Origin of the sequence: Enterobacter sp. 01-M-03-SI-ECC (assembly GCF_047530215.1) — a bacterium.
Classification (GTDB): domain Bacteria; phylum Pseudomonadota; class Gammaproteobacteria; order Enterobacterales; family Enterobacteriaceae; genus Enterobacter; species Enterobacter chengduensis.
In genome coordinates this window covers 1-57,671 of sequence record NZ_JBLKDA010000005.1, presented here as the reverse complement: position 1 = coordinate 57,671, position 57,671 = coordinate 1, and the positions used below count along the sequence as shown (strand labels likewise).

The 57,671-nt window shown below is 50.8% G+C and carries 54 protein-coding genes, 1 rRNA gene, 1 other RNA gene and 1 other annotated feature (1 of these 57 running past the window's edge); of the genes, 28 read left to right on the top strand and 28 right to left on the bottom strand.

Annotated elements, in window-relative coordinates:
* On the bottom strand, nt 1-8,843 hold the 5' portion of the coding sequence (locus ACMWKK_RS06735) for a BapA/Bap/LapF family large adhesin (protein WP_112780592.1). Its footprint begins 1,270 nt before the window's first position; 8,843 of the gene's 10,113 nt are visible here — the first part of the coding sequence; its start codon is at nt 8,841-8,843; its stop codon lies off the left edge, out of view.
* Between the two features lie 758 nt (nt 8,844-9,601).
* Here ACMWKK_RS06735 and ACMWKK_RS06730 point away from each other — a divergent pair.
* From ACMWKK_RS06730 to ACMWKK_RS06720, 3 genes are read left to right on the top strand one after another with little or no spacing between them, the layout of a single operon-like run.
* The gene (locus ACMWKK_RS06730) at nt 9,602-10,129 is read left to right on the top strand and encodes a tetratricopeptide repeat protein (protein ID WP_033146334.1); all 528 of its coding nucleotides are present in this window, start codon (nt 9,602-9,604) and stop codon (nt 10,127-10,129) included.
* Between the two features lie 7 nt (nt 10,130-10,136).
* The gene (locus ACMWKK_RS06725; RefSeq protein WP_112780591.1) at nt 10,137-10,667 is read left to right on the top strand and encodes a sigma-70 family RNA polymerase sigma factor; all 531 of its coding nucleotides are present in this window, start codon (nt 10,137-10,139) and stop codon (nt 10,665-10,667) included.
* The gene (locus ACMWKK_RS06720) at nt 10,664-11,455 is read left to right on the top strand and encodes an anti-sigma factor family protein (protein WP_112780590.1); all 792 of its coding nucleotides are present in this window, start codon (nt 10,664-10,666) and stop codon (nt 11,453-11,455) included. Before ACMWKK_RS06725 ends, ACMWKK_RS06720 begins: the two co-directional genes overlap by 4 nt.
* Here the strand turns inward: ACMWKK_RS06720 and ACMWKK_RS06715 are convergent.
* Nucleotides 11,447-12,007, bottom strand: a complete 561-nt coding sequence (locus tag ACMWKK_RS06715) for a YceI family protein (protein WP_112780589.1) — start codon at nt 12,005-12,007, stop codon at nt 11,447-11,449. The genes ACMWKK_RS06720 and ACMWKK_RS06715 overlap by 9 nt on opposite strands.
* Nucleotides 12,008-12,112: 105 nt before the next feature.
* Entirely contained in the window at nt 12,113-12,469 is a 357-nt protein-coding gene (locus ACMWKK_RS06710; RefSeq protein WP_045331127.1) for a hypothetical protein, read from the bottom strand.
* Nucleotides 12,470-13,181: 712 nt separating this feature from the next.
* Between ACMWKK_RS06710 and ACMWKK_RS06705 the strand changes: the two genes are divergently transcribed.
* From ACMWKK_RS06705 to ACMWKK_RS06670, 8 genes are all read left to right on the top strand, one after another.
* Nucleotides 13,182-14,027 (top strand): DUF6387 family protein, encoded by an 846-nt coding sequence (locus ACMWKK_RS06705; protein ID WP_042193606.1) that lies wholly within the window; start codon nt 13,182-13,184, stop codon nt 14,025-14,027.
* A gap of 277 nt (nt 14,028-14,304) precedes the next feature.
* Complete coding sequence (locus ACMWKK_RS06700) at nt 14,305-14,511, top strand: helix-turn-helix transcriptional regulator (protein WP_042193603.1); 207 nt, start codon at nt 14,305-14,307, stop codon at nt 14,509-14,511.
* A gap of 20 nt (nt 14,512-14,531) precedes the next feature.
* Nucleotides 14,532-14,831, top strand: a complete 300-nt coding sequence (locus tag ACMWKK_RS06695) for a hypothetical protein (protein WP_042193601.1) — start codon at nt 14,532-14,534, stop codon at nt 14,829-14,831.
* A gap of 295 nt (nt 14,832-15,126) precedes the next feature.
* Nucleotides 15,127-16,329 carry a tyrosine-type recombinase/integrase gene (locus ACMWKK_RS06690; RefSeq protein WP_042193598.1) on the top strand — a complete coding sequence of 401 codons (1,203 nt, stop codon included), beginning with the start codon at nt 15,127-15,129 and terminating at the stop codon, nt 16,327-16,329.
* On the top strand, nt 16,322-17,632 hold the full coding sequence (locus tag ACMWKK_RS06685; protein WP_042193595.1) for a tyrosine-type recombinase/integrase: 1,311 nt from the start codon (nt 16,322-16,324) through the stop codon (nt 17,630-17,632). Before ACMWKK_RS06690 ends, ACMWKK_RS06685 begins: the two co-directional genes overlap by 8 nt.
* Nucleotides 17,629-19,503: a DNA-binding protein gene (locus ACMWKK_RS06680; RefSeq protein WP_042193592.1), complete on the top strand. Its 1,875-nt coding sequence runs from the start codon at nt 17,629-17,631 to the stop codon at nt 19,501-19,503. Before ACMWKK_RS06685 ends, ACMWKK_RS06680 begins: the two co-directional genes overlap by 4 nt.
* A gap of 14 nt (nt 19,504-19,517) precedes the next feature.
* Nucleotides 19,518-19,904, top strand: coding sequence for a hypothetical protein (locus tag ACMWKK_RS06675; RefSeq protein ID WP_042193589.1), 387 nt, complete (start codon nt 19,518-19,520; stop codon nt 19,902-19,904).
* Between the two features lie 96 nt (nt 19,905-20,000).
* Nucleotides 20,001-20,426, top strand: a complete 426-nt coding sequence (locus ACMWKK_RS06670; RefSeq protein WP_042193586.1) for a hypothetical protein — start codon at nt 20,001-20,003, stop codon at nt 20,424-20,426.
* 52 nt (nt 20,427-20,478) lie between these two features.
* Here the strand turns inward: ACMWKK_RS06670 and ACMWKK_RS06665 are convergent, their stop codons facing one another.
* The 12 genes from ACMWKK_RS06665 to smpB all read right to left on the bottom strand — a co-directional run bounded on the left by ACMWKK_RS06665 (nt 20,479) and on the right by smpB (nt 30,690).
* Complete coding sequence (locus tag ACMWKK_RS06665; protein ID WP_042193583.1) at nt 20,479-20,793, bottom strand: hypothetical protein; 315 nt, start codon at nt 20,791-20,793, stop codon at nt 20,479-20,481.
* 19 nt (nt 20,794-20,812) lie between these two features.
* Nucleotides 20,813-21,199 carry a hypothetical protein gene (locus ACMWKK_RS06660; RefSeq protein ID WP_023339480.1) on the bottom strand — a complete coding sequence of 129 codons (387 nt, stop codon included), beginning with the start codon at nt 21,197-21,199 and terminating at the stop codon, nt 20,813-20,815.
* Between the two features lie 531 nt (nt 21,200-21,730).
* On the bottom strand, nt 21,731-22,870 hold the full coding sequence (locus ACMWKK_RS06655) for a relaxase/mobilization nuclease domain-containing protein (RefSeq protein WP_123923474.1): 1,140 nt from the start codon (nt 22,868-22,870) through the stop codon (nt 21,731-21,733).
* A gap of 8 nt (nt 22,871-22,878) precedes the next feature.
* The gene (locus ACMWKK_RS06650; RefSeq protein WP_000516220.1) at nt 22,879-23,262 is read right to left on the bottom strand and encodes a hypothetical protein; all 384 of its coding nucleotides are present in this window, start codon (nt 23,260-23,262) and stop codon (nt 22,879-22,881) included.
* A 431-nt stretch (nt 23,263-23,693) separates the two neighbouring features.
* Nucleotides 23,694-24,110, bottom strand: coding sequence for a hypothetical protein (locus ACMWKK_RS06645; RefSeq protein ID WP_126546651.1), 417 nt, complete (start codon nt 24,108-24,110; stop codon nt 23,694-23,696).
* Between the two features lie 150 nt (nt 24,111-24,260).
* Nucleotides 24,261-24,758 (bottom strand): Mov34/MPN/PAD-1 family protein, encoded by a 498-nt coding sequence (locus ACMWKK_RS06640; protein WP_042193573.1) that lies wholly within the window; start codon nt 24,756-24,758, stop codon nt 24,261-24,263.
* A complete protein-coding gene (locus ACMWKK_RS06635; RefSeq protein ID WP_406542768.1) occupies nt 24,751-26,625 on the bottom strand; it encodes a ThiF family adenylyltransferase in 1,875 nt (624 codons plus the stop codon). Before ACMWKK_RS06635 ends, ACMWKK_RS06640 begins: the two co-directional genes overlap by 8 nt.
* On the bottom strand, nt 26,618-27,772 hold the full coding sequence (locus ACMWKK_RS06630) for a hypothetical protein (RefSeq protein ID WP_057057019.1): 1,155 nt from the start codon (nt 27,770-27,772) through the stop codon (nt 26,618-26,620). Before ACMWKK_RS06630 ends, ACMWKK_RS06635 begins: the two co-directional genes overlap by 8 nt.
* A gap of 16 nt (nt 27,773-27,788) precedes the next feature.
* Complete coding sequence (locus ACMWKK_RS06625) at nt 27,789-28,259, bottom strand: hypothetical protein (RefSeq protein ID WP_042193563.1); 471 nt, start codon at nt 28,257-28,259, stop codon at nt 27,789-27,791.
* 100 nt (nt 28,260-28,359) lie between these two features.
* Nucleotides 28,360-29,589, bottom strand: coding sequence for an integrase domain-containing protein (locus tag ACMWKK_RS06620; RefSeq protein ID WP_042193617.1), 1,230 nt, complete (start codon nt 29,587-29,589; stop codon nt 28,360-28,362).
* A gap of 165 nt (nt 29,590-29,754) precedes the next feature.
* Nucleotides 29,755-30,118: a transfer-messenger RNA gene (gene ssrA / locus ACMWKK_RS06615) on the bottom strand.
* An 89-nt stretch (nt 30,119-30,207) separates the two neighbouring features.
* The gene (smpB, locus tag ACMWKK_RS06610) at nt 30,208-30,690 is read right to left on the bottom strand and encodes an SsrA-binding protein SmpB (protein WP_008502505.1); all 483 of its coding nucleotides are present in this window, start codon (nt 30,688-30,690) and stop codon (nt 30,208-30,210) included.
* A 156-nt stretch (nt 30,691-30,846) separates the two neighbouring features.
* Here smpB and ACMWKK_RS06605 point away from each other — a divergent pair, with 156 nt between their 5' ends.
* Together ACMWKK_RS06605 and ACMWKK_RS06600 are read left to right on the top strand one after the other, a co-directional pair.
* Nucleotides 30,847-31,284, top strand: a complete 438-nt coding sequence (locus ACMWKK_RS06605; protein ID WP_195757742.1) for a type II toxin-antitoxin system RatA family toxin — start codon at nt 30,847-30,849, stop codon at nt 31,282-31,284.
* A complete protein-coding gene (locus tag ACMWKK_RS06600) occupies nt 31,274-31,561 on the top strand; it encodes an RnfH family protein (RefSeq protein WP_023333124.1) in 288 nt (95 codons plus the stop codon). The genes ACMWKK_RS06605 and ACMWKK_RS06600 overlap by 11 nt, the downstream gene beginning before the upstream one ends.
* Before the next feature lie 99 nt (nt 31,562-31,660).
* On the opposite strand, the gene bamE is transcribed toward ACMWKK_RS06600, so the two are convergent.
* From bamE to nadK, 3 genes are all read right to left on the bottom strand, one after another.
* Nucleotides 31,661-31,999: an outer membrane protein assembly factor BamE gene (gene bamE, locus ACMWKK_RS06595; RefSeq protein ID WP_008502502.1), complete on the bottom strand. Its 339-nt coding sequence runs from the start codon at nt 31,997-31,999 to the stop codon at nt 31,661-31,663.
* 138 nt (nt 32,000-32,137) lie between these two features.
* Nucleotides 32,138-33,799 (bottom strand): DNA repair protein RecN, encoded by a 1,662-nt coding sequence (gene recN, locus ACMWKK_RS06590; RefSeq protein WP_406542767.1) that lies wholly within the window; start codon nt 33,797-33,799, stop codon nt 32,138-32,140.
* A gap of 85 nt (nt 33,800-33,884) precedes the next feature.
* Nucleotides 33,885-34,763 carry an NAD(+) kinase gene (gene nadK, locus ACMWKK_RS06585; protein WP_008502500.1) on the bottom strand — a complete coding sequence of 293 codons (879 nt, stop codon included), beginning with the start codon at nt 34,761-34,763 and terminating at the stop codon, nt 33,885-33,887.
* 122 nt (nt 34,764-34,885) lie between these two features.
* Here nadK and grpE point away from each other — a divergent pair, with 122 nt between their 5' ends.
* Complete coding sequence (grpE, locus tag ACMWKK_RS06580) at nt 34,886-35,479, top strand: nucleotide exchange factor GrpE (RefSeq protein ID WP_023333122.1); 594 nt, start codon at nt 34,886-34,888, stop codon at nt 35,477-35,479.
* Nucleotides 35,480-35,531: 52 nt separating this feature from the next.
* On the opposite strand, the gene ACMWKK_RS06575 is transcribed toward grpE, so the two are convergent.
* Complete coding sequence (locus tag ACMWKK_RS06575; RefSeq protein ID WP_032640969.1) at nt 35,532-36,818, bottom strand: HlyC/CorC family transporter; 1,287 nt, start codon at nt 36,816-36,818, stop codon at nt 35,532-35,534.
* A gap of 18 nt (nt 36,819-36,836) precedes the next feature.
* Nucleotides 36,837-37,628 (bottom strand): inner membrane protein YpjD, encoded by a 792-nt coding sequence (locus ACMWKK_RS06570; protein ID WP_014884879.1) that lies wholly within the window; start codon nt 37,626-37,628, stop codon nt 36,837-36,839.
* Nucleotides 37,629-37,794: 166 nt separating this feature from the next.
* On the opposite strand from ACMWKK_RS06570, the gene ffh reads away from it, so the two are divergent.
* From ffh to ACMWKK_RS06535, 7 genes are all read left to right on the top strand, one after another.
* Complete coding sequence (gene ffh / locus ACMWKK_RS06565; protein WP_014884878.1) at nt 37,795-39,156, top strand: signal recognition particle protein; 1,362 nt, start codon at nt 37,795-37,797, stop codon at nt 39,154-39,156.
* 249 nt (nt 39,157-39,405) lie between these two features.
* On the top strand, nt 39,406-39,654 hold the full coding sequence (gene rpsP, locus ACMWKK_RS06560; RefSeq protein ID WP_003863133.1) for a 30S ribosomal protein S16: 249 nt from the start codon (nt 39,406-39,408) through the stop codon (nt 39,652-39,654).
* A 15-nt stretch (nt 39,655-39,669) separates the two neighbouring features.
* The gene (rimM, locus tag ACMWKK_RS06555) at nt 39,670-40,209 is read left to right on the top strand and encodes a ribosome maturation factor RimM (RefSeq protein WP_045331376.1); all 540 of its coding nucleotides are present in this window, start codon (nt 39,670-39,672) and stop codon (nt 40,207-40,209) included.
* A gap of 31 nt (nt 40,210-40,240) precedes the next feature.
* Nucleotides 40,241-41,008 carry a tRNA (guanosine(37)-N1)-methyltransferase TrmD gene (gene trmD / locus ACMWKK_RS06550; protein ID WP_045331379.1) on the top strand — a complete coding sequence of 256 codons (768 nt, stop codon included), beginning with the start codon at nt 40,241-40,243 and terminating at the stop codon, nt 41,006-41,008.
* A 43-nt stretch (nt 41,009-41,051) separates the two neighbouring features.
* Nucleotides 41,052-41,399 carry a 50S ribosomal protein L19 gene (gene rplS, locus ACMWKK_RS06545; RefSeq protein ID WP_002914145.1) on the top strand — a complete coding sequence of 116 codons (348 nt, stop codon included), beginning with the start codon at nt 41,052-41,054 and terminating at the stop codon, nt 41,397-41,399.
* Nucleotides 41,400-41,531: 132 nt separating this feature from the next.
* Nucleotides 41,532-41,939: a DUF2946 domain-containing protein gene (locus tag ACMWKK_RS06540; protein WP_112780587.1), complete on the top strand. Its 408-nt coding sequence runs from the start codon at nt 41,532-41,534 to the stop codon at nt 41,937-41,939.
* Nucleotides 41,940-41,976: 37 nt separating this feature from the next.
* Entirely contained in the window at nt 41,977-43,347 is a 1,371-nt protein-coding gene (locus ACMWKK_RS06535) for a PepSY-associated TM helix domain-containing protein (protein ID WP_112780586.1), read from the top strand.
* Nucleotides 43,348-43,349: 2 nt separating this feature from the next.
* On the opposite strand, the gene ACMWKK_RS06530 is transcribed toward ACMWKK_RS06535, so the two are convergent.
* The 4 genes from ACMWKK_RS06530 to ACMWKK_RS06515 form a co-directional block, all read right to left on the bottom strand.
* Complete coding sequence (locus tag ACMWKK_RS06530) at nt 43,350-43,835, bottom strand: OmpA family protein (protein WP_045331388.1); 486 nt, start codon at nt 43,833-43,835, stop codon at nt 43,350-43,352.
* A gap of 12 nt (nt 43,836-43,847) precedes the next feature.
* A complete protein-coding gene (gene dgcN / locus ACMWKK_RS06525; protein WP_406542766.1) occupies nt 43,848-45,068 on the bottom strand; it encodes a diguanylate cyclase DgcN in 1,221 nt (406 codons plus the stop codon).
* Nucleotides 45,061-45,597, bottom strand: a complete 537-nt coding sequence (locus ACMWKK_RS06520; protein WP_181663653.1) for a YfiR family protein — start codon at nt 45,595-45,597, stop codon at nt 45,061-45,063. The genes dgcN and ACMWKK_RS06520 overlap by 8 nt, the downstream gene beginning before the upstream one ends.
* Before the next feature lie 153 nt (nt 45,598-45,750).
* Nucleotides 45,751-46,125 (bottom strand): DUF2799 domain-containing protein, encoded by a 375-nt coding sequence (locus tag ACMWKK_RS06515; protein WP_045331396.1) that lies wholly within the window; start codon nt 46,123-46,125, stop codon nt 45,751-45,753.
* Between the two features lie 214 nt (nt 46,126-46,339).
* Between ACMWKK_RS06515 and aroF the strand changes: the two genes are divergently transcribed.
* From aroF to ACMWKK_RS06500, 3 genes are read left to right on the top strand one after another with little or no spacing between them, the layout of a single operon-like run.
* Nucleotides 46,340-47,410, top strand: coding sequence for a 3-deoxy-7-phosphoheptulonate synthase AroF (gene aroF / locus ACMWKK_RS06510; RefSeq protein ID WP_112780584.1), 1,071 nt, complete (start codon nt 46,340-46,342; stop codon nt 47,408-47,410).
* Nucleotides 47,411-47,420: 10 nt separating this feature from the next.
* On the top strand, nt 47,421-48,542 hold the full coding sequence (tyrA, locus tag ACMWKK_RS06505) for a bifunctional chorismate mutase/prephenate dehydrogenase (RefSeq protein WP_045331402.1): 1,122 nt from the start codon (nt 47,421-47,423) through the stop codon (nt 48,540-48,542).
* Between the two features lie 60 nt (nt 48,543-48,602).
* A complete protein-coding gene (locus ACMWKK_RS06500) occupies nt 48,603-49,475 on the top strand; it encodes an SMP-30/gluconolactonase/LRE family protein (RefSeq protein WP_112780583.1) in 873 nt (290 codons plus the stop codon).
* Here the strand turns inward: ACMWKK_RS06500 and pheA are convergent.
* The 4 genes from pheA to bamD form a co-directional block, all read right to left on the bottom strand.
* A complete protein-coding gene (gene pheA, locus ACMWKK_RS06495; protein WP_045331408.1) occupies nt 49,472-50,632 on the bottom strand; it encodes a bifunctional chorismate mutase/prephenate dehydratase in 1,161 nt (386 codons plus the stop codon). The two genes, ACMWKK_RS06500 and pheA, sit on opposite strands and share 4 nt — an antisense overlap.
* Before the next feature lie 30 nt (nt 50,633-50,662).
* Nucleotides 50,663-50,788, bottom strand: a sequence feature (Phe leader region).
* Nucleotides 50,740-50,787, bottom strand: coding sequence for a pheA operon leader peptide PheL (gene pheL / locus ACMWKK_RS06490; RefSeq protein ID WP_001386991.1), 48 nt, complete (start codon nt 50,785-50,787; stop codon nt 50,740-50,742). (Overlaps the previous feature by 48 nt.)
* Nucleotides 50,789-50,898: 110 nt before the next feature.
* Nucleotides 50,899-51,240 carry a ribosome-associated translation inhibitor RaiA gene (gene raiA, locus ACMWKK_RS06485; RefSeq protein ID WP_003863162.1) on the bottom strand — a complete coding sequence of 114 codons (342 nt, stop codon included), beginning with the start codon at nt 51,238-51,240 and terminating at the stop codon, nt 50,899-50,901.
* A gap of 268 nt (nt 51,241-51,508) precedes the next feature.
* Entirely contained in the window at nt 51,509-52,246 is a 738-nt protein-coding gene (bamD, locus tag ACMWKK_RS06480; RefSeq protein WP_023308867.1) for an outer membrane protein assembly factor BamD, read from the bottom strand.
* A 131-nt stretch (nt 52,247-52,377) separates the two neighbouring features.
* Here bamD and rluD point away from each other — a divergent pair, with 131 nt between their 5' ends.
* From rluD to ACMWKK_RS06460, 4 genes are all read left to right on the top strand, one after another.
* Nucleotides 52,378-53,358, top strand: a complete 981-nt coding sequence (rluD, locus tag ACMWKK_RS06475) for a 23S rRNA pseudouridine(1911/1915/1917) synthase RluD (protein ID WP_023308866.1) — start codon at nt 52,378-52,380, stop codon at nt 53,356-53,358.
* The gene (gene yfiH, locus ACMWKK_RS06470) at nt 53,355-54,086 is read left to right on the top strand and encodes a purine nucleoside phosphorylase YfiH (protein WP_112780582.1); all 732 of its coding nucleotides are present in this window, start codon (nt 53,355-53,357) and stop codon (nt 54,084-54,086) included. The genes rluD and yfiH overlap by 4 nt, the downstream gene beginning before the upstream one ends.
* Before the next feature lie 129 nt (nt 54,087-54,215).
* Entirely contained in the window at nt 54,216-56,789 is a 2,574-nt protein-coding gene (clpB, locus tag ACMWKK_RS06465) for an ATP-dependent chaperone ClpB (RefSeq protein WP_112780581.1), read from the top strand.
* Between the two features lie 430 nt (nt 56,790-57,219).
* Nucleotides 57,220-57,671: ribosomal RNA gene (locus ACMWKK_RS06460) — 16S ribosomal RNA — on the top strand; the annotation flags it as partial.

Here is a 57,671-nt window from a genome sequence, read left to right as displayed (position 1 = left end):
CTCAGGGTATAGGTGTACTGGCCGGACGAATTAATGGTCAGCGTGCCGTATTCTCCCTGAATGGTGGTGGTTCCACTGCCGTTGACCGCCACGCCGTTCACTTCGGTAACCAGCGTGCCCGCAGGAACCGGGTCATTCGCCAGCACGTCGCCCGTGGTCGTTTCGCTGATACTCGATACGCTGTAGACATGATCCTGCAGAACGCTCAGCGTATAGCCCGTCAGAACGGCGATCCCCGACGCGGTATTGAGTAAGAACAGATACTCCCCGGCAGGCAGGTTCAGCGTCAGCTGCGATGACGAGCCGCCCAGCAGCGGGGCGCGCAGCCAGCCCGACTCAACGCGAACCTGCTCGAAGGTCTGGGTCGCGTTGTTAAACTTATAGACGTACAGATCGAATACCGACGCCAGCGCCACGCCGCCCACGGAGGCCTGGATGGTCATGGTGCGGGTCGTGCCTTCCTCCACGTTGTAGATAATCGGGTTGGTCATATCGTCCAGCAGGTTAAGCCCCAGCGTGCTGCCGAGATTAATGCCCACCAGGGTAAAGCCAGCCTGAGACGACGCGCCGTTATTGATTTCGTGCACGCTGGTGTCGAACGTCAGGGCGTTGGTGTCGTCAACGGCGACAATGCCGTTGCTAACCGTACCGACGCCCAGGGACAGCACCAGCTGTGCCGACGCGCTGACGCCGTTATGGGTGATGGTGTAGGTGAAGCTCTCCGTCCGGCCAATGACCGACGCGCTGGTGTCGGTCAGGTTGTAGCTGTAGCTGCCGTCGCGGTTGATGGTCAGCGTACCGTATTGACCCTGGATCACCGTGCCGTCGGCGTTGACGCTGGTAGTGACGCCCTGCGCGTTCGTGACCGCGGAGATCGTGGTTCCGGCCGGCGCGTTGTCGCTGCCTGCGGTCGGGTCGGTATCGAGGATCACGTTGCCGTTGAGGCTGGTTTCACCGGTAACCGTACCCGGGCCGGTCTCTTTCACCGCCACGTCGAGGCTGGTGTAGGAGCCGGTTGCCAGCAGGTTGGTGTTATAGCTGAGCACGCGATAGTTGCCGTCCGCCAGCCCGGTCAGGTTCAGCGATACGCCGGTGGCGCCCAGGGTCAGCAGATCGGCAAACTGCGGCTGGCCGGTATCCACCACGGTGGTCCAGACGCCGTTGACGTAGTGCTGCACCACCAGCTCAAGAGTATTGAGCAGCGAGAGCACCGCGCCCGTGGCGTTGGCGTTCACCACGATATCCGCGCTGCCGCCGTTGCCCACCGTGAAGTTCACCTGGGCGGTATCATTGCCGAGCAGCGTCAGAACGTTGCCCACGGCGCCGACCAGCAGGAAGCCGTAATCGCTGTACTGGCTGTTGGTCACGGTCGCCGTGGTGCTGAGGTTCAGCTCTTCAACGTTATTGCTGGCGGAGAGCGGCAGCACCGGCGCAACGGCGGAGCCCGGCAGCGAGGTGTTGCCCGCGACGTCGGTGGCGGTGATCTGCAGCGTCTGGCCTTCGGTCTGTTTGTTCAGGAAGGTGTAGCTGTAGGTGCCGTTGCTGCCCGCAATGGCGGTCACCGTCGAGCCGTCCGCAAGGCGGATGCTGACGGTGCTGCCTGCCTCGGCATTCCCGGTCAGGACGCTACCGTCGGCGTTGAAGGTCCCGGTCGGCGCCGTTGGGGCGATCGTATCGACGATAATCGTCGTCACGGCTGACGCCACGCTGGTGTTGCCCGCCGCATCGGTGGCCGTGACGGTGAAGTTATGCGTACCTTCCGTCAGCGGGAGGGTGGTTTGCGGCAGAGTCCAGTTGCCGCTGCCGTCGGCGGTCACCGTGCCCACCAGCGTAATGCCGTCGTAGATCCGTACCGTGGCATTCGCTTCTGCTGTCCCGTTCAGCGTTGGGCGCGTGTCGTTAGTCGGATTCGTACCGGTCACCGGACCGGTGACGCTGCCGACATCGTCGATTACCGACGTAATGACCGGCGCGCCCGGCGCAACGGTATCAACGTTAATCACATACCCGGCGGTAGGGGCGCTGGCGTTACCTACCGCATCGGTAGCGGTAAAGGTTAACGTGTGCGGACCGTTGCTCAGCGCCGGAGATGGCGTATAGCTCCACGCCCCGCCGGTCGCCGTCACGCTGCCGATCTGTACGCCGTTATCAAAGATTTTCACCGTCGATCCGGCTTCCGCCGTGCCGGTGATTGTCGGCTGGGCGTCGTTGGTGAACCCGCCGTTGGCAACCGGCGTTGGCGCATTGCCCACGTCATCCACAATGCTGGTCAGCACCGGCAGCGCAGGCGGCGTGATATCGACGGTGAGACTAAAGCTGGTGGACGACGCGCTGGTGTTGCCTGCCGCGTCCGTCGCCTGCGCGGTAAAGCTGTGCGCGCCCGCCGTCAGCGTGGTACTGAGCAGGATGCTCCAGCTGCCGCTGGCGTCCGCAGTCCCCGTGCCGACAAGCGTTGTCCCCTCGTAGATCTTCACGATAGCAAACGGTTCGCTGGTACCGACAAGGCGCGGTACGGCATCGTCGGTTGTTTGCCCGGACGTGAGCGGGCCGGTGATGCTTCCCACGTCGTCTATTGCCTGGCTGATAACCGGCGCGTTCGGTGCCGTGGTATCGACAATCAGGGTAAAGCCTGGCGAAGCCGGGCCGACGTTACCTGCGGCATCGGTGGCCGTGGCGGTCCAGGTATGGCTGCCGCTGGACAGCGGCGTTGACGGCGTGAAGCTCCATGCGCCGGTACCGTCCGCCTGCGCGGTGCCGACCGGCAACCCGTTCTCATACACGGTGATCGTGGCGTTGGCCTCCGCGGTGCCGTTCAGCGTCGGCGTGGTGTCGTCGGTGCTCTGCCCGGAAGAGAGCGGGGTTTGAATGCTGCCCACGTTGTCTGCCGCGGTTGCAATGGCCGGCGCAGACGGCACGATCGTATCCACCGTCAGGTTAAACGGCGCGGTTGTGCTGCTGACGTTGCCTGCCGGGTCGGTGGCGTTGAAGACGATCGCGTGCTGACCGTCGCTCAGATTGCTTCCCGGGGTGAAGGTCCAGCTGCCAAGGGCATTCACCACTGCAGTGCCGATTTCGTTGCCGTCTACAATGACATGCACCGTGGCACCCACTTCGCCCGTGCCGTTGAAGGTCGGGCGCGCGTCGTTGGTGGCAGCGCCTGAGGTGAGCGTTCCGGTGACCGGGGCGATATCGTCGATGACGCTAGTGACGACCGGCGCGACCGGGCCTGTGGTATCCACGGTAAAGGAGAAGACCGACGAGTTAGCCGAGGCGTTGCCCGCGGCATCCGTTGCGTACGCGCGGAGGGCGTAGCTGCCGTCGCCCAGCGGCGTGGTTGGGGTGAAGGACCAGTTCCCGCTTCCGTCTACGGTTGTCGTCCCGATCTCCGTACCGTTATTCAGGATGTGAATGGTGCTGCCAGCCTGTCCGGTGCCGCCGATCGTTGGGGTATTGTCGTTGGTGACCTGACCGCTGGTGAGGTTGCCCGTGACGCCGCCGGGGACGTTGTCATTGACCGTATCCAGCGTTGGCACCGTCGGTGCCGTCAGGTCAACCACCACGCTCCACGGGGCCGAGACCGCGCTGACGTTGCCCAGCGGGTCGGTCGCCCGAACGGTAAAGCTGTGCGAACCTTCGCCTAGCGCGGTGTCCGGGGTAAACGTCCATGCGCCGGAGGCGTCCGCCGTCACCACGGCAATCTGGGTGCCGCCGTCGAAAATCGTCACCACGCTGTTGGCTTCCGCCGTGCCTGAAAGGGTTGGCGTGGCGTCGTTCGTTGGGCTGCCGCTGACAATGGTCGTGGCGGTATTCCCCACGTTGTCCGTCACGTTAGTGATGACCGGCGTGGTGGAAAGGGTATCCACCACAACGGTGAAGCCCGCCGAAGGCGCGCTCTGATTCCCCGCCGGATCGGTCTCGCGGATGGTGAGAACATTAGCGCCGTCCGTCAGTACCGGCGTGGTAAAGCTCCAGGTGCCGGTATTGCCGACCACCACGCTGCCCAGCAGCGTTCCGTTGTTGTAGACGGAGATGGTGTCGCCCACCGCGCCGGTGCCGGTGAGCGTCGGCTGGTTATCGTTGGTGGACTGACCGCTGGTCAACGGACCGGTGCCAGGGCCCACGTCGTCAATCACCGCGCCGATGGTCGGCGTGCCCGGTGCGGTCAGGTCAACGGTGACGCCAGCGGCGGGAGAGCGCCCGCTGGTCAGGCCATTGAGCGTCGCGGTGACCTCAAAGGTATGCAGACCCTCGCCAAGCGCGGCTGGCGTATAGCTCCAGTTGCCGCTGCCGTCGGCGGTCACCGTCGACACGGGCGTTACGCCACCGTCCAGGTAGATGCTAATCAGGCTCCCCGCCTGAGCCGTGCCGGTGAGCGTTGGGGTGGTATCGTTGGTGGTCTGGCCTTTCACGTCGCCGGTGATCGGGGCAGTATCGTCGACGATGGCTGTAATAACCGGAACGTCAGGAAGATTCGGCAGCGTACCGATAACGGTGTAGGTGGCTCCGAGGCCGGTATGCCCGGCAGCGTCGGTGGCGCTTACGGTCAGCGCCGCGCCATCCTGCGGAGTCGGGCTTATCGCGATGGAGAAGCTGCCGTCGCTGGCGGCAACGCCAGTACCAATGACCGTGGCACCGTTTTTCACGGTGACGGTGCTTCCCGCTTCTGCGGTGCCGGTCAGCGGCGTGCCTTCTGGCGCCAGGTTAAGGTTGAAGGGAATGCCGGGGGCGACGGTATCAACCGTGACGTTAAGCGGCGCAGAGCTGCCTGAGATGTTACCGGCCGGGTCGCGGGCCGATACGGTGAAGGTATAGGTTCCATCCGTCAGCGTGCTGTCGGCGGTCCAGCTCCATGTGCCGTTCGCGAGGACCGTTACCGGTACTCCAGAAGGCGTGCCGTTCACGGAGACGATAACCGTGGATCCCGCTTCACCGGTCCCGGTGAGCGTAGGAACACCATCGCGCGTGTAGAGGACAGCGTTGGTGAGCTGGCTGTCTGAGACGGCATCAATCTGCGGGATCGCAGGCGCAACGGTATCCAGGGTGACGGTAAAGACTGGGCTCGGTGCGCTGAGGTTACCCGCCGCGTCGACGCCCGCCACGGTGATGTTCAGCGGGCCGTCCGTTTGTGCGGGCAGGTCGAGGTTCCATACGCCGCCTGCCACCACGACGCGGCCCAGTTCGATGCCGTTGTTGTAGACGATCACCGTCTCGCCGTTAACGCCGGTACCGCCGACGGTCGGCGTTGAGTCGGTGGTAAAGCCCCCGTCCAGCGCGCCGCCAACGGTGCTAATCACCGGCGTATCCGGCGCGATGGTATCCACGGTGATGGTAATCGCTGGCGAAGCAGCAGAGACGTTGCCCGCCTCGTCGGTGGCGGTGGCGGTATAGGCGTGGCTGCCCTCCGTAATATTGCTGCCCGGGCGCCAGCTCCAGTTACCGTTGCTGTCGACCGTGACGGTGCCCACGATGGTCGACGTGCCGTTGACGGTGTCAGTGATGTTGATAACGTCGTTCGGCGTGCCGGTGCCGCTCAGCACCGGGCGCGGATCGTTGGTGGTGCCGCCATCGGGAACGGGACCGGTGATCTGGGTGACGCTGTCGGTGACGATCGGTGCCGCAGGCGTAGCCGGCGGGTCGGTATCAATGGTGATGGTGACCGGCTGCGACGGAGCGCTTTCGTTGCCCGCGCCGTCCATATTGGTGACGGTCAGGGTGATGTTATAGGTGCCGCCGGCCAGTGGGGATGGCGGCGTCCAGGACCAGTTGCCGCTGCCGTCTACGACGGCGTCACCTATTTTGACGCCGCCGTTGTAGATCGTCACGGTATCGCCCACCGTGCCGGTCCCGCTCAGAGTCGGCGTGGTGTCGCGGGTGATTTCGCCCGGGTTCAGCGGCGTTACTGTTCCGTCAGGATTGACGGTAATGGCCGGGATACCCGGCGTGGTAGGCGCGACGGTATCCACCGTCAGGACAAACGGGCTGGAGACGGTGGTATTGCCTGCGGCATCCGTGGCGTGAACCGTCAGCGAGTGCGGGCCGTCGGTGAGCGGGGTGACCGGCGTAAAGCTCCAGCCTCCGCTGCCATCGAGGGTGGCGGTGCCGAGCAGCGTGGTGCCGTCATAGACGGTGATGACCGCATCCGCCGGCGCGGAGCCCTGCAGCAGCGGTTTGGTATCATCCGTGGTAGCGCCGCTGTTGAGGGTTCCCTGCACGCTGCCGACGTCATCAACCGCGGCCGTGATGGTCACCGCCCCAGGCGGTGTGGTATCGACGATAAGGTTGAAGCCGGTTGACGGCTGGCTGGTGTTGCCCGCCGCATCGGTGGCGACGACGGTAAAGGTGTGAGGCCCCTCCCCAAGCGGCACGGTAGGGGTATAGGCCCACGCGCCGCTGCTGTCGACCAGGACCGTGGCAAGATCGGCGCCATCCAGGCGGACGGTGACCGTCGAGCCCGGTTCCGCGGTGCCGTTGAGCGTCGGCGTGGTGTCGTTGGTGCTGTCGTTGGAATTGATCGCACCGGTGCCTTCGGGCACATCATCTATCGCATGGGTAATCACCGGAGCCGCAGGCGCAACGCTGTCAATCGTCAGAGTCCAGGTGTTGGAGACGCCGCTGGTGTTACCCGCCGCGTCGGTCGCGACGGCGGTCAGGGCGTGAGACCCCTCTCCGATGGGCGAGGAAGGCGTAAAGACCCATTCACCGAGGCCATTGGCCACGGTCGTACCGATAGCCACACCGTCCACGCGCAGGGTGATCGTGGCATTGGCTTCGGCGGTGCCGCTGAGCGTTGGGGTGGCGTCATTGGTCGTGGCATTTTGGCCGAGAGGGCCAACAACTCCCCCGGGCACATCGTCCACGACCAAGGAAATCACCGGGGCATCAGGTGCCGTCCCGTCGACGTTAATAATCCACGCGGCTGAGATTCCGCTCTGGTTACCGGCGGCATCCGTCGCCTTTGCCGTGAGCACGTACGTGCCATCGGCCAGCGAGGAGGACGGCGTAAAGCTCCACAGGCCGGAGGAGGGAACCACCACCGTGCCGAGGATAACGCTGCCGTTAGAAATCGTGATGGTCGAGCCCGCCTCGCCCGTTCCGTTCACGGTCGGAGCCCTGTCGTTGGTAAGCCCGTTCGGGCCCACGGGGCCGGTGGTGGCCTCCACGTCATCAATGACTGACACGATGACTGGCGTCTGCGGTGGGATAATATCCGGTGCCGCCGCGGAGGTGGTAAGACTCGTGTTGCCTGCCGCGTCGGTGGCGTCTGCGGTCAGGATTTCGCCGTTGAGCTTCGGCGGGGTCAGCGTCAGGCTGAAGTTGCCCTGGCTATCGGCAACCGCTGTGCCAAGGGTCACGTCGCCTTCACGGACGGTCACCGTGCTGCCTGCCTCCGCGATGCCGCTGATGGTGCCGCCATCATTTGATACCACAAGGTTTCCAGGGGCTGGCGGCGGGGTGGTATCTACGGTGAACGTGATAGGCGCGGATGCCGCGCTTTGGTTTCCGGCGGCATCGGTTTCCGTGACGGTGATGGAGTGCGTTCCGTCCGGGAGCGGGGCGTTTGGCGTCACGCTCCAGGTGCCGTTGGGCTGCACCGTCGTGGTGCCGACGACCACGCCGTTATCGTAAATGGTGATGGTTCCACCGGGCTCGCCCGTTCCCGTCAGGATCGGTTTTGACGCATCGGTGGGCACGCCTGAGGTAATGGTCCCTTTGATGAGGCCCGTGTCATCGGTCAGCACAATCGCCGTTGGCGCTGCCGGAGGGGTAACGTCGACGGTGAAGGTGAATACCGGTGAGGCTGGCCCGGTGTTGCCCGCGGCGTCGGTTGCCCGGACGGTAATCTGGTGGGTGCTTTCGCTCAGGTCGACTGACGGAGTGAATGTCCATGTACCGTTGCTGGCGACGACCGCCGTGCCGATGGCGACTCCGCCGTCATAAATCGTCACGGTGGAGCCCGGTTCGGCAGTACCGGTGAGCTGTGGTTGCCGATCGTTAGTGCTGCCACCGTTGGCGACCGTCCCCGTTTGAGGGGCGATATCGTCGATCACGCTGCCAATCGTTGGCGCATCGGGTGCGGTGAGATCCGGTGCGGTGATTGTTGTACCCAGGCTGGTATTCCCGGCGCTGTCCGTTGCGGTGGCGGTGACCTGCTCGCCGTTGATCAGCGGTGTGCCGAGGGTGACGCTAAAGTTGCCGTCGCTGCCCGTTTTTCCTGTGCCAATTACATTGCCATTTGCGTCTTTTAGCGTGACGGTACTGCCGGGTTCGGCGCTACCGGTGACGGTTTTGCCATCCGCAGAGAACTTGAGGCCGGAAGGCGCGTTCGGCGGTGTGGTATCTGGATCGGCAGGGTTGCCAGGATCGACGGGAGTGGTGGGGTCGGTGCCGCTGTTATTTCCGCCATCTCCGCCACCGCCACCACCGCCGCTACCGCTTGCTATCGCCGCGATGCCGCCCGCAGCGACAATGCCGCCCAGCGCCCATGGCCAGATGGCGGCGCCACCGGCGTCGCTTCCTGACGCCGCAAGCAGCACGTCCGTAGAGGCGATAGATTCGTACGTGGCGGCCCCGGCCGGATCTTCAATCCACCACAGCGCGCCGGTGCCATCTTGCAGAACCAGCTGGCTTACCCCCTGCGCGTCCGCAACGTAGAAGTTTTTAAGGGTGATCACCTCTCCGGAGTTTAACGTCACCAGCAGATCGCTACCGTTTCGCGCGAAGTGGGAGATGCTCGCTCGCTCGACATGAAGCTCCACGATCGAGGAATGGCTCAGCGTAACCTGTGTGCCTTCCGTGGTTGTTTCCACGCCAGTAAGTTTTGAAATAACAGAGATTTGGCTCATTTAGTTATTACTCCAGCAGGTGTGTCATGAACGGCGAGTAAGATGAGCCATCTCTATAGAAGGTAAAGGGCGCCCCCGGCGCAGTCGCTGTTATACGCAGCGCTGACCGTCGTTTTTAGCGCGCACGATGCCCGCCAGTATTCAGAGTGGCAACATCAGAGCGAATCTAATGACTTATAAAAAAACCGATTTTATGGGTGTTTAGTGTCTTATATAACCCTGTAATTAATAGAGGAATTGTTTTTGAGAATATAAAAATGATATAGACAGAAAACACGCGTTGTGCAACTTAAGCTTTCGTAAATATAGAGGTGAACCATGGTGAGGGTATTGATATATTGGGTTTGTTAATAATTTATTTTGCGTAATGCATTGTTTTTAAATGATATGTATTTTGTATGGCAATGCTTTTTTTAAATGGGTTTTACACAGCGTGATAATTGGTAGGAAGGGTTTTAAATATAATAAAAAGCGTGGTTGTTTAATTGTGCTTAATATGCATTTAAGTTAGGGTAACGTTTTTGATATAAGATATATTATGTGACTTAAAGAATGAAATATATTTTTGTGCGGAGTTAAAACTCTGCTATTACGCGGAAATAATATCGTTTAATCAAAGGTGAAATACCCTATTTCATTTCTGTTGGTGCAACGACGTCAGCATGTTTGAGATAGCAAAAAAACTCACGGGAGGAGTGAATAAAAATCGTCAGTCGGGCGTTTACTGACGTCACTCCCTTCATCCCCTGGAGCTTTATATGAACACGATCTCGTTTCGTTTGATTCCGGTGCTGATTTTTTCCCTGCTGTCCCCCCTGGCGCTGGCAATGGGCAATAATAGTACCGAGAGCAAAACGCCCGACTGTCCTTCCGGACAGGTGTATGACAGCGCCACCCAGAAATGCGTGCCGGACAAGAGCAGCAGCCTCAGCGACCAGGACAAAACCAACTATGCGTACCATCTCGCGAAGAAAGGAGAGTACCAGGCGGCGCTGAACCTGCTTGACTCACTGAAAAATGGCAATACGGCGGAAGCGTGGAACTATCGCGGGTTCGCCACGCGCAAGCTTGGCCGTACGGATGAAGGCATTGGTTACTACCAGCGCGCCCTGGCTATCGCACCGGATTATGCCAAAGCCCGGGAGTATCTCGGTGAAGCGTGGATGGTAAAAGGACGTCCTGACCTCGCGAAAGAACAGCTGAAGGTGATAGCCGGTATTTGTGGCCAGTCCTGCGAGGAGTATCGCGACCTGCAGGCCGCCATCAACGGGCACCCGGAATCCTGATTATCTCGTGGAGGGAAAACCCATCGCAGCCAGTGAGGTTCGTCAACAGCTAGCCGCACACCTGTCGCGTCTCTGGCGCTATGGTCTGGTGCTGTCGCGAAACAGGGATATCGCCGAAGAGCTGGTTCAGTCCACCTGCGTGCGTGCGCTTGAAAGAAGCAGCCAGTATACGCCGGGCACACGCATCGACAGGTGGCTGTTCGCGATCCTGCACTCCATCTGGATCTCTGAACTTCGGGCGCGATACGTGCGCCAGGGGCAGGGATTTGTTACCAGCGACGAACTTCTCGCGCCGGATACCCGGGAACAGGATGAGACGCGCCTGCATTATCTCAAGGTGATGCAGCGCGTTAACGCCTTGCCCGAAGCCCAGCGCAACGCGGTATTTTTGGTTTATGTCGAAGGCTTTACCTACCAGGAGGCGGCGGACACGCTGGCAGTGCCGATCGGTACCGTGATGAGCCGGCTGGCCACGGCTCGGGCCCGGCTCGCCAGGTCCGCTGACGCACTGCCTCCGGTAAAGGAGAAACGTTCTTGAACGCGCACCGTTTTGCACCGCCCTATAATGACGACGCTATCGTGGCATGGATAGACGGCGAGATGTGCCGCGCCGACGCGCAGCGATTTGAAGCGCAGTTGAAGCGTGACGAACGCCTTTCCGGGCGAACTGCCGACCTGATGAAAAGCAGCCAGGATTACGCCGGGGCGTTTGCCTCCCTGCTGGATGATGCGCCTTTAGAGTCGATGCAGACGCGCCTGGCGGCACTTCCCGATCCACACTCCTCCATGCCGGTTGGCGTCAGCAGGCGGGCGCTGATTGCCGCGTCGGTCAGCTTTCTGCTGGTTGGCTCCGGGCTGGGCTACCTGCTGCGGCCCGCTTTCGCGCCGGCGGATGAGAACGCCCATATTCGCGATCTTGAAGCACAATATATGTCCCTGTACAGCGTCGAGACGCTGCTGGATATGGACAGCGCAGCGCCGGTGCTGCAGCGCGGGCTGGCACGGGCGGCTCAGGATATCGGCATGAAGCTCAACATGTCGCAGCTTATTCTGCAGGGGGCAGAGCTTAAAATGGTGCGCATGCTGCGCTATGAAACCACCTCTATCGCGCAGATTGCCTGGCTCGACGCCGACTACGGCCCGATGGCGCTCTGTATCTCTCCCGCAGATGAGAAGACGACGGGCTCGCTCCGCCAGGAGCAGCGGCATAGCATGAACCTGGCGTGGTGGCAGGATGGGGGCTACCAGTTTGTCCTGATTGGCCGCAATCCGTGGACTCACCTGCGGGCAAACGCGGAACAGCTCCAGCGGCAGATCTCAGGATGACGGCACCTTGCTCGTCTGGATCGCAATGGCGATGGCAATACGATCGTCCACGACCAACGCAAACTTATCCATCCCGTAGGACGCGCGCGAGATAGCCGTAGTGGCATCAAGCGTAGGGGCCTGCGCATGCGGGTCTTTCACCACGGCCTCCAGGATCACCGGTCGGGCGATGTTTCGTACGGTCAGCGTGCCGAACACCCTGAACCGTCCTGCGCCCAGGGCGACCACCCGAGAGCTGATAAACTCGATAGTCGGGTAGCGCTCGGATTCAAAAAACATGTCGCTTTTCAGCTGCCAGGTGAGCAGCTTGTTTGAGGCCACCAGCGTCGCCACGGGAATGGTGACGTGGATATGGTCGTCGACGTCGTTTCCCGGGTTGAGCGTGATGGCTCCCGTCACGCCGCTGAACGTCGCCCAGGAGAGGATGCCGCCGAAGGCATGCCAGGAGAGCCGAATGGCGGTGTTATCGGTGTCGATAAGGTAGCTTTTTGGGGCAGCGTGCAGGGACGGGCATAACAGCAGGGCGGTCAGAAAGGCGAAAAGGCGATACATAGTGGTTTCTCCGATAAGCGCGCACTGCGTAAACGCCTGAAGTGCTAATTATATTCGAAGAAATAAAAAAGGCCGCAAGCGCGGCCCTTTCGTGAGTACAAATTATTACTCAGTGACTTTCTTTTCCAGCTCGCTGGCACCTTGTTTGGTTTTGTTCCAGCCTTTCTCAGCGCCTTCTTTAGTGGCATCCCACCCTTTCTCGGTGCCTTCTTTGGTTTTATGCCAGGCTTTCTGGGAGTCTTCGCTGACCTTGCTGCCCATGCTCTCGCTTTTACCTTCCGCAGCGTGTTTCTGTTTCAGCTTCAGCTCTTCACCTTTGTTCTGCTCTTCATGCAGTTTTTGCTTCGCCTCGTTGGCGTTTGCTTTCGCCGCAGCGACGGTATCGTCAGTTGCATGTGTGGTCGCAGCAAATACTGGGGAAGCCAGCAGAACGGCAGATAATGCGATAATTGTTTTTTTCATAATATCCTCATTTAACGTTATCGGTTATGAGCGTGATTCAGCATGGCACAGGCGAAGCGGGATGGCTTTAGGAAAAAACTGTAATGAGATCAATGTGGCCTGATGAAGGGGATTTCGCCTGTGGATTATCCAAAGGATAAAGGGCCTGTTTCTGCGAGAGGGGCGAGGGTCAGGAGAATGAATATTATGACGGTTATGGGTCTGTACAGGGTGGGGTTCCTTCCGGGTTGGGGCGGGTAATCCGTAGCGCTGGGGGATGTTTTATTATTTCACTGGAAGGAGCCAGGGTGTCATTGATGTTGGTCAAAGAGGAAGGAAGAACGGCGGGAATAGTGCACAAAAAAGCCCGCAGGGCTTGCGCCGTGCGGGCTTTCAGGACTTCATCGGATGACTCTGGTAATCACCGATGGAGAATTTTGGTGGGCTGGCGTCTCTATGATTAGTTATTCAACTTATTGATTTTTATATTAATTTTCTATTTCTATTTTATCGGTGGTTCTAAAAAGGAACCATAAATCTTAATGGTATGAGTTCTCACGATTAGCTGACTGGCAAATTGTATCAAAAGATAATAAATCCTCAGTTCAGCTACCAACTGGGAGTTGAACTGCGTAAGCAGGATCTGCTTTCCACCGATTAGTGTATACGGTAGTTTTTCAGCATAACTGAATTGTACCCGTAGGGCAGTACCAGCATAGGTGGAGAATGGATTTTGAACAACTGGTCTCTAGAGCATACAAAAGAAATCAAAGCTTGGCTTAACATAGATAACTATCGCAAGTTTGAAGATCTCTCATTAATACACTTCTATCACGAGTTATGGGCCCGGAATCTGTTCTTTAAGGAGTATCGGGAAGAGTTTGAGAGCAGAACTCTTATGAGTTACTTCTCAAAGATTTTCACCGGCAACCCTTTTTTGATTCCAGAAGGGCAACTTGGATACATGACTCCTGCCAACAAACTTTTTCAGCCTCCCCATTTTTTTCTAACAACTCTTGATCGCCTTGCTGAAACGAGCATTATTGCTATGCAACGCGGAGGTTTTGTTTGGCATGAAGGTGACAATTATTCTATAAACGCAGAGCTTCGAGAGGAATCACTTTCAGACATTATGCCCGATCAGTTTACACGAACAGTCATGTTCGAGATTGATTTGGCAAGTGGCACAGACGAAGAGATTGCAGAGTCGCTTAAAGCTGCATTACCGCAATGGCGTAAAGTTAAGGGTATTGATGAAAACCCATTAGAATCTGTTCGTTTTGGATACGGAACTATCAAGAAACTCATCAGCTATCGTGTAATACCTATGCTGGATATCCTGGTGTGGGCAGCCGTTAAAAAAATCCGTGTCTCTGACGACAGGTTATCCAGACTACTGTATACAGACGATGACGAAGAAAGCGAAATGAGGCAGTCCAGCCAAATCAAAGATACCGACAGGCCTTTGGCTCTTAAATCCTGCACAACTGACTTTATCCGACAATTCCATTACTTCATGAACAAAAATAGCCATTTGAAGCAAATGAAAGTCTCTGATGTAATGAAACTATCGGATTAGTATTTTATCTATAACTGTCTGTTTTTAACATGAAAAACCAAAAGCATCATTGTAAATGATGCTTTTTTTTGCGATTTTTACTTTGAACCGGCCATTTTGCCACTTGCCATAAAACAGGGGAATTTCAGCTACTCTCAAGTTCCCCTGTTTTGTACGGCACCAACTTCGAGAAAACTATCCTGCATAGCAGCGAAGAACCTCCGCTTCAGGAGCTTCACTCCTTTCTTTTCCCAAGTGTTCGTATAGTGACTTCACCGCAACGACAAGGGAAAACAAAATGAAGAATCAAGCAACCCGCCTCATACGCTTACCAGAAGTTCTCGAACGAACTGGCTACGGAAAAGCCTGGATCTATCGTCTGATCAGTGAAAGTCGGTTTCCGGCACCAGTGAAGATCGGTGTTCGTGCCGTTGCTTTTGTCGAGAGTGAAGTTGACGAGTGGATTCAATCAGTTATCGAAACAAGTCGAAATAATGTTGCTTAGTTAATTTGGGGAGACATGTTATGAATATCGAAGAATTTGTGAGTGAAGATAACCATATGTGCAATTTAGGCGATGATCTTTTTTACAAGATCTTCGAGTTGGGGGCAATCTATGATTTACCTGATAATGAATTTAACAGAAAGATTGTTTACTGGTTAAGCCAGTATTTAGTAGGGAATCTAAGGAAACCGTTAGATGAGATCTCTGAGCTTAATGCTTCCAAACAGATATATGTTTACGAGACCTGGCTCTCGTTAATTAAATGCCCTGATGAAATGAAACTTTTGGCGAAGCGGATAATTCTATATCTATTGGATTAATAAATTTTTATGAAAATGTAAAGTTTGGCTGAATATTTTTGCTTAAAACTTTACAGAATAACTTACATTATTTTTATGACCGTTTATTCGCAAGGCAGTGAGATAATTTTCGAGGTATTAGGTGTACATAATAATAACTAGATCTACCTGATGATAATTTGACAAGAATAATCGTCTATCTCACTGTTTTAATTTAAATAAATATCTTAATCGATTCAAATAAATTTGTAAATCTACGAAATGCTTATTAATAATATATTGGAATTATACTTTTTGTAAAGTTTAGGAGGGAAATATGTGCAGTATTTGTGTGGATTCTTTTATGTTCGAAAATGGTGAGAGATATTGTCATGTCGTAAATAAAGCTACTGGTGAGCCATTGTATTATCCTAACTTGTATATAACAACACAAGTCAGGAATCGGTCAGAGTCTATATCAACAATGAAGGTTATTGCCGGTAGCATTTCATTGTTATATCGATTCTTTATGAGAAAAAATATCAATATTGATGAAAGAATCCAGAAGAAGCTGTTTCTTGCTCCTCATGAAATTGAGGATTTGATTGAATTTACTTCATTAAATTTCCGAGATGGAGGGGATGGTAATTTTAGGATTTCAAATGTCAAAAAACCAACTAAGTATTTTCGCATTACAACAGTAGCTAACTATCTTGAATGGTTGTGCAAAATACTTCTTTCACATGCAGGTCAGAAAAACACTCTCAAGGAGGTAATGGCGTTCATTAACCACATAAAAAGAAAGAAACCAAGAAATAATGATAAATATAATATGGAAATCGAAAAGAGCTTAGACAAAGCACAACTGGATTCTTTGTTTAGCATACTTTCGCCAGGGAGTAACTTGAACCCGTTTACGGAAAAAGTGCAAAAAAGAAACAATCTAATATTTCTTCTATTACATTGCTTTGGCCTGAGGGCAGGTGAACTTTTGAATCTGCGAATTGGCGATATAGATTTTTCAGAATCGACAATAGCAATAAGGAGGAGAGCAAATGATAAAACAGATCCGCGAGTTTATCAGCCATTAGTGAAGACTTGTGAGAGGAAGTTAATTGCTGATGCGAACCTTATATATGAAATTTCAGATTATATCTTGAATGATCGTAGGAAAGTCCAAAATGCTAATAAGCATGACTTTCTATTTATTACCTATAAGGAAGGGAAGACTCAAGGGCAACCGCTGTCATTTTCTTCTTACCATAAGATAGTGAGTGTTGTTCGTCAATCATCCTCGCTTCTAAGTGGATTAACAGGCCATAAATTACGACACACATGGAATTATGAGTTTTCGAAAGCAATAGACAAGAATCAGGACATATCCGATGAAAAAGAGCAACAAATCCGTTCTTATCTCATGGGATGGCGACCGGGATCAGAAACTTCAATAATTTATAATCGCAGGCATATTTTTGAGCTATCGAAAAAAACTGCACTTGAACAACAAGAGCAACTATTCAAAGGAGGATTTGATGAATAATTTAATTAAATATAACCCTGATAAAATGTCTATTCATGAACATAAAATCGTCAGTTCGATTGAAAACAACGGAATCAATCTTACAAACTTAATATATTCTATGAACGAAAATTTGATTTGTGGATTTGTATATACAGTACAATATTATTTTAATAGTAACAGCTATTTGTATGTGAAAAATATTGTTAGAAATATGGAGAGTCTTATCCGTAAACTATCTCCTACTCATATTGATGATAAAGTTCTAATTGAATATCAAAATAAGAAATTATCAAAAGCCCCAGCATCATTTCGTGTTTTACGACCATTTTTGATTAAATGGTTTGAGTTAGGATATCCTGGAATAGATGAAAGTGCGGTAGAACTGTTAAAGCATTTGGACCTAAAAATAAAGAAATCTGGTCAGTCTGTGCTTCAAGATGATCCAACAGAGGGACCATTAACTAAAGAAGAACATACTTCTTTGATTAAGGCTATGAATCATTCATATAGAAAAGGTGAACTGTCACTGCCACATTATGCAATATCACTATTGATCAGCCTTACAGGTAGAAGACCTCAGCAGTTAGTTATGTTGAAATATAAAAACCTTCTTCAAAAGAACTTAGATAATGGAAAAGTAGAATATGTAATTTCAGTGCCACGAGTTAAACAACGGGGTAAAGAACTACGATATCGAGAACTTGCAATAATATCAGAGGTTGCATCAATTGTTCAATTGCAAGCCAATCAATCAGTGAAACTTGTTGAGCAAGCTCTTGGAAAAACTCTTGATGATTATTCTAAACGAGAAGTTCCTATTTTTTTAAATGAGGAAAAACTCTCAGATTTATCCATAAAAGGTTCAATTCTTCTGGGATATAATAAATTATATGCGAAGCCTACAATTGCTAATGTAGCTTTGAAAAGTATTGTTAATAATGGGGGAATAATATCCAACCGTACCGGTTCGATACTAAATGTTACTCCTCGTAGGCTTCGTTATACAATAGCAACTTTGCTGGCTAAGGATGGGCATAATGTTAATACTATAGCTGAATTATTGGATCATTCCTCTACTTCAAGTGCGGGGATTTATATTAAAAATCATGCTGACAGTGTTGAAAGAATTGATTCCGCAGTTTCAGAACAGTTGTCATTTATCGCTGATATTTTTATGAATGGAATCACTTCGAAAGAGAATTATCATATTAAGTTTTGCTCTTCAAAAAAATGCATAAGTCGGAATTTAAATAAAAATTTCCCTTGTGATAAATGTGCTTTCTTTATGCCGGTTGATATTGATGAGGTAAATGTCAAATGAATAATATTATTTTATTTAAATCTAAAAAACAACTTACGGCAGAAAGCAACTATAATGAATTTATAAAGTTTTGTCGCTATCAACTGATCGGACTAACCCAAACTCAGGATTGGAACCAGTATGCCTGGAAAGGATATGTCACATTTAGAAAAATAGGGGTTGGAAATAAAGTCTTTGATTCCAATGATGCAATGCACGAAGATTATATCAATTTTGCGAAAGCATATATTAGATATCAACACTCATTGAAACCATTGAAAAATTATGGGGCTATTATGATGGCCTTGCGATGTCTCGAACAGGCTCTTTTGCAGGTTCAGAACACGGGTCTCATTTATAATGTTACAGCCGTTGTTTTCGATGAGGCAATGCAGATCGGAAGTAAATATTTTGAAGGTAACGTTTTGGCTAAATGTGGAATACAGCTTGAAAAAATATCAAAGTTTCTATGTGAACATAATCTTGTTAAGTCAGGATATATCTCATGGAAAAACCACGTGAAACAGAAAGTCAAAAATAATTACCTTCCTGAGATCGAGGATTATCACCGACGCGATAAGTTACCAGATGAAGAGGCATTACTCGCTATTGCTGATATTTTTTCTAAAAATGATGAGTTACTGAGCCCAAGGGATAAGTTCACCAGTTCAGTATTTGCACTTCTACTTTGTTGTCCGAGCAGAATCTCTGAGATTTTAGCCTTACCTGCTGATTGTGAGATTACACAAATAGATGGCAAGGGTATCGAAAGATATGGGTTGAGATTTTATTCGGTTAAGGGGTATGGCCCTAATATCAAATGGATTCCACGGGTTATGATACCAGTTGCAAAGAAAGCGATTAGAAGATTACTTTCCTTATCACAAAATGCAAGAGCACTTGCTCACTGGTGCGAAAAGCACCCTGATAAATTTTACCGACATGAGCTTTGCCCAACAGTTGATGAAAAAACTAAATTGACCGTTGTACAAGTTTGCCATGCACTGGGGTATCATTTATTTGATCATAAATCATGTGTTTTAAAAATTAAAAGAACGAGTTTGGATGGTGGAAAAAGTTTCTTAAACTCCAATGATTATAATTATTCATTGTGCGAACTATGGGAAATGATTAGTTCTGGTTTTAGCAGAGACTTTCCATGGTACGATAAAGAGAAATCTATAAGATTTAGTAATGCTTTATGCTTGCTCAATGCTGATCAATTTTCTTTATCACGAATGGCTTCAATTTTCATATTTTACAAACCGACTAAAAGTTTCTTCTTTAGCGATATACAAAGTAAAAGAAGCTTTGAGGTGGGGTATAAAAATATATTTGCACGATATGGGTATTATGATGATGAGGGTAAACCACTACTTATTCGCTCACACCAACCACGGCATCTATTAAATACAATAGCTCACTATGGTGAAATGTCTGAACTTGATATAGCTAAATGGTCTGGTCGTATTAATGCTAATCAGAACAGAGTTTATAACCATGTGTCGGAAGAAGATATGTTAGATAAAATCAAAGCTATTAAATTGATCAAGAGTAATTATTGTAAGAGAGAGTCAATTCCCTCAATTGAATCGCCAGTTGACTTCGATAACCTTTATCAAGGGGCAATTCACTTAACAGAATTTGGTTACTGTGTGCATAACTATTTGGTTCAACCTTGTAATAAAATTAATCAGTTTTTGGAATGTGACAATGAGGCACTGGACATGGAATCAATTGATAGAATGAAGCTTGAATCTATCCAAGAAAAAGTAACAAAACTGAAGAGTATAACGCAGACCGCTTGTGAAAATGGTGATTATGGTGCAGACAAATGGCTGCAACACCATGAGAAAAATTTGGAAAGAATTAATAAATTATTGAATAATTGAAACAGGAGATACATATGGCAAAACATTTAAACAGGAGTGAAATAAAAACAATTACAAATATTATATTGGCTTGGGACGGCAAAATCACATGGGATGATTTATGTGAATCAGTATATAAAAATCTTAACAGAACAATCACAAGGCAATCTTTAAGTGCTCATAATGAAGTTGTTGAAGCATATAAAACAAAGAAAAGTTTGTCCAATTTGAAAAAATCAGGCTTAAAGAAACCAGCCAATTTAACAATTGCGGCACAACAAATATTAAATCTTAAAGCCGAAAATGAAATGTTGAAAAAACAGAACAATAGATACAAAGAGCAATTTAGCTATTGGCAGTACAATGCTTACAGACACGGTCTTACTATGGAACAGTTGAATAGGCCATTTAATAAAAAATAGCAATTGATAGGTTACATCTATTGACAAGTTAAATAAATGCGATAAATATAAATATATTGTCAGGAAGACTATTTCAATTATGCAAGGATGCATTTTATGGACAAAAAAAATATCAATTCAGAATTTACTCTGGAAGAACAGCTTATCGTTATCGTAGACAAATATATCTCTAAGCGATATCAGCCACATGATAAAAGTTTCTCATGCCAGCTTTACTTAATTTTTGTGGGATACCATTTGAAGTATTTCTACCCTGAAAGGATTTATTCTAAATCCAATCGTAATATTGATAACATAATGGCTATGTTTAGCTCGGTATACAAAAGTCTGACAAGCAATCTTCTACAACGATTAAATAACAAAGAAGGAGTGATTAGGGAGCTAAACTCGCTTGTTAATTACATAGATAACAATCAAGAAAAAGCAGAGGAAATCTATGCTACTGTCAGAGCACAATATGAAATGAAAGTAATTGAGACAGAGTTAACCCATGAAGTTCGAGTAAGAACCGTCAGGTTATAGGTAATAAAAAGCCCCTAAGCAGGGGCTAAAAAAGACTTATTGATACAGGCTACTACTGAACTTCTTTCCAGACACCATCAGCTTTCACAAGCTTAACAGGCTTTGTTTGTTTCATGTTGCTGATAGAAGCATCGACAATGCAGTTGTAAACATTGTTTGCTTCTTCTGTGCAACTTAGTTTCTTAACATAATCTATTCTTAAAAGATCTTTTTCGGGAATACTTGAGTTCAGAGCTTTCATACTTGCATTTGATCTATCTACAACACTTTTGAAAGCATTGTATATGTCTTTTTCAGAAGGTTCGGAATTACAGGCTGTTAATAGAAAAGTAGAAAGGATAACTGCGAGAATTGAGTATGTATTCATTTTCTTGTCCAGGAAACGATTAATTAAGAATGCCAGATTTTGTATTGTTATTATCAGTAGAGAATGTCCACTTGCTTACGGTTTCTCCATTGAAGTCGATTTCGAGAGTTTTAGACTGAGTCTGGGAGCCGCCAGTTAGCAAACCGACAACAGGGATAAAAGTTGAGGCATTGAACTGATTGTTATACATGAAATATCTCCATTGCTCGTTGCCATCGTCAAGAGTCGTTCTGGTGTCAGGCTCACCAAGTTGAACAAGTAGCTCTGCCTTAGTTGTTTTGTTTTTAATTATTTTCGATTGAAGGCTTTGAGCCGTTTCATTTTTGATTTTTTGGTTCCCTGATGTTGAACAGCCAGAAATTAAAAATATTGCAATGAAAAAGGAGGTTACAATAAATTTATTCATTTTATCTTCCTTATTATATTTGATTAGGGTTAGCTTTTATGTGTGAAAACGGCTCTGTGTGCAAATTTCTTACGTAAATAGAATCTCAAAGAAATTGCTGATGCAAAATAGATAACGACAGCAAATATAAAACTTTGACTGACAGCGAATATGAAGAAAGCTATCGCCAACAGCACAATTCCTATTAGTAAAGCTAACCAAGATGAAACGGCTCCATATTTGATGGTTGAATGACAGCCAGTGCAGACGCTAACTCCAAACTGGCTCTCTTTGAAGCAGAACGGGCACTTTATTGTTTCGTTTTTCATATCAACCTCAAGGTTGCAGATTAAATGGTGCGTTTACAGAGATTCTCGATGACCGACTCTCTTTAGTAAAATTGCTTGTACCGATCGATGATTAGCTCTTGATAGGTCCAAGCTATCACAACCAGATTATCGATCTGTAATAACGATCAATATTTTCTTGACTAAACGAAAATTTGTTACTACAGATAGAGTGCGGTTACGAAAAGTATTTGTAATTGACTGTCTATAAACGAATTTTTCTTGCAGGTTTTAGATGCTGAGTTGCATAGACTTTTGAGAATCTTGCAGGGTTGTTGTGAAGAATGCTCTTACCGTAGCTTCGGAGAAGCTCTATGAGCCGTTGTAAAAAGGGAAACCAGCTACTGAGCCTGAGATGCTTTTGCTGTTTGACTGTATTCTTTAGAAGAATCTTTTCTACGATTGCGGTCCGTTTGTCTTCTCTGAGCCGTAATTCCAGTTCTGCAATTTTTCCACCGATACTTTCCCTTCTCTCAGTTGTCCTTAAGATCGTTGCAGGAGCAGGAGCAGGAGCAGGGGGTTCTTCTGGTGGTATGCCGGTTCGCAGAGCTTCTAGATGGTCTGGGTTGTAGTTGAGCCTGTTACTAAGATTTGCCCAACTGTAGCTCTTGCCCAATTGCGAAGCTTTGAAAGCTATATCGCGGTAGGAAAAAGAGAACCCGTTCATTTTCCCGGTAGAAGCGACATTCGCCGTCCAGCCGACTTCTGCTTCTTCCAGCCTCTTGATAAAAGTTAAAAGGTCAGGTGTATCTGCCAAACTTTTATCAAGTATCTGTTGGAGAGCTTCCTTAGGGGCGGGAAGACCAGTCCGTTCTGATAGCATTTGTTCGTTGCGAGAGATTCTTTTCCGCTTCGGTTGCTTTGGTGCAATGGCTGAGGCTGTTTTGGTCACTGTTAGATTATGAGTGATTTCAAGCTCACTGATTATGCGGGTACTTATAAGGTTCTCATTCCTGCCAAGGTAGAGTTTCCCACCGGCTATGTCGATTCTGCTGGCAATAATGTGTATATGCTGGCCTTCGTCGTTATGAAGCACATAGCAACGGAGGTGAGTATCACTGAACCCCATCCTCTTCATGTAGTCATCAGCTATGGTTACCCACTGGTCATTCGACAAGGATTCATTCGTAGGTAATCGAAGTGAGTTGTGCCACACCGGTTTCTGGACATCTAGCCGAAGCTGTTTTGTGCCATTGAATTCGGAAATCAGTTCAAGAACAGAGCTACTTAACATGTTCCCGCCAATTACGACTGGATCGCTTTTATGATGTGCTCCCGGTTGCAATGCATAACGAACAACACCAGCGAAGCTCTTACCCCTTTTGATCTTCTGCATTCCTTTCATGCGAAAAACTACCTTACGGACGGATCAGAACCTGTAAGACATGAGCGAAGCTCTTTAATCTGCTTTTTAACAGCGAAGATCTCTGTTTTCGTCAGTTCACTATTACTGCTTTTAGTATCAAGGTGGATTATTAGACGATTTAGCTTTTGAGATATATCAGACAATGATTGCCAAACTTCTAAATTGATTGCAGGAATGGTCGGAGGAAGCTTTTGAAGTGATGCCATGCGAAGCCATTCACCTTTGCGTTTATCACCACGGCTTGCATTGAGAAGCTCTAACTCTTCTTTATTTAATCGTACACTTACACAGTGTATTCGCAATGATTGAGATTTATTATCGCTAATAGGCTTGAAATTATTTGTATACGACAATGTTATTATTTTACCCATATAAACTCCTTTTTATATATTTATTCGCTTTAAAGTGAGCAATTCCTTTGCAACACATTATATATTTATAGTGGAAATGCAATTCATGTCAATGAGTTAGGTTAGACTTTGACTTTCTTTTTCAACCGAAGGGCGAAAAACAAGGGAACTCAAAGAAGCGGAGCTTCGATGAGTTAGCCCTTGCTTTATATTTATGCGTAGCGATGGTTGACATGTAAAAAAATAATGGTATTTATTTATTAAATTGCATGCCGGAAAATTTATGTTATGAATAGAAAATGGTGGTTCCTTTTTATTTTAATTATCTTAAATATCGTAGCTGTGTATATTGGCCTATATCTTGATAATGATATTTTCATGCGGAGATTCAAGGAGTTTGTGTATGTTGTCGATATTATATCCATACCATTCATTGTCGTTTTTTTTATCATTTAATCTTCTTGATCTGGTTTTGATGGCTTTCCTTTAATATCGGTCGCACTCATGAAAGCTTTTGTAAAAGAACAAACAATCAAAATAAATCTCAATGCAAAAGGAATGAAATTCTTTTCAAGAGATGATACACTTATATCTTCAATTGGACTTATAATGTAAAGCATTTTCATAGAAGCAAAAGCCGCAGCAAGAAAAAGAATTGTATCGTTTATTATTTTTATTATTTCCCCTCTTCTTCGGTATTGCTTTGTTATTGCTATAGCAGATGAAATACAAATCAAATAAAATCCTACATATGCTGGAATTGGTATTCCTTTGCAATCATTAACGATCACAATCAAGTAAGTAAAATATATTGTGTAGAGTGATATCTTTAAAAATGAAAGTGAGTCTTCATCTAATTTATCAGACATGAAATTTATTATAAAATGTTTTATTTTTATCATTCTCTATAACCCTGTTATGTTCTACTTATGGTGTAACTCAATGAAAATAACCGAGTACACCTTGAAAATTCAAACACCATTATTTCTAACTAAAATTTTATTTAGCTTTGAGATAATTCATTGTTCATTAAAAAACCCCTTATCTGAAATATACTTGAAAGTATATATTTTTTTCCCATCTGCTGCTGATAAATAACAGTTGGAAATATTTTCTTTGTTTGGGATTATTAGCATGAGAAAAAAAGGTCTTGTATGACCTGATTTGATAAATAAGTCTTGGATACTGCGGATATCCGTTCCTGATGGGCTTGCCACGCCTTCATTATGTGTATGCCAATCACCTAAGTAGTGAAAACCTTGCTTGAATAATGATATGATATCTTCTTTGGCTTTTTTCTCATCTAACTTGAAATAATTTCTTTTCCTCAAATCAGTAGAGCCTGGTGTGGTTATTTTATTGATTTCAATCTCAGAATCAGTGAGATTATTGGAAAATAGCATACCTCCAGATTCTTTACTAAAACAGTGAGTTTGACGGTGAGAAAATAACTCATCTACTATGCTTTGGCTGATGCATATTTTAAAATCTAATTCGGTACAATGAAATTTATGCATCACATTTTTCCCAATTAGAATTTTCAAAAACAAGAGGTATGATACAATCACCCTTTTCTGGATTTCCGAATTGTGCTATCCATTTATTATTCCATTTTCCACCCAATTCCAAAAGTTCTGTTTCTCTTCCTAAATAACTATAAGCAAAAGATTTATTTGAAAAACGATCCATAATAAGATCTATTACCGTTCTTGCAGTTAGAGCATGTAAATTAGTCAATGGGATAGCTCCGTATGGCTGGAACTCTCCGGCACATGCAGCTATCCTTTTGCGAGTATTTTCTTTCCAGTAAGTAGCCGGATATTTTAATGCACCTATATATTTACCTTCTGTAATATGCCAGCTATTAAAAGCATTAGAATCCACTTGGTTGACTATTACATGCCCAGCCATCGCATGAGCTTCAACAAATGCAAAGACAATAGCACCAAGAATGTCTTCCGACTGTCTTTTAATTAACTGCTGTTCAGTATTCCAATGTGCAGTGCAGCTTACTATAATATCGGCTTCTGCAATTTTCTGGTTATTCTTGGAATCTTCTGTCCAATCTTCATTAAAAGCTTCTATATACGCATTTGGAAACTCTTCCCGTAGCCTTGAGGCAAGAGCTAATGCTTTATTTTTATAAACAGAATCAAATCCTAATAGATGACGAGAGGAGTTTTCACTCTTCATTAAATCATCATCCCAAAGCATCATTTTTCTAATACCTGATTGAAGTAACAGTCTTGATACCGAAGAACCTACTGAACCACATCCGACGATAGCTACTTTATGTTCAGAGATTTTCTTGTAAGTTTTGTTATGCTCACGGCCTGTTAACCAAGAATCGTCAGAACGGTCTACTATGAGATTTTCTGTTTTTGTTTGACTTATTCTATTTTTTAAAATCTTTCCATCGATGTAATTTCTATAACCATCTAATAAAGCTGTATTCCTGAATCGACCCCGACTAATACCTCTGGTATCGAAACGGTCTGAGGCAAGATCACTAACTCCCTTAGGAATCTGTATTCCTATAATATTCATCCCAGAAGGAGTTGGGAATGAAATTAGAATTATTGGCTTGACATTGAACATATTAGCACAAGATCTTAAGATCAATTCAATAGTGCTTTCTGAATCTTCCTGTTGCTGATTTATGAGTTCAAATAAATCCCTTGCAGTTTTGGGATACTGACTCGGATACCAGGCTTCATTGAAGAATATCAATGGAATTGAAATTATTTTAGAGAGTTGCTGTTGCCTTATTCTCTTATCTTTTGAATTACTTTCATCCGATTCTAATGGCAATATTTTTTGGTTTTCCAACCAGTTAATTAATTCTTTTTGTGTGTCAGAGTATATTACTCCAAATTTTCGAGTCCGATAACCGAAAACCGACCTTGTGTTTTTATTTGTTAGATCACACAGGCTTATAAGTCGATCTATTTTATTACATTGATAAATCCAATAGTTCTGGAACTCATCAATGAAATCCTCACTTAAATCTCCATTTATTCCTTTTCTTAGCATTAGTATAGCATCGTTTAGTAAATCGACTGCATAGGTGATATCATTATGATCGATGATATAACTGTCAGGCCAAACACATAACTTGCCATTTTTTTCTAAGTGCGGGAGTTGGCAAACATCAATTTTAGGTGAGGAAATAAACACATCTGGAATGTCAAATTGACTAAGAGTTTTGTATCTTAGTTGCAATACAATTGGTTCATTACTAAATTCTAAATCAGTTACTAATTCCCAAGCACAAACATATTTATCGTTGAATTTTGATAATTCATTCGTAGAAAGCTTCCTTGCACCATAAGGTGCAAGGATTGTGCTCAACTGATCTATCTTTTTACTAAGACAATCAGGCATAACCACCACCACCTTGTCTATTTACAGCAGCACTTGATGATTCAGCCATACCTAATGCAGATGCAGCAATTTTCTTAATACCGTTATCGGAAATTTCAATCTCTAACGGAATATTCTCTCCATTCTTTTTATGGTCCGATACACATAAAAATTGACCTTGCACATTATCAACAATTTTTTCGTATTCTTCTTTTGCTCGATAGGCCGGAGGGTCTTTCTCATCATCTTCAATTACTTTTGAACTGGAAATAATGAAAGCATTTTGTTTAGCCCGGTTGAACACTTCCATTGCTTTCTCTGATGTTTCTGCTTCATCACCCATATCACTTAAACTATGATGGGAAAGGCTATGCCATGAACAATGGTGTGGTGCTTGTAAGATATCATAATCTAACCAAGACATTGAATATTTATCAGTTAGACGATCTCTTACACATTCCCAACAAACAACTTCGGCATCTCCACCACTTAAAAAATAAGCAGTTTTATTACCACCTTTTATTGCAAAATTCATTATTACACTGGAATGGTTTTTACCCAATTTATCTTCTAATTCATCAAGGTCTTTCTTCGGTGAAGGACCCAGTAAATGAGCTTCAAAACATGAGGAATAGCTTTGGTTAATCCAGCGAGTTTTTTGATCTAATTCTAATAGAATATTTGGTATGTCATCCGTTTTATCACCATCGTCCTTGCCTAAAACCAAAACTTGATTTCCGACTCCATCCAAATAGCCCTTTTCTTTATAAAGATTGACTCTTCTCTTGACTTCTGCGTTCAAAGCTTTTGCGTCATCACATAAAGGATGATTCTGTGCATGATGTCGTCTAAATACAATTGGGCTTGACCAGATCTCATTGATGAAAATTTTATCACTCCTTTCACTCCAATTTTCAGGTTTTCCCAAATGGAAGTGATCAGATACTCCATCGCAATGATCTGAATCAGGGTGCGACCAAATAAAGAGATGAACAAAGAGACGGCCTTCGTCATTACGAGAAAGTTTTTCTCTAAGTTGTGAGCGAACATCGGGATGTTCTTTACCATCTCTGATACGACAATCGATTAATATATTCTTTCCATCTTCGGTTTGAATAAGTGTCATATCCCCATTACCTACGGGGAAAAAAGATATCTTTGCAGTCATATCATATCCTTTTTAATTATTTCTGATCGGAATTATCACCCGACCTTGCTGTGCGAGATTTTTCAATCCCAAAAATAGCCATACCTACATCTTCGATTTTGCCCACGAATTTATCTACATTCAAGCCAGCAAAGAAGGCAAATGCCATATATCCATAGTCTCCACCACTACCGTTTTGTGATGCATCTAACACTATCAAACCTGCTTTTAGAAACAGGTAGGCCACAACACCACAGATACCGCTGACAACAGGCCTTAATACATACCAGACATACCAACGGTCATCCCAGCAGTTTCTGACACACTTGTTTAGATATACACCACGGAGGCAGTAAAGAGTCCCACCAAGCACTCCGATCAGTCCACAACGGATCATTAGCTTCTTGCTCATGATCCATTCAGGGAACACATCACCCTTTACTAATCCTGCATACACAAGGATAACAAGTAAGAGTAAGGTGAAGAGATAACAGATTATTCTTTTCATATGTAGCCTATATGTAACCTTTGATGAGGGTTTTTATTTTTATTCATTTTAGATCATTAACTTAGATTTTCTAGAAAAGTACTGCTGCATCATTGGAGGGTTATGCTGCGTCAGCCTTGTATTTTTGAGATGAAACATAATCACTCCACCATTGCATGAGAACTACCCGTTCTGCGAGATACTCAGCACGATTGTAAGCTGCAATTATTTCATCTTTCTTCGAATGGGCAAGGGCCGCTTCTAAGACATCTATCCTGAACTTACCCGACTCCTCTGCGGCCGTTCGGGCAATAGATCTCATTCCATGGGCTACAAGCTCACCTCCGAAGCCCATGCGGATTATGGCCGCATTAGCTGTTTGTTCATGCATATGGTTAAGAGGAGCCTTTATGCTTGGAAACACCCATTCACGATGCCCACTTATGGCTTTCATTGAGTCCAGGACTCTCAAAGCTTCTTTGCTTAGTGGAACTTTGTGAGGCTTCTTCATTTTCATAAACTCAGCCGGAATGTTCCACATGCCGGTTTCTATATCAATATCTGACCATCTTGTGCGAACCGCTTCACCGGGGCGGACCCAAGTTAGTAACTGCCATTCAATAAGTAACCTTGTTTCTAAACGGATAGAAGCATTGGTTAGAGCAATCAGGAAGCGGGGAAGTTCGGAAGGAGGTAATGCAGGCATATTCTGTTTTTTAGGCTTACTGAACCGTTGTCCAAGGTTGTCAGCCGGATTGAACTCTATGAGTTCTTCTGTTGCTGCATAGCGGAAAATTTCATTCAGGCGGGAAATGATTCGCCGTAAAGTTTCGAGGACTCCTCGTTGCTCAATAGGGTCAAGATGTTGCTTTAAGAGTTTGGGTCGGATCTCATTGACAGGAACATTACCCAAGCCGGGAAAGATATTTCTCTCCAGGCTTCGCCAGATGTCTTCTGCATGGTCTTGTGAGATACCTGAGGTCTTTACCTTCTCATCTAACCATTTCCTTGCCACGGTTTGGAGAGTGTGTTCAGTAGCATTCTTTAAGGCATTTGCTTTATCGTTGTTATGGACTTGAGGATCAATGCCATTGGCAAGCAAGGAAAGGTATTCATCTCGCAATGCTCTTGCTCTTGCCAGTGTAAGGTGAGGATAGGTCCCAAGGCTCATTTTGGTTCTTTTTTTACTCACTGGCACTGCATACCTGAAATACCAATTCTTCTTTCCTCCTTTCGAGAGGGGAGCGATTCGTAGTATCAAACCATCTCCGTCAAACAAGTTGATTTCTTTGTCGGCTGGCTTGGTGCTTTTGATTTCAGTGTCAGTGAGCTTCTTAGCGATTTTTGCCATTTTGGGACCCTCGGTTTTTGGACCCTTCTTAGTGGGTCCCATTCAGGGTGCCATATGTGATAGTTCTCAGCAATTCTCACTGGACGACAATAGACGTAAAAAAGCCCGCAAGGCTGATTCCATGCGGGCTTAGTAGACTTCATTGTACTTCAAACAACTAAAAAGTGGTGGAGCTGGCGGGAGTTGAACCCGCGTCCGAAATTTCTACATCCTCGGTACTACATGCTTAGTTTGTCTTTACATTCGCACGCCAGCTGCGGACAGACACGCCACTAACGAACTAGCCTGATTAGTTTTAACGCTTCAACCCCAGGCAGGGCTTCCACGCGATCTCTTTTGGGTTTGACCTCTCTTTGATCCCCGTCTTAAGAGCGGAAGCTAGGGAGAGAGGGCTCAGAGCAGGTTATTAAGCTGCTAAAGCGTAGTTTTCGTCGTTTGCGACTATTTTTTTGCGGCTTTTAACGAGGCAAACCGCCCCTCGGCATGCACCTTGGGTTTCGCAAATCCCGTCGAATCCAGAATCAGCCCCAATAGTGTTGAACTGAGTATACCAGATTTCACTTCCTGGATACCAGCCCGGAACGCTAACTTATTGAATTGTACAATAAGTGCGCAGAATCAACGTCCTGCGTTTTTCATGATGCGCGCTTTATCAAGCTGCCACTCGCGCTCTTTCAGGTCAGTACGTTTGTCGTGCTGTTTTTTACCCTTCGCGACGCCAACTTTCACTTTGCACCAGGCGTTTTTCCAGTACAGCGACAGGGCAACCACGGTGAAACCTTCCCGGTTAATGCGCCCGTAAAGGGATTCCAGCTCACGCTTGTTCAGCAGCAGTTTACGCGTGCGCGTTGGGTCACACACGTAGTGCGACGAGGCGACGGTCAACGGCGTAAAGTTCGCGCCGAACAGGAAGGCTTCGCCATCTTTCAGGATCACGTAGCTATCGCCGATGTTGGCTTTCCCGGCGCGCAGCGATTTTACTTCCCAGCCCTGCAACGCAAGGCCAGCTTCGAATTCTTCTTCAATGAAATACTCGTGGCGAGCACGCTTGTTGAGCGCAATGGTCGCCGAGCCTGGTTTATGTGCTTTTTTCTTCGTCATAAGTGTCGTAAAGCCGTCGGTAATCTGATTTCAAAAAGTCACCTCATTGCGTCCTGTGAGGTCTAACGCGCTATCTTAGCACGAGATGAGGCTTAGCGTTTTTTTAACAGGTGATAAATGTTATTATTTGTCCGTTGTGTGACCATGGGAAATGCTATGCCTCAGATTAGCCGTACTGCGCTTGTGCCTTACAGCGCGGAACAAATGTATCAGTTAGTGAACGATGTTCAGTCTTATCCAGAGTTTATTCCGGGTTGTACCGGGAGCCGCGTTCTGGAGTCCGGCCCGACGCAGATGACCGCGGCGGTGGATGTTTCCAAAGCGGGGATCAGCAAGACGTTCACCACCCGCAATACGCTGACCAGCAATCAGAGTATTTTGATGCATCTGGTGGATGGTCCGTTTAAAAGCCTGATCGGGGGCTGGAAGTTTACGCCGCTGAGCGCAGACGCCTGCCGCATAGAGTTCCAGCTGGATTTTGAGTTTACCAACAAGCTGATTGAGCTGGCGTTTGGCCGCATTTTTAAAGAGCTGGCTTCGAATATGGTTCAGGCGTTCACCACTCGCGCCAAAGAGGTTTACAGTGTCGCATAAGATTGCTGTAGAGGTGGTTTACGCGCTGCCGGAGAAGCAGTATTTGCAGCGCGTGACGCTGGAAGAGGGGGCGACCGTTGAGGCGGCTATCCGCGCTTCCGGCATCCTTGAGCTTCGCAGCGATATCGATCTGGCGAAAAATAAGGTCGGTATTTACAGCCGCCCGGTGAAGCTGGGTGACGTGCTGAAAGAGGGCGATCGGGTTGAGATTTATCGTCCGCTGATTGCCGACCCGAAAGAACTGCGTCGCCAGCGTGCGGAGAAATCGGCTAAGTAGCCCTTTCTTCCCCTCACCCTGACCCTCTCCCCAAAGGGGCGAGGGGATCAAAACAAAAAAGGTGCTCATTGAGCACCTTTTTGCATTTCTGACGCCTGATTATTTGGTCAGGGCTGGCTTGTTGTCGATGTTGGTCAACACACCGGCGCTGCTGAAGGTCAGCGTCAGGGTCTGCTGGGTCGCATCTTCGTGGCCCGGCTTCTGACGGAATACATAGAACCAGGTGTTAGTGCCGAACGGATCGGACATCATCGGGGTTCCCAGTGCATAAGCGACCTGCTGTTGTGTCATCCCCACGCGGATTTTGGACACATCGTTAGGGGTAAGGTAGTTCCCCTGGTTGATGTCAGGACGGTAAACCACTTTCTCCAGAGTGGAACAGCCTGCGGTCAACATCAGAAGAACCGCTGCGGCAGCGGTCAGCATTTTACAACGCATAGTGATTTGATTCCTTTTCGGGCCCGAGCAGAACGCGGCTCATATGTAATATGCCGATGATAATAGACCTTGCCCCACTTTGAAACCGGTCTGGCGGCGTTTTTGTTGTTCTGTATGACCCTGAGATCCCGAAAAAGTTTATGCCGCCAGCAGTTCTTTCGCGTTCGCGAGCGTGTTGCGGGTGACTTCGCTACCGCCGAGCAGGCGTGCCAGCTCTTGCAGACGCGCGCGTTTATCCAGCGGCTTCATGTGCGTTTCGGTCATTTCGCCGTCGGTTTCTTTGCTGACGATAAAGTGATGATGTCCACAGCCCGCGACCTGCGGAAGGTGGGTGACACACATTACCTGCGTGGATTCACCTAGCTGGCGCAGCAGTTTACCCACCACCGCTGCCGTCGGGCCGCTGATACCGACATCCACCTCATCGAAAATCAGCGCCGGGGTTTCCATTTTACGCGCGGTAATCACCTGAATCGCCAGCGCGATACGCGACAGCTCACCGCCGGAAGCCACTTTGGAGATCGCCTGCAGCGGCTGCCCCGGGTTGGTGGTAACGCGGAACTCGATGCGGTCCGCACCTTCCGCCGTCAGGTGGTTCTCTTCAAAGCGAACATCAATGGTGAAGACCCCGTGCGGCATCGCCAGCGTGTGCATGCTGTCGGTAATATGCTGGCTGAGCTCCTGAGCGTAATGCTGACGGATTTCATGCAGCTTTTGTGCCGTCGCCAGCGCCTGTTCATGGTGCAGGTTCACCGCCAGAGAGAGGGTTTCCTGCGTGTCAGCCTGATCGTCAAGCTGCTGCTGTTCTTCCAGCAGAGACTGATAGTAGCCCGGCAGCTCTTCTGGCGTGACGTGGTGCTTGCGCGCCAGTGAAATCTGACGGGAAATACGCTGTTCCAGCTCAAACAGACGGTTCGGATCGAGATCCAGGCGTTCACAGTAGTGGCGCAGTTCGTCACCGGCTTCGGAGATCTGAATCGCCGCTTCTTCCAGCATATCCAGGACGCCAGAAAGCTTGCTGTCCATACCGACCAGTTCGGTAATCAGCTGGCGGACGTTGTACAGCTGACTCTGCAGGTTCACGTCTTCACCGTCCGCCAGCAGGTTGAGCGCATTCTGACTGGTTGAGAGCAGTTGGCCGCTGTTCGCCAGGCGCTTGTACTCTTCGTCGATTTGCTCAAACTCGCCCGGCTGCGGGTTGAATTCGTTCAGCTCTTTAAGCTGGTACGCCAGCAGCTCCGCACGGGCGGCGCGCTCCTGGCTTTGCTGCTGGTGCTGGGCGAGCTCGCGGCAGCTCTGATGCCACTGGCGATAGTGTTCTGCCATAAGCTGAGTAAGCGCGTACTCACCCGCATAGCCATCCAGCAGCGCTTTCTGCTGTTCGGGTTTGACGAGCTGCTGATGGGCGTGCTGGCCGTGGATCTGGATAAGCAGCTGGCCGAGTTCACGAAGCTGGGAGAGCGGAACCGCCGTGCCGTTGATAAAGCCGCGTGAGCGACCGTCGCTGCTGATGACGCGCCGAAGTAAACACTCACGTCCATCTTCAAGCTGGTTCTGTTCCAGCCAGCGCTGGGCGGCAGGGGTGTCCTTCAGAGAGAAGCGGGCGCACAGGTCGGCACGGTTAGCGCCCATACGCACCATGTCGCCCTCAGCGCGGCCGCCAAGGCACAAGCCGAGGGCATCAATGGCAATGGATTTACCCGCACCGGTTTCGCCGGTGATCGCCGTCATGCCGCTGTGGAAATCGATCTCAAGCTCACGAACAATGGCAAAGTTGCTGATGGTCAGTTGTGCCAGCATAATTGTTTTCCTGTATGAAAAACCATAACTGTGTTTTCATACAGTATAAACTGGTTTTTTATACAGTAAAGACCCGGATGCAAAATTAGAACAATTTTTTTGACCAGCCAAGCTTCGAGCTTAATGTGTTGAAATAGCTGTAATCTTTCGGATGAATAAGATTCAGATGGTAGTCACAGCGGCGAATAAGGACATCTTCACCTTCCTGGATAGGCAGCGCTATCTGGCTGTCGCAGCTGATCTCCAGGTCGTTACGCCGGTGCGAGAAGCGCAGACGGATCGTGCTGTCGCCGTTGATAACCAGCGGGCGGGCAGAGAGCGTATGCGGGAACATCGGCACCAGGGTAATGGCATCCAAAGAGGGCGTCAGGATCGGGCCGCCGGCAGAAAGGGAGTAGGCGGTTGAGCCGGTCGGTGTCGAGATAATCAGCCCGTCAGAACGCTGGGAGAAGGCAAAGATTTCGTCGATGTACACTTCGAACTCGATCATGTGCGCCACTTTACCGGGGTGAAGCACCACCTCGTTAATCGCGGTGCTGATGCGCTTCTGGCAGTCCTGCTGGCACACCTGCGCTTCCAGTAAAAAGCGTTTCTCGCTGATATAGTGGCCTTCCAGCACGTCGGCCAACTGCTGCTGCGCATTGTCCGGGTCGAGGTCGGTTAAAAAACCGAGATTGCCGCGGTTGATGCCGATGACCTTAATATCATAACGCGCCAGCGTGCGTGCGGCACCGAGCATGTTGCCGTCGCCGCCCACTACCACGGCGAGATCGGCCTGTTGGCCAATTTCCGCCAGCGTGCCGGTCTTGACGCTCTTCAGCTGCAGCTCCTGCGCAATCTGCTGCTCGACCATCACTTCATAGCCTTTGCTACACAACCAGCGATACAACATTTCATGTGTCGTTAGTGCGGTAGGGTGACGCGGATGCCCGACGATCCCAATACACCTGAAATGATTATTCATTTTCTGGAGGTCCTTGTGCCTGATGAATGATGACAATCTGTCTTGTTCCCTTGAATCCCGGAAACCGATCCCCATAATAAGCGAAGTTAGCGAGATGAATGCAGAAAAACGCGGAGAAATTCATGAGTAGTAAAGAACAGAAAACGCCTGAGGGGCAAGCCCCTGAAGAAATTATCACGGAACAGCACGATGAAGTTGAGGCTGTAGAGCCAGACGCATCTGCTGAGCAGGTGGACCCGCGCGATGAAAAAATTGCGAATCTGGAAGCCCAGCTGGTAGAAGCACAGAATCGCGAACGCGATGGTGTTCTGCGCATCAAGGCGGAAATGGAAAACCTGCGTCGCCGTACCGAGCAGGACGTTGAGAAGGCGCATAAATTTGCGCTGGAGAAATTCGTCAACGAACTGCTGCCGGTCATCGACAGCCTCGATCGCGCCCTGGAAGTGGCTGACAAAGCGAATCCGGACAACGCGGCGATGATCGAAGGTATCGAACTGACGCTGAAATCCATGCTCGACGTGGTGCGCAAGTTTGGCGTGGAAGTGATTGCCGATACTAACGTTCCGCTGGATCCAAACGTTCACCAGGCGATTGCGATGGTGGAGTCAGAAGAAGTGGAAGCCGGTAAGGTGCTGGGCGTAATGCAGAAAGGTTACACCCTGAACGGCCGTACCATTCGCGCGGCGATGGTGACCGTGGCGAAAGCGAAAGCGTAATTTGCCACCTGTAGCGCCGGGTGGCGGCGTTCGCCTTACCCGGCCTACAACCTTACTCCGCGATACTTTCGCGCAGGGGTTTAACGGGCAGGACTTTCACCTGCTTGATCATATTGTCCTGCACGTCCAGGATATCAATATCGTACTGCTCAATGCGCACCCGCGTGCCCGCGGCCGGGATCTCTTCCAGCGCTTCCAGAATCATCCCGTTAATGGTGCGAGCCTCATCTTCCGGCAAATGCCAGTTAAAGGCTTTGTTGAGTTCACGAATGTTCGCGCTACCGTCAATCAGCACCGAGCCGTCGTTTTGCGGAGTGACCTCTTCCGCGAGGGAAGGCGACATTGACGTAGTAAAGTCCCCGACAATCTCCTCCAGAATATCTTCGACCGTCACCAGTCCCTGAATATCGCCGTACTCATTGACCACCAGGCCGACTTTTTTCTTGTTGCGCTGGAATTTCACCAGCTGCGTGCTGAGCGGCGTTCCTTCCGGCACGTAGTAAATCTCGTCGGCGGCGCGCAGCATCACCTCTTTGGTGAACTCTTTTTTCTCGGTCATCAGGCGGTAGGCTTCGCGCACGCGCAGCATGCTGATGGCGTCGTCCAGCGAGTCGCGGTAAAGCACAATGCGCCCGTGTGGGGAGTGCGTCAGCTGGCGGACGATGGCTTTCCAGTCGTCATTGATGTCGATACCGACGATTTCGTTACGCGGCACCATGATGTCGTTCACGCTCACCTTTTCCAGATCCAGCACCGACAGGAGCATGTCCTGATTGCGCCGGGAGATCTGCGAGCGGGATTCATGCACGATGGTGCGTAACTCTTCTTTGCTGAGTGCGCTGCTGATGGTCACATCGGCTTTGATCCCCACCATCCGCATCAGTACGCGCGTCACCATGTTCAGCAGCCAGACCAGCGGCATCATCAGGATCAGCAGCGGTGCCAGCAGGAAGCTGCTCGGGTAGGCAACTTTCTCAGGGTAAAGCGCGGCGATGGTTTTCGGCAGCACTTCGGCAAACACCAGCACCACGAAGGTCAGCACGCCGGTGGCAATCGCCACCCCGGCGTTACCGTACAGGCGCATCCCGACGATGGTGCCGAGGGCGGAAGCCAAAATATTGACGAGGTTATTGCCGATGAGCACCAGGCTTATCAGGCGATCCGGCTTGCGGAGCAGTTTTTCAACGCGACGGGCGGCACGGTTACCCTGCTTAGCGCGATGCCGTAACCGGTAGCGGTTTAAGGTCATCATGCCGGTTTCCGAGCCGGAGAAATAGGCGGAGATGACCACCATGACGATCAGCGTAACGATCAGCGTGGTGGTAGAAATGTGTTCCAGGGGGAACTCCTTTGTTTCTTAGCCAGCAAATTGCTGTATGAAGCGGCTGCCAAAATAGGCAAGGGTGAGAATGCCCGCACCCGCGACGTTGAACCAGACCACGCGACGTCCGCGCCAGCCTTCATGGTAATGGCCCCATAACAGGACAATATAGACAAACCACGCGATGATGGAGAGCACCGCTTTGTCGATATTCTCCACGCTGAACAGGTTCTTCATGTAGAACAGCCCCGTGCAGAGCGTCAGCGTCAGCAGCACTACGCCCACCTGGGTGATGTGGAACATCTTACGCTCAATGACCATCAGCGGCGGCATCTCGTGGTTAAACGCCAGCTTTTTGTTTTTGAGCTGGTAGTCAATCCAGGCGAGCTGCATGGCGTAAAGCGCGGCGATGATCAGCGTCGCGTAGGCAAACAGCGACAGGCCGATATGCACCAGCATCCCCGGCGTCGCCTCCAGATGCGTAATGAACTCATTAGGCATAAAGGTGGCTAAAGCCAGATTGATCAGCGCAAAGGTGTAGACAATCGGCAGCAGCAGCCAGCCGCGATTTTTAGACGCGACGATGGTCATTACCGTACAGATCATCAGGCTGACCAGCGAGCCGACGTTGAGGACGCTCAGGTTTTGCACGCTGCCGTCGCCGGGGATGATGCGTGATTCCAGCGCAAAGGCGTGGCTAATCAGTGCGATCACCGCGGAAAGAATGGCCATGCGCCGCCAGCCGCTGTTTTTTTGCAGCAGTCCGGGAACGATCAGCGCGAGGCTGACAGAGTAGGCAACAAGGGCGATCAGTGCGAAAACAGGCATATAGGCATCGACAGTTGTCTTAATAAGAAAGAGAAGCAGTATAACGTTACGTGACGCCTGCTCCAACCGTTGCATAACAACAAAGGCGCCTTCATGTTATACTCCGGCAAAATTCTGTGTATGTGTCGCCCATGGCGGCCCAACGTTTCTACTCAGGCGAGAGACAATGTTTGATAATTTAACCGATCGTTTGTCGCGCACGCTGCGCAACATCAGCGGCCGCGGACGCCTTACTGAAGAGAACATCAAGGAAACGCTGCGCGAAGTGCGCATGGCGCTGCTGGAAGCAGACGTCGCGTTGCCGGTCGTTCGTGATTTTATCAACCGCGTGAAAGAGAAGGCGGTTGGTCATGAAGTTAACAAGAGCCTGACTCCGGGTCAGGAGTTCGTCAAAATCGTTCGTAACGAACTGGTTTCGGCGATGGGCGAAGAGAACCAGGTGCTTAACCTGGCCGCTCAGCCACCGGCCGTGGTGCTGATGGCGGGCCTGCAGGGTGCGGGTAAAACCACCAGCGTCGGCAAGCTGGGTAAGTTCCTGCGCGAAAAGCACAAGAAGAAAGTGCTGGTGGTCTCTGCGGACGTCTATCGTCCGGCGGCGATCAAGCAGCTGGAAACTCTGGCTGAGCAGGTTGGCGTGGATTTCTTCCCGTCCGACGTGGCGCAGAAGCCTGTCGACATCGTTAACGCGGCGCTGAAAGAGGCGAAGCTGAAGTTCTACGACGTGCTGCTAGTGGATACCGCCGGTCGTCTGCACGTTGACGAAGCGATGATGGACGAGATCAAGCAGGTGCATGCCTCTATCAACCCGGTAGAGACCCTGTTTGTTGTCGACGCCATGACCGGTCAGGATGCGGCGAATACCGCGAAAGCGTTTAACGAAGCGCTGCCGTTAACCGGCGTGGTGCTGACCAAGGTGGACGGTGACGCCCGCGGCGGTGCGGCCCTCTCGATTCGCCACATCACCGGTAAGCCGATCAAGTTCCTCGGCGTGGGCGAAAAAACCGAAGCGCTGGAGCCGTTCCACCCGGACCGTATTGCCTCCCGTATTCTCGGCATGGGCGATGTGCTGTCGCTGATTGAAGATATCGAAAGCAAGGTTGACCGCGCCCAGGCCGAGAAGCTGGCCAGCAAGCTGAAAAAAGGCGACGGTTTCGATCTCACCGACTTCCTTGAACAGCTGCGCCAGATGAAAAACATGGGCGGCATGGCCAGCCTGATGGGCAAACTGCCAGGCATGGGCCAGATCCCTGACAACGTGAAAGCGCAGATGGATGACAAGGTGCTGGTGCGTATGGAGGCGATCATCAACTCGATGACGCTGAAAGAGCGCGCTAACCCGGACATCATCAAAGGCTCCCGTAAACGCCGTATCGCAGCCGGTTGCGGCATGCAGGTGCAGGACGTTAACCGCCTTCTGAAACAGTTCGACGACATGCAGCGCATGATGAAGAAAATGAAGAAAGGCGGCATGGCGAAGATGATGCGCGGGATGAAAGGCATGATGCCTCCCGGATTCCCCGGCCGTTGATCGGCCTGGCTTGTTTGCCATTTTGACGCCGGGGAGTGCTCGAAATGCTCACGTACTACGTGTACGCTCCGCTTTCTGCGCGCTCGCCGACGCCAAACTGGCTGCACCGCCGACGGCCTTTTACAGCAGACTTATCAACTGCTGATTGCATTTCCCCCAAAAATCAGTAAAATTTTCGGGCTTTTAATATGACACCCGGGCTCCGTTCCTCGATGGGGCCCGGTTGTTTTATTCACACAAGAGGATGTTATGGTAACTATTCGTTTAGCACGTCACGGCGCTAAAAAGCGTCCGTTCTACCAGGTTGTTGTGACTGACAGCCGTAATGCACGCAACGGTCGCTTCATCGAGCGCGTTGGTTTCTTCAACCCACTGGCCGCTGGCGCAGAAGAAGAAACTCGTCTGGATCTGGATCGTATCGCTCACTGGGTTGGCCAGGGCGCGACTGTTTCCGATCGCGTTGCTACGCTGATCAAAGCAGCAAACAAAGCAGCTTAATCTGTCACGGTGGTCATGATGAGCAATAAAGCACCTGTTGAACCGATCGTATTGGGAAAAATGGGTTCTTGCTACGGTATCCGTGGTTGGCTCAGAGTGTTTTCCTCCACTGAAGACGCTGATAGCATTTTTGATTACCAGCCCTGGTTTATCCAGAAAGGCGGTAAGTGGGAAGAGGTCGAGCTGGAAAGCTGGCGTCACCACAATCAGGACATCATCATCAAGCTGAAAGGCGTTGACGATCGTGATGCCGCGAATGCGCTGACTAATTGTGAAATTGTCGTGGATTCGTCGCAGTTGCCAAAGCTGGAAGAGGGCGACTACTACTGGAAAGACCTTATGGGTTGCCAGGTAGTCACTACCGAAGGCTACAGCCTGGGGAAAGTCATCGATATGATGGAAACCGGGTCAAATGACGTTCTCGTCATTAAGGCAAACCTGAAAGATGCATTTGGCATCAAGGAGCGGTTGGTCCCGTTCCTCGATGGACAGGTTATCAAGAAAGTCGATCTCACTACTCAAACCATTGAAGTAGATTGGGATCCTGGTTTTTAAATTCTCCGGATAAACGGTAAAAGACGGCGCTATGTGGATTGGCATAATTAGCCTGTTTCCTGAAATGTTCCGCGCGATTACCGATTACGGGGTAACTGGCCGGGCAGTAAAGAATGGCCTGCTGAGCATCCAGAGCTGGAGTCCTCGTGACTTCACGCATGACCGGCACCGTACCGTGGACGATCGTCCTTACGGCGGCGGACCGGGGATGTTGATGATGGTGCAACCCTTACGGGACGCCATTCACACAGCAAAAGCCGCGGCAGGTGAAGGCGCAAAGGTGATTTATCTGTCACCTCAGGGACGCAAGCTTGATCAAGCGGGCGTGAGCGAACTGGCGACGAATCAAAAGCTGATTCTGGTCTGTGGGCGCTACGAAGGGATAGATGAGCGCGTAATTCAAACCGAGATTGACGAAGAATGGTCTATCGGCGATTACGTACTCAGCGGTGGTGAGTTACCGGCAATGACGCTGATTGACTCCGTCGCCCGGTTTATTCCGGGGGTTCTGGGCCATGAAGCTTCGGCAACGGAAGATTCCTTTGCCGACGGGTTGTTGGACTGTCCACACTATACTCGTCCTGAAGTGTTAGAAGGGATGGAAGTACCGGCGGTGTTACTGTCTGGAAACCATGCCGAGATACGTCGCTGGCGTTTGAAGCAGTCGCTGGGCCGAACCTGGCTTAGAAGACCTGAACTTCTGGAAAACCTGGCTCTGACTGAAGAGCAAGCAAAGTTGCTGGCCGAGTTCAAAACTGAACACGCGTACCAGCAGCATGAACATGATGGGAATGCGTAATACGCTCCCGAATATCAGTTTACCCAGGATAAGAGATTAAATTATGAGCAACATTATTAAGCAACTTGAACAAGAGCAGATGAAGCAGGACGTACCTTCCTTCCGTCCAGGTGACACCGTGGAAGTGAAAGTATGGGTTGTTGAAGGTTCCAAAAAACGTCTGCAGGCATTCGAGGGCGTGGTTATCGCTATTCGTAACCGCGGTCTGCACTCTGCATTCACTGTTCGTAAAATTTCCAACGGCGAAGGCGTTGAGCGTGTCTTCCAGACTCACTCTCCGGTAGTTGACAGCATTGCTGTTAAACGTCGTGGTGCTGTACGTAAAGCTAAACTGTACTACCTGCGTGAGCGTACTGGTAAGTCTGCTCGTATTAAAGAGCGTCTGAACTAAGATTCGCTTAAGCGACATCCTGTTAGAAAGGGCTGGCCGAAAGGCTGGCCCTTTTTTTATCCCATCGCACCTCTCGTGTTAACCCTTTCGTCATAAATCATTTACAATGCTTGCCTCTTGAGTGGAGGGGACGTGGATAACGTACTGCATCAGCCTGACCGGAAACGCACAGCGGCATTGACCGCGCTGTTTGCGATCCTGCTGATCGTGGTAGCCCCCCTTATCTCCGTCTCGCTGCAGAAAGATCCTATGAGCGCTATGCCGGGCATGCACCATGACATGAGCATGATGTCGATGGACGCGCGTCATGGCGATATGACGTCGCACACGATGCCCGTCGACCATGCGGAAGCGTGCGGCTACTGCGTGCTGTTAGCGCATGTCCCGGGCGTGATGCTGGCGCTGATTGTCCTGCTCATCGTGGTGCTGCAGAGGCTTCGCCTTAAGCCGCCGCGCCAGGCGGTCAGCCACTGGCACTTTTTCCCCTGGCTTTACCCTGATACCCGCGCGCCGCCGCGGCAGTCTGCTTTTTCCCTTTAAAAAATATCGCTAACTTACTGCCTTAAAAAGGAAAAGTATGACTACCTGCACCTCGCGCGCGGCATGGGGAAACCTGCTGCGTCGCCTTCATTTTTACGTTGGGCTGTTTGTCGGCCCGTTTATCTTCTTCGCCGCGCTGACCGGTACGCTGTATGTGGCGACGCCACAGCTGGAAAACGCCCTCTACCGGCACGCTCTCCACGCGGATTCTGCGGGCGAGCCGCAGCCGCTGGCGGAACAAATTGCCGTGGCGGAAAAAATCGTTGGATCGGATTTGCGTTTGCACGCCGTGCGTCCGGGGCTGGCTGAAGGTGAAACCACCCGCGTGATGTTTGATGACCCGAAACTTGGGCCCTCGGAGAACCGGGCTATCTTCGTCGATCCCGTAAGCCTGGCGGTGCTGGAAGACATGACGGTATACGGCACCAGCGGGATTTTACCGCTGCGTCAGACCATAGATTATCTGCATACGTCTCTGATGCTGGGCGACGTTGGGCGACTCTACAGCGAGCTTGCGGCCTCCTGGATGTGGGTTGCCGCGCTGGGCGGTATTGCGCTGTGGTTTTATACCCGACCCAAGCGGCGTATCAACAATCGCTTCCAGAACCGGCGTCGGGTGCACGTGACGCTGGGCTGGAGCCTGCTGGGCGGAATGCTGCTGTTCTCCGCAACCGGCCTGACCTGGTCCCAGTGGGCAGGAGGTAACGTTGATAAGCTGCGGGCAGAGATGAACTGGCTTACCCCGCAGGTGAACACGACATTATCCGGCCAGCATGAGGTCGTGGATGAACATGCCGAACACCGTGGTCATCACGGCGCAATGACGATGCCGGACATGGCGATGGATTTAACGCAGTTTGACGGGGTGCTAAGCGCTGCCCGCAAAGCAGGGATTGACGCCAACAGGCTGGAGATCCGCCCGGCGAAAACGATGGATCGCGCCTGGACCGTAACCGAAATCGACCGCAGCTGGCCGACGCAGGTGGACGCCGTGGCGATTGATCCTGCAACGCTGCAGGTTCTGGACAGAACCCGATTCGAGGATTTCCCGCTAATGGCAAAACTGACCCGCTGGGGCGTGGATTTCCATATGGGGATCTTATTCGGGCTGGTGAATCAGCTGCTGCTCGTGGCGTTCGGCCTTGCTCTGTGCGTGCTCATTATCTGGGGGTATCGGATGTGGTGGATGCGTCGTCCGGCACAATCGGCAGTGAGTCCGGTACAGACGCTTTGCCAGAGCTGGCTGGCGCTCTCCGGGTGGGGAAGGGCGGTTACGGCGATAATCAGCGTACTGCTGGGGCTGGCCCTGCCGGTCATGGGCGCGAGTCTGGCGCTGTTTGTTCTGGTGGACTGGCTGCGCTGGCGAGCGGCAACCAGGGTGACGCTCGCCGAATCATCCGCTAAATAACCCTATGGCGTGCTGATCACCACCGCGACGCGGCGGTTTTCAGCGCGCCCTTTCGGGGTACTGTTGCTCGCAACCGGGTATTTTTGACCTAATCCCCGCGTGGTGAGATTGCTGCGCGGAATATTTGCACCCTTAGCCCAGGCATCGGCCACGGCATTGGCGCGTTTTAACGACAGCGCTTCGTTGTAGCTTGCTTCACCGTAATTATCCGTGTGACCGTCCATTCGCGCGTGGTTCAAACCGGTTTCCGCCAGGCGAGAGGCCATGGATTGGATCTGCGTTTCACTTTCCGGGCGTAGTCTGGCGTCATTTTTATCAAACAGGATGGTGTCCGACATGCCAAGCGACCAGTCACCGTTCAGTTCGTTAAAACCGTAAGACTTCATCGCCGCAATTTGCTCTGGCGTGAATTTGCCTTGCGGCGGCGACTGACAGCCTGCCAGAACCAGTGAGGCCAGTACTATCGGCGCGAAGTAACGTTTTAACATAGTGTATCCTTTCTAACTTATTGTTTTTGTACGCTGGTTTTTAACCTGGTACATGTTGCGGTCAGCCTTCTCCAGTAATGCTTCCACGGAAGCATTTTCCCACGCCAGAGCAAAGCCAATGCTGAGTGACATCGATGCTTGCTGTCCGTTATGAAGATCAAACGGACGAATAAACTGCTGCGAGAGCGCAGCACAAATGTGTTGAACCTCGGGCTCAGAGTGCACGCCGTAGAGCACCATGGCAAACTCGTCACCGCCAAGGCGGTAAGACTGATGCCATTTATCGCCAAACTCCATCATCCTGCTGGCGACTTCTATCAGCACGCAGTCTCCTGCCGCGTGTCCCCAGGTGTCATTGATAAACTTAAAGTTATCACCGTCAAGGAAGAGCAGGGCCGATTTTGTTTTAGCAGAAGGGTCGTTCATTAAGGCCGCAATGCTGTTACGAAACGCGGCGCGGTTCGCAAGACCGGTCAGCGGGTCGTGCATGGCGGTCCGCAACAGCTGGGCGTTTTTCGCCTGCAGCTTCAGCTGCCACTCCTCCATCTCATCCAGCAGGCTGTTGAAATCTTCGCCAAACTGGTGAAATTCTTCAATACGACCGCCTTTCACCCTGCGGGAAAAGTTGCGGTTCGTGCGTACGTCATGCACGACGTCGGTAATATTTTGCAGGGCTGTTACCATCCCATGGTGCAACGACTGGGTGATGGTGAGCGCGACGACGGCCGCAAAAAGAATGCAGCCGGTCAGAACAGCAAACGACATCCAGATGAAGTGGCCAATCAGGCTGTCGCGAGCGGTAAGGCGGATTTCGCCGATCTTCGTGCCGTTATGCATGATGGGCTGCGCAATCGGTACGGGGAAAAGCCAGCGGCTGACCAGCGCACCCAGCGTGTCGTTGTTGTCTTCCGGGTTCCAGGACCAGTAGGCAAAGCGTTTTTGGTGCGCGTTAATGACCTCGGCCACGGCAAACTGGCCCTGCTTGCCCAGAGCGGCAAGCGTTTCGTTGGCCGCCAGCGAGTCGTTGAACACCAGCGAGGCTTCCAGGCTGTGGCTCATTGTGGCGCCGGTTAATTCGAGATTCTTTTGGGCGTATTGTTTTAACGTCACGACGGAAGCAAAACAGAGCAACAGCCATATTAACGTCATTGTGATAATGACGCTTATCATGCTGTTTCGCCTCAACGTTCTTTTAAACGTAGGACGTGGCGTTGAACTGAAATCTTTATCCATGCTGCTTATTCCGTGCCAGCATTAATACATCCGGATTGACCCTTACGCCACTGCGCGTCAATGCATCCAGGTTGACGGAGAACCGTACCTGGCCGCCATCGATTATCAGGCAAAAGGCACTACCAATTACACATTCCGGATTTTGCTCTGAGATTAATAGCAACGCTCTGCCCTGATATTGACTTATTAATTCAAGTTGCTTTGCCGGTGATTCCGACCCGAAATAAATAGCGTCGCACGTCGCGGCCAGGGCTTCCCGATCGTTACGTACAATAACGGGAGTATAAGGTAACTCGCTATGCCCCTCATCCTCGATGAGCGCGTGCGTATAGTGCGAAGTGGCGTAGACGCAGAGTTTAGGCTGCCCGGAAAGCGTTGGCCATCGCGTATAGCTCACAATGCCTGAGACTATCGAGCGTACCGATTTATCCGTTTCCGTAAGCGTGCCTGCCGTCGTAGGGCCCACTATAAGGAACAGCATTAGCACCAGAGTGAGTCGGAAAAAAGAGATCAAGAATAAATTTCTCACCAGAATCCGCCACATCGCTCCGGATATAGTTGTCCTTAAGAGTTGTGGGCAGAATACCATTGTTTATCGGAGCCGTCATTATGTCAGAAATAGCCTCTGGCCGACCTAAGCTAAATCCTACAGTTGTTTGTTTTCCGGTGAATAAAAAGTAGCTTAATTCAGCCTGCTGGAACGCAGACTTTCATCCATTCCTTTTTGCCAGGACGTACGCAGTTTTGCCGCATTTTCAGCGGTATCGCAGCTGGCAGGGAAAGATTTACCCGCGAGCCCCCAGGCGTGAATAAACCCTTCTTCGCAGACCTTCTTCTGACCATCGGCATAGCCACGAAGATATTCACTACGATCAACGTGTGTGTCGTTAAAACTATCGGCCAGGGTCTGATTATCTTTAACCGGCAGGCCATTCATGGCGTCTTCTTTACCAGCATCAAACCAGGATGGGCTGGTCCAGTCGGGCTGGAAGGTGTAAGGATTGATTTGGCAGCCCGTTAAAAACAGCGCCAACAGCGCGGGAGCAATTGAACGCATAGCCATTCTCCTTTTTTCTTCAGCATAGCCTGGCTAAAGGGAAATCGTGTGTAATTTAATCTTTACGATTTTATCGGCTTCTTTTTGCAATAAATTGGCTGGTGTAAATTAATGTGTACGTATTTTGGATTGAAATGTTTACTTTTTATGGTATCGTGATTTCACCTCATCGAGGAAAACAACTATCGCAAACGAGCTTTACAGGATCGCCATCATGCAAAAAGACGCGCTGAACAACGTACATATCACTGACGAACAGGTTTTAATCACTCCGGATCAACTGAAAGCGGAATTCCCGCTGAGCGTCGCGCAGGAGGCTCAGATCGAGCACTCTCGCCAGACCATTTCTGACATTATCGCCGGCCGCGATCCGCGCCTGCTGGTGGTATGCGGTCCTTGCTCCATTCACGATCCTGAAACCGCCATTGAGTATGCTCGTCGATTTAAAGCATTAACGGAGGAGGTCAGCGATAGCCTCTATCTGGTGATGCGCGTCTATTTTGAAAAGCCACGTACCACCGTCGGCTGGAAAGGGTTGATTAACGATCCGCACATGGATGGCTCGTTTGATGTGGAAGCAGGGCTCAAGATTGCGCGTCGCCTGCTGGTGGAGCTGGTCAGCATGGGGCTGCCGCTGGCAACCGAAGCGCTGGATCCGAACAGCCCGCAGTACCTGGGCGACCTGTTCAGCTGGTCGGCGATTGGTGCGCGTACGACGGAATCGCAAACCCATCGCGAGATGGCGTCTGGTCTGTCGATGCCGGTTGGCTTTAAAAACGGTACCGACGGCAGCCTGGCGACGGCGATCAACGCCATGCGTGCTGCCGCTATGCCGCACCGCTTCGTCGGTATCAACCAGGCGGGCCAGGTGTGCCTCCTGCAAACCCAGGGAAACCCGGACGGCCATGTGATCCTGCGCGGCGGGAAAGCACCTAACTACAGCCCGGCGGACGTGGCGCAGTGTGAAAAAGAGATGGAGCAGGCGGGACTGCGCCCGGCTCTGATGGTAGATTGCAGTCATGGTAATTCGAATAAAGATTACCGTCGCCAGCCTGCGGTTGCGGAATCCGTGATCGCACAGATCAAAGATGGCAACCGTTCGATTATCGGTCTGATGATTGAGAGCAATATTCATGAAGGCAATCAATCGTCTGAACAACCGCGCAGCGCAATGAAATACGGCGTCTCGGTTACGGATGCCTGCATCAGTTGGGAGACCACCGATGCGCTGCTGCGCGAGATCCATAAAGATTTAAACGGCCAGCTGGCGACGCGTCTGGCTTAAGAGGGTAGTTATGGTTGCTGAATTGACCGCACTGCGCGATCAAATTGATGAAGTGGATAAGGCGCTGCTGGACCTGCTGGCGCGCCGTATGGCGCTGGTTGCTGAAGTCGGCGAGGTGAAAAGCAAATACGGCCTGCCGATTTACGTCCCGGAGCGCGAAGCCTCCATGCTTGCCTCCCGTCGTAAAGAGGCTCAGGCGCTGGGCGTTTCGCCGGATTTGATTGAGGATGTGCTGCGTCGGGTGATGCGCGAATCCTATTCCAGCGAGAACGACAAAGGCTTTAAAACCCTTTGCCCGTCTCTGCGGCCGGTAGTGATTGTCGGCGGGGCGGGGCAGATGGGACGTCTGTTTGAAAAAATGCTGACGCTATCTGGCTATCAGGTGCGTATTCTGGAGAAAGAAGACTGGGCACGGGCACCGGAACTGATGAGCGACGCCGGAATGGTTATCGTCAGCGTGCCAATCCACGTGACGGAGCAGATCGTCGGGAAACTTCCGCCTTTACCGAAGGATTGCATCCTGGTGGATCTGGCCTCCGTTAAAAATGGTCCGCTGCAGGCGATGCTGGCGGCGCATACGGGACCGGTGTTGGGCCTGCACCCAATGTTCGGCCCGGACAGCGGCAGCCTGGCGAAGCAGGTGGTGGTTTACTGCGACGGTCGTCAGCCGGAAGCCTATCAGTGGTTCCTGGAACAGATTCAGGTCTGGGGGGCACGACTGCACCGCATCAGCGCGGTCGAGCACGACCAGAACATGGCGTTCATTCAGGCGCTGCGCCACTTTGCGACCTTTGCCTACGGTCTGCATCTGGCGGAAGAGAACGTGCAGCTGGAACAGCTGCTGGCGCTCTCTTCCCCGATCTACCGTCTGGAACTGGCTATGGTCGGGCGTCTGTTCGCGCAGGATCCGCAGCTGTACGCCGACATTATTATGTCCTCCGAGAACAACCTGGCGCTCATCAAGCGCTACTACCAGCGCTTTGGTGAAGCCATTACGCTGCTGGAACACGGAGACAAGCAGGCGTTTATTGACAGCTTCCGCAAGGTCGAGCACTGGTTTGGCGATTACGCGCAGCGTTTCCAGAGCGAGAGCCGGACGCTGTTGCGCCAGGCAAATGACAGTCGCCAGTAATGCGATGATGTATATACTGAAAGCCAGCAATGCTGGCTTTTTTTATTTTGGGGAACCGTCATGTCCGAACCGCAGCTGCTGTTAAATTACACCGGGCATCTGCCTGAATGCCCGACGTGGAGCGCTGAAGAGCAAGCGCTCTACTGGGCCGATATTCTGGAAGGGGAGATCCACCGCTATCATCTGCCGACGGCGGAACACACCGTGCTCTCTTTCCATGAAGAGGTGGGCTGTTTTGCGCTCCGCGAGCGCGGCGGGTTTATCGTCGCCATGCGCACTGGCATCTGGCTTGCCGACAGGCATGGCCTTCTGCAACGCAAGGTGTGCGATAACCCCTCTAACCCTCAGCTTGCACGTTTTAATGATGGCGGGACCGATTCCTCAGGGCGATTCTACGCGGGCACGTTTTGGGGGCCGGGAGATTACAACGGCGCCCTGCTGATGCGCATCGACAACGACCTGACGCCGAAGGTGATCCAGTGCGACATTCACGGACATAACGGTTTAGCGTTTAGCCCGGATCGTCAGTGGATGTTTACCTCAGACACGCCAAACGGCGTAATTTACCGCACGGCTCTTGATGAGCAGGGTGAACCCGGCAGACGTGAGGTGTTTCGTCAGCTTAACGAGGGCGAAGGGATACCGGACGGCGCGGCCATGGATGTGGAAGGCTGCTACTGGAGCGCGCTGTTTGACGGCTGGCGTATCGCGCGTTTTTCTCCGCAAGGGGAACAGCTGGAAGAATACCGCATGCCGGTACGTTGCCCGACAATGGTCTGCTTTGGCGGCGATGACATGAAAACGCTATTTATTACCACCACGCGGGAAAATATGGATGCCGAGGAGGTGGCGAAGTATCCGCTCTCCGGCGCCATCTTCACCCTGCCGGTTAACGTGGCAGGGATGAAGAAAAGCCGCTTTATCGAACGCTAGCTCGGATCGACCGGGACGACGTTTTCGCTCGGATAGCAGCCCAGCACTTTCATGGAACGGGTAATTTCGCCAAGTTCACGCAGGGCCTTCTGCATGGAAGCAGACTCCAGGTTGGCCTGGATATCAAGGTAGAACATCTCTTCCCACGGGTTACCGTGGATCGGGCGTGATTCCAGCTTCGTCATAATCAGGTTGTGATTACGCAGCACCAGCAGGGCTTCAACAAGCGCACCGGCCTGCTGGCCGGTCGCCATCAGCAGCGTGGTTTTGGCCGGTACCTGGTCTGATACATTGATGGACTTGCGTGCCAGCACCACGAAGCGGGTAATGTTTTGCGTCTGGTTTGCCAGGTTGCGTTCCAGTACCTGTAAACCATACAGCGCGCCGCCCGCTTCGCTGCCGAGCGCGGCGACGGTAGGGGAGTTAGCCTGCGCCACTTTTTCCATCGCCGCCGAGGTGCTTTCGGTGTACTCAATTTTCCAGTTCGGATAGCGGTTCAGGAACTGGCTGCACTGCTGGAAAGGCTGTGGGTGACTGTAGACGGTTTCGATCTTGTTCAGATCGGTTGAGCCGGAGACCAGCACGCAATGATCGATAGGGATCGTCAGTTCGCCGACCAGCGACAGGCTGGTGTGCTGCAGCAAATCGTAGACGTCGTTGATGGCGCCGGAGCTGGTGTTTTCAATCGGCACCACGGCGTAATCCGCCTGGCCGGTCTCGACCTGGTTAAAAATGTCGGCAAACTTCGCGCAGCCGCTTTCAATAAACTCTTCGAAATGGCGTGCGGCATACTGACGAGCGGCCAGGTGAGAATACGAGCCCTTTGGCCCGAGGAAAGCGATTCGCGCAGAGTGCGGATTGGTTTTGTTCAGATGCTGCTGGAGTAACGCTTGCTGGGTGAGAACGGAGTCTTCGATGATGAGCTGGAACAACCGGGTGATGTAGTGGGCATCGAGATGATGCGCTTTGCCGAGCTGGATCAGACGCTCCAGCAGATCGCGCTCGCGGTCGATATCACGGACCGGGCGATGGGAGTCCAGCTTGGCTTTGCCCACTTCGATGGCGAGCGCGCGGCGTTCGGCCAGCAGCGCCAGTAATTTTTCGTCCAGCGCGCTGATTTTTACGCGCAGATCCAGTAACGGGTTTTCCGGTGTCATAGTGTTGCCTGTCTCATTTTATCGTTATCAATAAAAAAGGCCCCCCGGTGTGGGAGGCCTTGTTGTTCGTCTTCGCATTCTTTATCACACGACGAAACGCCTCCCAGTCAGGGGAAGGTAAAAAAGAATGCGAAGAAGAACGGCGTGTGTTTCATAAAGTCATCCTGTGATTGATACGGTTAAAGTACCTGTACTGTTTTCACCCTGTCAATAAAAAACAAAAAACGCGCCCGAAGGCGCGTTGGCGGTACACTCAATTTAAAGGATTACTCTTCTTCAACTTCTTCCGCGAAGCTGGCGTCTTTCACCGAGGTTGCGGCACGACGGGCTTCACCTTTGTGTTGCACTTTATTGAGCTGCCGTTCCAGCTTGTTGATCAAATCGTTAATAGCGGTGTACATATCCTCGTGTTTTGCGCTGGCGACCAGATGGCCGTTTGGAGTATTGATAGTTGCGTCAGCGATGAAACCCTGCGGCTCCTTGGACAGGATGATATGTGGATTAATCAAATGAGTTTGCCATTTATCCAGTTTGGCGAGACGGTCTGCGACGTGCTGGCGGATTGCCGGAGTAATTTCCATTTGTTTACTGGTAATGTTCATTGTCATAAATTTTACCTCTTGTCTTTCCGTCTTGGTGATTCCAGCATACCCGACCTAATGTCAAAATGTGTGATTTAGATCACGTTATTTTGTCGGTTTTTGTCAGGGAATCTTTTTTGTGAGGCAGGGCAGGAAGAGGTGAGATTTACCTTGTCGAAGGCAAAAATTGGGGCCATAGTTGACTGGTTGTGTTGAGTCTAACGCGCTTCAGCGACGCGCTAAAATGAATAAAAAAACGGCAGCCTCCGGGCTGCCGTTTTGCATTGAGGCAAAATCAGGTATTGCTGCTGTTCGCGGCGATGATTTTCGCCACTTTTTCAGCCTGAGCGGTCATCTGCATCTGGCGGTAGGCATTTTCCATCAGCTTCAGGCCATCGCGCGTTGCCTGAGTATCCGGATAATCACGCAGCATACCTTCTACGCGGTTAACCACGGCAACCCATGCGCCACGGCGGGTATAATATTCCGCCACGGAGTATTCATATTTCGCCAGACGATCTTTCAGGAACACCAGACGTTTGGTCGCGTCGGTCACGTACTGGCTGTTCGGATAGCCGCGTACCAGCTTGGAGAAGTCATTGAAGGCATCACGCGCATGCTGCGGGTCACGGTCCGAACGATCCACGCCAAAGAAGCCCTGCAGCGCACTGTCGTCCAGCGCCATGTTGGTGAGGCCGCGCATGTACATCACGTAGTCGATGTTAGGATGAGTCGGGTTCAGACGCATGAAACGATCGATGGTTGCCTGAGCCAGCGGCAGATCGGCATTTTTATAGTATGCGTAGATGAGATCTAACTGTACCTGCTGCGAATACGGACCAAATGGATAGCGATTATCCAACGCTTCCAGTTGCGTTATCGCCTGTTTCCAGTTACCGTCCTGCAACTTTTGTTGTGCAGTCGCATAGATTTCATTCGGCGGATTGTCAGGGACCTGTTCATTTGAACCGGAGCAGCCCACCAAAGCCAGGCTCAACGTGGCCGCTGCCACCAGATATTTCATGCGCGTCATGACGTTTTGACTTTCCTCAAATGTTTGTCCGGGAGAAACTCTGTTCCTGCTCCCGATTAAGACCAGCTACAATAGCACACTATATTAAACGGCAAAGCCGTAAAACCCAACGTTAAACGAAGAAGCAGTTTATGGCACAACGAGTAGAACTCACCGCAACAGTCTCCGAAAATCAGCTCGGTCAACGCTTAGATCAGGCTTTGGCCGAATTGTTCCCTGATTATTCGCGTTCACGTATAAAAGAATGGATCCTTGACCAGCGCGTGCTGGTAAACGGCAAGATCTGGGACAAACCAAAAGAGAAAGTGTTAGGTGGGGAAGCTGTCGCCATCAATGCTGAAATCGAAGAGGAAATCCGCTTCGAGCCGCAGGATATCCCACTGGATATCGTCTATGAAGATGACGACATTCTGGTGATCAACAAGCCACGCGACCTGGTTGTTCATCCGGGCGCGGGAAACCCTGACGGTACGGTGCTTAACGCACTTCTCCATTACTACCCGCCGATCGCGGATGTCCCGCGCGCGGGCATCGTTCACCGTCTGGATAAAGACACCACCGGTTTGATGGTGGTCGCGAAGACCGTTCCCGCTCAGACCCGTCTGGTGGAATCGCTGCAGCTGCGCGAAATCACCCGCGAGTATGAAGCGGTCGCCATTGGGCATATGACTTCTGGCGGAACGGTTGAAGAGCCTATCAGCCGTCACCCCACCAAGCGTACCCACATGTCTGTGCATCCGATGGGTAAACCGGCGGTGACGCACTATCGCATTATGGAGCACTTCCGCATTCATACGCGTTTGCGTCTGCGTCTGGAGACCGGACGTACCCACCAGATCCGCGTGCACATGGCCCACATTACCCATCCGCTGGTGGGGGATCAGGTCTACGGTGGCCGTCCGCGTCCGCCTAAAGGCGCGTCGGATGAGTTCATCAGCGTATTGCGTAAATTCGATCGTCAGGCGCTGCACGCGACCATGCTGCGCCTTTACCACCCTATCACCGGCATTCAGATGGAGTGGCACGCGCCTATCCCGCAGGATATGGTGGATCTTATTGACGCCATGCGCGCTGATTTCGAAGAACATAAGGATCAAGTGGACTGGCTATGACCAAACTGATTGTCCCGGAGTGGCCATTGCCTGCCGGCGTGGCCGCCTGCAGTTCAACCCGTATTGGCGGCGTGAGCCAGGGCGCGTGGGAGTCTTTGAATCTCGGTGCCCACTGTGGCGACAACCTTGAACACGTGGAAGAGAACCGCAGGCGTCTGTTTGCCGCGGGCAACCTGCCGTCGAAACCCGTCTGGCTGGAACAGGTTCATGGTAACGCGGTGCTGAAGTTGACGGGGGAACCCTATGCTTCTAAACGCGCTGATGCCTCTTACAGCAATACTCCGGGAACCGTTTGTGCCGTGATGACCGCCGATTGTCTACCGGTTCTGTTCTGTAACCGTGCCGGTACCGAGGTGGCAGCAGCCCACGCGGGCTGGCGTGGGCTGTGTGAAGGCGTGCTGGAAGAAACTGTCGCCTGCTTTAACGATGGGCCAGCCAGTATCATGGCCTGGCTTGGCCCGGCTATTGGTCCTCGCGCGTTTGAAGTGGGCCCAGAGGTCCGCGACGCCTTTATGGAAAAAGATCCGCAAGCGACGAAAGCCTTCCTGCCTTCAGGAGATAAATATCTGGCCGATATCTACCAGCTTGCTCGCCAGCGTTTGAATAACGTCGGCGTAACGCAGATCTTCGGCGGCGATCGCTGCACATTCACCGAAAAGGGTGATTTTTTCTCCTATCGCCGCGACAAGACCACGGGGCGTATGGCAAGTTTCATTTGGCTGATATAACCTAAAGAATCAAGACGATCCGGCACGTGCCGTTTTCTTTTCACATAATTCAGGTCATTAACCTTGAATAATTGAGGGATGACCTCATTTAATCTCCAGTAGCAAATTTGACCTGTTATGGGAGGAGTTATGCGTCTGGATCGTCTTACCAATAAATTCCAGCTTGCTCTCGCCGATGCCCAGTCCCTTGCACTGGGGCACGACAACCAATTTATCGAACCTCTTCATTTAATGAGCGCCTTGCTGAATCAGGAAGGGGGATCGGTACGTCCTTTATTAACGTCCGCTGGCATTAATGCTGGCCAGTTACGCACCGCTATCGATCAGGCGCTAAGCCGTTTACCGCAGGTCGAAGGGACCGGCGGCGACGTTCAGCCGTCGCAGGATCTGGTGCGCGTCCTGAACCTTTGCGACAAGCTGGCGCAAAAACGTGGGGACAACTTTATTTCGTCAGAGCTGTTTGTTCTGGCGGCGCTTGAATCACGCGGTACCTTGACCGACCTGCTGAAATCTGCCGGTGCGACCACCGCCAATGTGACTCAGGCGATTGAGAAAATGCGCGGAGGTGAAAGCGTGAACGATCAGGGAGCCGAAGACCAACGTCAGGCTTTGAAGAAATTTACGGTCGATCTGACCGAGCGTGCTGAACAGGGCAAACTTGACCCGGTGATCGGCCGTGATGAAGAAATTCGCCGTACGATTCAGGTACTGCAACGCCGTACCAAGAACAACCCGGTGCTGATTGGTGAACCGGGTGTCGGTAAAACCGCCATTGTCGAAGGGCTGGCGCAGCGTATTGTGAACGGTGAAGTGCCGGAAGGCCTGAAAGGCCGCCGCGTACTGGCGCTGGATATGGGCGCGCTGGTGGCCGGTGCGAAATACCGCGGCGAGTTCGAAGAGCGTCTTAAAGGGGTGCTTAACGACCTGGCGAAGCAGGAAGGCAACGTTATCCTGTTTATCGACGAGCTGCACACTATGGTGGGTGCCGGTAAGGCAGACGGCGCGATGGATGCCGGGAACATGCTGAAACCTGCGCTGGCGCGCGGTGAACTTCACTGCGTTGGCGCCACTACGCTGGACGAGTATCGCCAGTACATTGAGAAAGATGCTGCGCTTGAACGTCGTTTCCAGAAAGTGTTTGTAGCCGAGCCAAGCGTTGAAGATACCATCGCGATACTGCGTGGTCTGAAAGAGCGCTATGAACTGCACCACCATGTGCAGATCACCGACCCGGCTATCGTTGCGGCGGCGACGCTTTCGCATCGTTACATCGCCGATCGCCAGCTGCCGGACAAAGCAATCGACCTGATTGATGAAGCGGCGTCGAGCATTCGTATGCAGATTGACTCGAAGCCGGAAGAGCTGGACCGACTCGATCGACGCATTATTCAGCTCAAGCTGGAACAGCAGGCGCTGAAGAAAGAGTCTGATGAAGCCAGTAAAAAACGCCTCGATATGCTCAATGAAGAGCTGGACGATAAAGAGCGCCAGTATTCCGAGCTGGAAGAAGAGTGGAAAGCCGAGAAAGCCTCACTTTCCGGAACCCAGACCATCAAAGCTGAACTCGAGCAGGCAAAAATTGCCATTGAGCAGGCGCGACGCGTGGGCGACCTGGCGCGTATGTCAGAGCTGCAATATGGCAAAATACCCGAGCTGGAAAAACAGCTTGAGATAGCGACGCAGTCAGAAGGTAAAACGATGCGTCTGTTGCGTAATAAGGTGACGGATGCCGAAATCGCGGAAGTGCTTGCCCGCTGGACCGGTATTCCGGTGGCGCGCATGCTGGAAGGTGAGCGTGAAAAACTGCTGCGCATGGAGCAGGATCTCCACAATCGGGTGATTGGCCAGAACGAAGCGGTTGAGGCGGTTTCAAACGCTATTCGTCGTAGTCGTGCGGGGCTTTCCGATCCAAACCGTCCTATTGGTTCGTTCCTGTTCCTGGGGCCGACCGGTGTCGGTAAAACCGAGCTCTGTAAAGCGCTGGCTAACTTTATGTTCGACAGCGACGATGCGATGGTGCGTATCGACATGTCCGAGTTTATGGAGAAACACTCCGTCTCACGTCTGGTCGGGGCGCCTCCAGGATACGTGGGTTATGAAGAAGGTGGGTATCTGACGGAAGCGGTGCGCCGTCGTCCTTATTCCGTCATCCTGCTGGATGAGGTGGAAAAAGCGCACCCTGACGTGTTCAACATCCTGCTTCAGGTGCTGGACGATGGCCGTCTGACCGACGGGCAGGGGAGAACGGTCGACTTCCGGAATACGGTGGTCATTATGACCTCCAACCTGGGTTCCGACTTGATTCAGGAACGTTTCGGTGAGCTGGACTATAGCCATATGAAGGATCTGGTGCTGGGTGTCGTAAGCCATAACTTCCGTCCAGAGTTCATCAACCGTATTGATGAAGTGGTGGTCTTCCACCCTCTGGGTGAGAAACACATTGCGTCGATTGCGCAGATCCAGCTGCAGCGTCTGTACAAACGTCTGGAAGAACGTGGATATGAAATTCACATCTCCGACGAGGCGCTGAAGCTGCTGAGTGAGAACGGTTACGATCCGGTGTACGGTGCGCGGCCATTGAAACGCGCTATCCAGCAGCAGATCGAAAACCCGCTGGCGCAGCAGATCCTCTCCGGGGAGCTGGTTCCGGGCAAAGTTATCCGTCTGGAAGCCAACGACGATCGCATTGTGGCAGTGCAGTAAGTCACAAAATGCAAAAACGAGCCGTTCGCGGCTCGTTTTTGTTTAAAAACCAGGCAAGAATAGAGGTCTGGAGTATCATTTGCCTGGAAAGTGAGCAGTTAGTAAATAATTTTCACTTTATCCTTGCAGGTTCGGAATTACTCCCTATAATGCGCCTCCACTGACACGGAACAACGGCACGCAAGCCGCCGGGTCAGCAGAGAAAAGCGAAAATAAACGCTTGACTCTGAAAGAGGAAAGCGTATTATACGCCACCTCGCAACGGTGAGCGAAAGCCGCGTTGCACTGCTCTTTAACAATTTATCAGACAATCTGTGTGGGCACTCAAAGTGACATGGATTCTTAACGTCGCAAGACGAAAAATGAATACCAAGTCTCTGAGTGAACATACGTAATTCATTACGAAGTTTAATTCACGAGCATCAAACTTAAATTGAAGAGTTTGATCATGGCTCAGATTGAACGCTGGCGGCAGGCCTAACACATGCAAGTCGAGCGGTAGCACAGGGAGCTTGCTCCTGGGTGACGAGCGGCGGACGGGTGAGTAATGTCTGGGAAACTGCCTGATGGAGGGGGATAACTACTGGAAACGGTAGCTAATACCGCATAACGTCGCAAGACCAAAGAGGGGGACCTTCGGGCCTCTTGCCATCAGATGTGCCCAGATGGGATTAGCTAGTAGGTGGGGTAACGGCTCACCTAGGCGACGATCCCTAGCTGGTCTGAGAGGATGACCAGCCACACTGGAACTGAGACACGGTCCAGACTCCTACGGGAGGCAGCAGTGGGGAATATTGCACAATGGGCGCAAGCCTGATGCAGCCATGCCGCGTGTATGAAGAAGGCCTTCGGGTTGTAAAGTACTTTCAGCGGGGAGGAAGG

Excerpts from the sequence above, each read along its gene's own strand:
- ACMWKK_RS06530 (WP_045331388.1), bottom strand. The coding sequence starts at position 43,835 with ATGTTAAAACGTTACTTCGCGCCGATAGTACTGGCCTCACTGGTTCTG.
- ACMWKK_RS06535 (WP_112780586.1), top strand. The coding sequence starts at position 41,977 with ATGACTACCTGCACCTCGCGCGCGGCATGGGGAAACCTGCTGCGTCGC.
- rpsP (WP_003863133.1), top strand. The coding sequence starts at position 39,406 with ATGGTAACTATTCGTTTAGCACGTCACGGCGCTAAAAAGCGTCCGTTC.
- bamE (WP_008502502.1), bottom strand. The coding sequence starts at position 31,999 with ATGCGTTGTAAAATGCTGACCGCTGCCGCAGCGGTTCTTCTGATGTTG.
- ACMWKK_RS06675 (WP_042193589.1), top strand. The coding sequence starts at position 19,518 with ATGGCAAAACATTTAAACAGGAGTGAAATAAAAACAATTACAAATATT.
- clpB (WP_112780581.1), top strand. The coding sequence starts at position 54,216 with ATGCGTCTGGATCGTCTTACCAATAAATTCCAGCTTGCTCTCGCCGAT.
- ACMWKK_RS06620 (WP_042193617.1), bottom strand. The coding sequence starts at position 29,589 with ATGGCAAAAATCGCTAAGAAGCTCACTGACACTGAAATCAAAAGCACC.
- ACMWKK_RS06665 (WP_042193583.1), bottom strand. The coding sequence starts at position 20,793 with ATGAATACATACTCAATTCTCGCAGTTATCCTTTCTACTTTTCTATTA.
- ACMWKK_RS06650 (WP_000516220.1), bottom strand. The coding sequence starts at position 23,262 with ATGGGTAAAATAATAACATTGTCGTATACAAATAATTTCAAGCCTATT.
- ACMWKK_RS06655 (WP_123923474.1), bottom strand. The coding sequence starts at position 22,870 with ATGAAAGGAATGCAGAAGATCAAAAGGGGTAAGAGCTTCGCTGGTGTT.
- ACMWKK_RS06605 (WP_195757742.1), top strand. The coding sequence starts at position 30,847 with ATGCCTCAGATTAGCCGTACTGCGCTTGTGCCTTACAGCGCGGAACAA.
- bamD (WP_023308867.1), bottom strand. The coding sequence starts at position 52,246 with ATGACGCGCATGAAATATCTGGTGGCAGCGGCCACGTTGAGCCTGGCT.
- ACMWKK_RS06690 (WP_042193598.1), top strand. The coding sequence starts at position 15,127 with ATGTGCAGTATTTGTGTGGATTCTTTTATGTTCGAAAATGGTGAGAGA.
- ACMWKK_RS06695 (WP_042193601.1), top strand. The coding sequence starts at position 14,532 with ATGAATATCGAAGAATTTGTGAGTGAAGATAACCATATGTGCAATTTA.
- ACMWKK_RS06625 (WP_042193563.1), bottom strand. The coding sequence starts at position 28,259 with ATGAAAAGAATAATCTGTTATCTCTTCACCTTACTCTTACTTGTTATC.
- ACMWKK_RS06715 (WP_112780589.1), bottom strand. The coding sequence starts at position 12,007 with ATGTATCGCCTTTTCGCCTTTCTGACCGCCCTGCTGTTATGCCCGTCC.
- ACMWKK_RS06710 (WP_045331127.1), bottom strand. The coding sequence starts at position 12,469 with ATGAAAAAAACAATTATCGCATTATCTGCCGTTCTGCTGGCTTCCCCA.
- dgcN (WP_406542766.1), bottom strand. The coding sequence starts at position 45,068 with ATGGATAAAGATTTCAGTTCAACGCCACGTCCTACGTTTAAAAGAACG.
- rplS (WP_002914145.1), top strand. The coding sequence starts at position 41,052 with ATGAGCAACATTATTAAGCAACTTGAACAAGAGCAGATGAAGCAGGAC.
- ACMWKK_RS06670 (WP_042193586.1), top strand. The coding sequence starts at position 20,001 with ATGGACAAAAAAAATATCAATTCAGAATTTACTCTGGAAGAACAGCTT.
- rluD (WP_023308866.1), top strand. The coding sequence starts at position 52,378 with ATGGCACAACGAGTAGAACTCACCGCAACAGTCTCCGAAAATCAGCTC.
- ACMWKK_RS06630 (WP_057057019.1), bottom strand. The coding sequence starts at position 27,772 with ATGACTGCAAAGATATCTTTTTTCCCCGTAGGTAATGGGGATATGACA.
- tyrA (WP_045331402.1), top strand. The coding sequence starts at position 47,421 with ATGGTTGCTGAATTGACCGCACTGCGCGATCAAATTGATGAAGTGGAT.
- ACMWKK_RS06730 (WP_033146334.1), top strand. The coding sequence starts at position 9,602 with ATGAACACGATCTCGTTTCGTTTGATTCCGGTGCTGATTTTTTCCCTG.
- recN (WP_406542767.1), bottom strand. The coding sequence starts at position 33,799 with ATGCTGGCACAACTGACCATCAGCAACTTTGCCATTGTTCGTGAGCTT.
- ACMWKK_RS06680 (WP_042193592.1), top strand. The coding sequence starts at position 17,629 with ATGAATAATATTATTTTATTTAAATCTAAAAAACAACTTACGGCAGAA.
- nadK (WP_008502500.1), bottom strand. The coding sequence starts at position 34,763 with ATGAATAATCATTTCAGGTGTATTGGGATCGTCGGGCATCCGCGTCAC.
- yfiH (WP_112780582.1), top strand. The coding sequence starts at position 53,355 with ATGACCAAACTGATTGTCCCGGAGTGGCCATTGCCTGCCGGCGTGGCC.
- raiA (WP_003863162.1), bottom strand. The coding sequence starts at position 51,240 with ATGACAATGAACATTACCAGTAAACAAATGGAAATTACTCCGGCAATC.
- ACMWKK_RS06660 (WP_023339480.1), bottom strand. The coding sequence starts at position 21,199 with ATGAATAAATTTATTGTAACCTCCTTTTTCATTGCAATATTTTTAATT.
- ACMWKK_RS06500 (WP_112780583.1), top strand. The coding sequence starts at position 48,603 with ATGTCCGAACCGCAGCTGCTGTTAAATTACACCGGGCATCTGCCTGAA.
- ffh (WP_014884878.1), top strand. The coding sequence starts at position 37,795 with ATGTTTGATAATTTAACCGATCGTTTGTCGCGCACGCTGCGCAACATC.
- ACMWKK_RS06700 (WP_042193603.1), top strand. The coding sequence starts at position 14,305 with ATGAAGAATCAAGCAACCCGCCTCATACGCTTACCAGAAGTTCTCGAA.
- grpE (WP_023333122.1), top strand. The coding sequence starts at position 34,886 with ATGAGTAGTAAAGAACAGAAAACGCCTGAGGGGCAAGCCCCTGAAGAA.
- ACMWKK_RS06640 (WP_042193573.1), bottom strand. The coding sequence starts at position 24,758 with ATGCATAAATTTCATTGTACCGAATTAGATTTTAAAATATGCATCAGC.
- ACMWKK_RS06635 (WP_406542768.1), bottom strand. The coding sequence starts at position 26,625 with ATGCCTGATTGTCTTAGTAAAAAGATAGATCAGTTGAGCACAATCCTT.
- ACMWKK_RS06570 (WP_014884879.1), bottom strand. The coding sequence starts at position 37,628 with ATGCCTGTTTTCGCACTGATCGCCCTTGTTGCCTACTCTGTCAGCCTC.
- ACMWKK_RS06685 (WP_042193595.1), top strand. The coding sequence starts at position 16,322 with ATGAATAATTTAATTAAATATAACCCTGATAAAATGTCTATTCATGAA.
- smpB (WP_008502505.1), bottom strand. The coding sequence starts at position 30,690 with ATGACGAAGAAAAAAGCACATAAACCAGGCTCGGCGACCATTGCGCTC.
- rimM (WP_045331376.1), top strand. The coding sequence starts at position 39,670 with ATGATGAGCAATAAAGCACCTGTTGAACCGATCGTATTGGGAAAAATG.
- aroF (WP_112780584.1), top strand. The coding sequence starts at position 46,340 with ATGCAAAAAGACGCGCTGAACAACGTACATATCACTGACGAACAGGTT.
- trmD (WP_045331379.1), top strand. The coding sequence starts at position 40,241 with ATGTGGATTGGCATAATTAGCCTGTTTCCTGAAATGTTCCGCGCGATT.
- ACMWKK_RS06515 (WP_045331396.1), bottom strand. The coding sequence starts at position 46,125 with ATGCGTTCAATTGCTCCCGCGCTGTTGGCGCTGTTTTTAACGGGCTGC.
- pheA (WP_045331408.1), bottom strand. The coding sequence starts at position 50,632 with ATGACACCGGAAAACCCGTTACTGGATCTGCGCGTAAAAATCAGCGCG.
- ACMWKK_RS06645 (WP_126546651.1), bottom strand. The coding sequence starts at position 24,110 with ATGTCTGATAAATTAGATGAAGACTCACTTTCATTTTTAAAGATATCA.